48 protein-coding genes (2 of these 48 running past the window's edge) are annotated in these 57,671 nt (G+C 41.6%); 29 read left to right on the top strand and 19 right to left on the bottom strand.

Translation table 11 applies throughout. The features are described 5' to 3' along the window. Positions 1–629: the 5' portion of an HAD family hydrolase gene (locus tag IEY40_RS02880; RefSeq protein WP_229776988.1), read on the bottom strand. It extends 34 nt beyond the left edge of the window; the window shows 629 of its 663 coding nt (coding positions 1–629); it begins with the start codon at positions 627–629; the stop codon falls past the left edge of the window. A gap of 108 nt (positions 630–737) precedes the next feature. Further along, the gene (gene ubiG / locus IEY40_RS02875) at positions 738–1,460 is read right to left on the bottom strand and encodes a bifunctional 2-polyprenyl-6-hydroxyphenol methylase/3-demethylubiquinol 3-O-methyltransferase UbiG (protein WP_188953125.1); all 723 of its coding nucleotides are present in this window, start codon (positions 1,458–1,460) and stop codon (positions 738–740) included. A gap of 387 nt (positions 1,461–1,847) precedes the next feature. Between ubiG and gyrA the strand changes: the two genes are divergently transcribed. From gyrA to IEY40_RS02850, 5 genes are all read left to right on the top strand, one after another. Beyond that, positions 1,848–4,571 carry a DNA gyrase subunit A gene (gene gyrA / locus IEY40_RS02870; RefSeq protein ID WP_188953123.1) on the top strand — a complete coding sequence of 908 codons (2,724 nt, stop codon included), beginning with the start codon at positions 1,848–1,850 and terminating at the stop codon, positions 4,569–4,571. 223 nt (positions 4,572–4,794) lie between these two features. Then, positions 4,795–5,886: a 3-phosphoserine/phosphohydroxythreonine transaminase gene (serC, locus tag IEY40_RS02865; protein ID WP_188953121.1), complete on the top strand. Its 1,092-nt coding sequence runs from the start codon at positions 4,795–4,797 to the stop codon at positions 5,884–5,886. A gap of 202 nt (positions 5,887–6,088) precedes the next feature. Then, the gene (locus IEY40_RS02860; protein WP_188953119.1) at positions 6,089–7,489 is read left to right on the top strand and encodes a ferredoxin reductase family protein; all 1,401 of its coding nucleotides are present in this window, start codon (positions 6,089–6,091) and stop codon (positions 7,487–7,489) included. A gap of 9 nt (positions 7,490–7,498) precedes the next feature. Then, positions 7,499–7,714, top strand: coding sequence for a 4Fe-4S dicluster domain-containing protein (locus IEY40_RS02855; RefSeq protein ID WP_188953117.1), 216 nt, complete (start codon positions 7,499–7,501; stop codon positions 7,712–7,714). Continuing rightward, complete coding sequence (locus IEY40_RS02850) at positions 7,714–9,498, top strand: FAD-dependent oxidoreductase (protein ID WP_188953116.1); 1,785 nt, start codon at positions 7,714–7,716, stop codon at positions 9,496–9,498. The genes IEY40_RS02855 and IEY40_RS02850 overlap by 1 nt, the downstream gene beginning before the upstream one ends. Positions 9,499–9,582: 84 nt before the next feature. Here the strand turns inward: IEY40_RS02850 and IEY40_RS02845 are convergent, their stop codons facing one another. Further along, on the bottom strand, positions 9,583–10,776 hold the full coding sequence (locus tag IEY40_RS02845) for an amino acid aminotransferase (RefSeq protein ID WP_188953114.1): 1,194 nt from the start codon (positions 10,774–10,776) through the stop codon (positions 9,583–9,585). Between the two features lie 424 nt (positions 10,777–11,200). Between IEY40_RS02845 and aroA the strand changes: the two genes are divergently transcribed. The 9 genes from aroA (at position 11,201) to IEY40_RS02800 (ending at position 19,554) form a co-directional block, all read left to right on the top strand. Beyond that, entirely contained in the window at positions 11,201–12,481 is a 1,281-nt protein-coding gene (aroA, locus tag IEY40_RS02840; protein ID WP_188953112.1) for a 3-phosphoshikimate 1-carboxyvinyltransferase, read from the top strand. Between the two features lie 444 nt (positions 12,482–12,925). Continuing rightward, entirely contained in the window at positions 12,926–13,615 is a 690-nt protein-coding gene (cmk, locus tag IEY40_RS02835; protein WP_188953110.1) for a (d)CMP kinase, read from the top strand. Positions 13,616–13,731: 116 nt separating this feature from the next. Next, entirely contained in the window at positions 13,732–15,399 is a 1,668-nt protein-coding gene (rpsA, locus tag IEY40_RS02830; protein WP_188953108.1) for a 30S ribosomal protein S1, read from the top strand. Between the two features lie 77 nt (positions 15,400–15,476). Then, entirely contained in the window at positions 15,477–15,764 is a 288-nt protein-coding gene (gene ihfB / locus IEY40_RS02825; protein ID WP_188953106.1) for an integration host factor subunit beta, read from the top strand. 121 nt (positions 15,765–15,885) lie between these two features. Further along, positions 15,886–16,182 carry a LapA family protein gene (locus IEY40_RS02820; protein WP_188953104.1) on the top strand — a complete coding sequence of 99 codons (297 nt, stop codon included), beginning with the start codon at positions 15,886–15,888 and terminating at the stop codon, positions 16,180–16,182. 1 nt (position 16,183) lies between these two features. Next, positions 16,184–17,344, top strand: a complete 1,161-nt coding sequence (lapB, locus tag IEY40_RS02815; protein WP_188953102.1) for a lipopolysaccharide assembly protein LapB — start codon at positions 16,184–16,186, stop codon at positions 17,342–17,344. A gap of 48 nt (positions 17,345–17,392) precedes the next feature. Continuing rightward, positions 17,393–18,091, top strand: a complete 699-nt coding sequence (gene pyrF / locus IEY40_RS02810; protein ID WP_188953100.1) for an orotidine-5'-phosphate decarboxylase — start codon at positions 17,393–17,395, stop codon at positions 18,089–18,091. Positions 18,092–18,132: 41 nt separating this feature from the next. Then, positions 18,133–18,975 (top strand): SDR family oxidoreductase, encoded by an 843-nt coding sequence (locus IEY40_RS02805; protein ID WP_188953098.1) that lies wholly within the window; start codon positions 18,133–18,135, stop codon positions 18,973–18,975. Between the two features lie 27 nt (positions 18,976–19,002). Beyond that, positions 19,003–19,554 carry a DUF2058 domain-containing protein gene (locus tag IEY40_RS02800; RefSeq protein ID WP_188953096.1) on the top strand — a complete coding sequence of 184 codons (552 nt, stop codon included), beginning with the start codon at positions 19,003–19,005 and terminating at the stop codon, positions 19,552–19,554. Between the two features lie 83 nt (positions 19,555–19,637). Here the strand turns inward: IEY40_RS02800 and IEY40_RS02795 are convergent, their stop codons facing one another. Next, a complete protein-coding gene (locus IEY40_RS02795) occupies positions 19,638–20,570 on the bottom strand; it encodes a hypothetical protein (RefSeq protein ID WP_188953094.1) in 933 nt (310 codons plus the stop codon). 223 nt (positions 20,571–20,793) lie between these two features. Here IEY40_RS02795 and IEY40_RS02790 point away from each other — a divergent pair, with 223 nt between their 5' ends. Beyond that, positions 20,794–22,551, top strand: a complete 1,758-nt coding sequence (locus tag IEY40_RS02790; protein ID WP_188953092.1) for an acyl-CoA dehydrogenase C-terminal domain-containing protein — start codon at positions 20,794–20,796, stop codon at positions 22,549–22,551. Positions 22,552–22,643: 92 nt separating this feature from the next. Here IEY40_RS02790 and IEY40_RS02785 read toward each other — a convergent pair whose 3' ends face one another. The 12 genes from IEY40_RS02785 to hyaA all read right to left on the bottom strand — a co-directional run bounded on the left by IEY40_RS02785 (position 22,644) and on the right by hyaA (position 35,077). Beyond that, positions 22,644–22,808, bottom strand: a complete 165-nt coding sequence (locus IEY40_RS02785) for a hypothetical protein (protein WP_188953090.1) — start codon at positions 22,806–22,808, stop codon at positions 22,644–22,646. A gap of 91 nt (positions 22,809–22,899) precedes the next feature. After that, positions 22,900–23,244, bottom strand: a complete 345-nt coding sequence (locus IEY40_RS02780; protein WP_188953088.1) for a hydrogenase maturation nickel metallochaperone HypA/HybF — start codon at positions 23,242–23,244, stop codon at positions 22,900–22,902. After that, positions 23,244–24,251 carry a hydrogenase expression/formation protein HypE gene (gene hypE / locus IEY40_RS02775; RefSeq protein ID WP_229776987.1) on the bottom strand — a complete coding sequence of 336 codons (1,008 nt, stop codon included), beginning with the start codon at positions 24,249–24,251 and terminating at the stop codon, positions 23,244–23,246. Before hypE ends, IEY40_RS02780 begins: the two co-directional genes overlap by 1 nt. Next, positions 24,241–25,368, bottom strand: a complete 1,128-nt coding sequence (gene hypD / locus IEY40_RS02770; protein ID WP_188953490.1) for a hydrogenase formation protein HypD — start codon at positions 25,366–25,368, stop codon at positions 24,241–24,243. Before hypD ends, hypE begins: the two co-directional genes overlap by 11 nt. Beyond that, positions 25,368–25,607 carry a HypC/HybG/HupF family hydrogenase formation chaperone gene (locus tag IEY40_RS02765; protein WP_188953086.1) on the bottom strand — a complete coding sequence of 80 codons (240 nt, stop codon included), beginning with the start codon at positions 25,605–25,607 and terminating at the stop codon, positions 25,368–25,370. Before IEY40_RS02765 ends, hypD begins: the two co-directional genes overlap by 1 nt. A 2-nt stretch (positions 25,608–25,609) precedes the next feature. After that, positions 25,610–26,362, bottom strand: a complete 753-nt coding sequence (gene hypB / locus IEY40_RS02760; protein WP_188953084.1) for a hydrogenase nickel incorporation protein HypB — start codon at positions 26,360–26,362, stop codon at positions 25,610–25,612. Between the two features lie 158 nt (positions 26,363–26,520). Continuing rightward, positions 26,521–29,010, bottom strand: coding sequence for a carbamoyltransferase HypF (hypF, locus tag IEY40_RS02755; protein ID WP_188953082.1), 2,490 nt, complete (start codon positions 29,008–29,010; stop codon positions 26,521–26,523). Positions 29,011–29,050: 40 nt separating this feature from the next. Then, positions 29,051–30,979 (bottom strand): NiFe hydrogenase, encoded by a 1,929-nt coding sequence (locus IEY40_RS02750; RefSeq protein ID WP_188953080.1) that lies wholly within the window; start codon positions 30,977–30,979, stop codon positions 29,051–29,053. Next, positions 30,966–31,520, bottom strand: coding sequence for a HyaD/HybD family hydrogenase maturation endopeptidase (locus tag IEY40_RS02745; protein WP_188953078.1), 555 nt, complete (start codon positions 31,518–31,520; stop codon positions 30,966–30,968). Before IEY40_RS02745 ends, IEY40_RS02750 begins: the two co-directional genes overlap by 14 nt. Before the next feature lie 15 nt (positions 31,521–31,535). After that, the gene (gene cybH, locus IEY40_RS02740) at positions 31,536–32,204 is read right to left on the bottom strand and encodes a Ni/Fe-hydrogenase, b-type cytochrome subunit (RefSeq protein ID WP_188953076.1); all 669 of its coding nucleotides are present in this window, start codon (positions 32,202–32,204) and stop codon (positions 31,536–31,538) included. A gap of 30 nt (positions 32,205–32,234) precedes the next feature. Further along, on the bottom strand, positions 32,235–33,938 hold the full coding sequence (hyaB, locus tag IEY40_RS02735; RefSeq protein WP_188953074.1) for a nickel-dependent hydrogenase large subunit: 1,704 nt from the start codon (positions 33,936–33,938) through the stop codon (positions 32,235–32,237). Between the two features lie 2 nt (positions 33,939–33,940). Next, a complete protein-coding gene (gene hyaA / locus IEY40_RS02730; RefSeq protein ID WP_188953072.1) occupies positions 33,941–35,077 on the bottom strand; it encodes a nickel-dependent hydrogenase small subunit in 1,137 nt (378 codons plus the stop codon). Between the two features lie 405 nt (positions 35,078–35,482). Between hyaA and IEY40_RS02725 the strand changes: the two genes are divergently transcribed. After that, positions 35,483–36,331: a mechanosensitive ion channel family protein gene (locus IEY40_RS02725; protein ID WP_188953488.1), complete on the top strand. Its 849-nt coding sequence runs from the start codon at positions 35,483–35,485 to the stop codon at positions 36,329–36,331. 241 nt (positions 36,332–36,572) lie between these two features. On the opposite strand, the gene IEY40_RS02720 is transcribed toward IEY40_RS02725, so the two are convergent. Next, positions 36,573–37,382 (bottom strand): RecX family transcriptional regulator, encoded by an 810-nt coding sequence (locus IEY40_RS02720; RefSeq protein WP_188953486.1) that lies wholly within the window; start codon positions 37,380–37,382, stop codon positions 36,573–36,575. Positions 37,383–37,659: 277 nt separating this feature from the next. Between IEY40_RS02720 and IEY40_RS02715 the strand changes: the two genes are divergently transcribed. After that, on the top strand, positions 37,660–38,850 hold the full coding sequence (locus IEY40_RS02715; RefSeq protein WP_188953071.1) for an efflux RND transporter periplasmic adaptor subunit: 1,191 nt from the start codon (positions 37,660–37,662) through the stop codon (positions 38,848–38,850). A 3-nt stretch (positions 38,851–38,853) separates the two neighbouring features. After that, positions 38,854–40,797 carry a MacB family efflux pump subunit gene (locus tag IEY40_RS02710; RefSeq protein ID WP_188953069.1) on the top strand — a complete coding sequence of 648 codons (1,944 nt, stop codon included), beginning with the start codon at positions 38,854–38,856 and terminating at the stop codon, positions 40,795–40,797. Between the two features lie 93 nt (positions 40,798–40,890). On the opposite strand, the gene IEY40_RS02705 is transcribed toward IEY40_RS02710, so the two are convergent. After that, positions 40,891–41,607: an Hpt domain-containing protein gene (locus tag IEY40_RS02705; RefSeq protein ID WP_188953067.1), complete on the bottom strand. Its 717-nt coding sequence runs from the start codon at positions 41,605–41,607 to the stop codon at positions 40,891–40,893. A gap of 344 nt (positions 41,608–41,951) precedes the next feature. Between IEY40_RS02705 and IEY40_RS02700 the strand changes: the two genes are divergently transcribed. Both IEY40_RS02700 and IEY40_RS02695 read left to right on the top strand, forming a co-directional pair. After that, entirely contained in the window at positions 41,952–42,359 is a 408-nt protein-coding gene (locus IEY40_RS02700; protein ID WP_188953065.1) for a response regulator, read from the top strand. A gap of 3 nt (positions 42,360–42,362) precedes the next feature. Continuing rightward, entirely contained in the window at positions 42,363–44,741 is a 2,379-nt protein-coding gene (locus tag IEY40_RS02695) for a PAS domain-containing protein (RefSeq protein ID WP_188953063.1), read from the top strand. 234 nt (positions 44,742–44,975) lie between these two features. Here IEY40_RS02695 and IEY40_RS02690 read toward each other — a convergent pair whose 3' ends face one another. After that, the gene (locus tag IEY40_RS02690) at positions 44,976–45,455 is read right to left on the bottom strand and encodes a DUF302 domain-containing protein (RefSeq protein WP_188953061.1); all 480 of its coding nucleotides are present in this window, start codon (positions 45,453–45,455) and stop codon (positions 44,976–44,978) included. A 711-nt stretch (positions 45,456–46,166) separates the two neighbouring features. Here IEY40_RS02690 and IEY40_RS02685 point away from each other — a divergent pair. From IEY40_RS02685 to IEY40_RS02645, 9 genes are all read left to right on the top strand, one after another. Next, positions 46,167–47,015 (top strand): CLCA_X family protein, encoded by an 849-nt coding sequence (locus IEY40_RS02685; protein WP_188953485.1) that lies wholly within the window; start codon positions 46,167–46,169, stop codon positions 47,013–47,015. A 327-nt stretch (positions 47,016–47,342) separates the two neighbouring features. Next, entirely contained in the window at positions 47,343–48,332 is a 990-nt protein-coding gene (locus IEY40_RS02680; RefSeq protein WP_188953059.1) for a response regulator, read from the top strand. A gap of 40 nt (positions 48,333–48,372) precedes the next feature. After that, positions 48,373–48,963 carry a cysteine hydrolase family protein gene (locus tag IEY40_RS02675; protein WP_188953057.1) on the top strand — a complete coding sequence of 197 codons (591 nt, stop codon included), beginning with the start codon at positions 48,373–48,375 and terminating at the stop codon, positions 48,961–48,963. Between the two features lie 16 nt (positions 48,964–48,979). After that, the gene (locus IEY40_RS02670; protein WP_188953055.1) at positions 48,980–51,427 is read left to right on the top strand and encodes an ATP-binding protein; all 2,448 of its coding nucleotides are present in this window, start codon (positions 48,980–48,982) and stop codon (positions 51,425–51,427) included. Positions 51,428–51,462: 35 nt separating this feature from the next. Continuing rightward, complete coding sequence (locus IEY40_RS02665; protein ID WP_188953053.1) at positions 51,463–53,793, top strand: GAF domain-containing hybrid sensor histidine kinase/response regulator; 2,331 nt, start codon at positions 51,463–51,465, stop codon at positions 53,791–53,793. A 208-nt stretch (positions 53,794–54,001) separates the two neighbouring features. Then, positions 54,002–54,811 (top strand): putative bifunctional diguanylate cyclase/phosphodiesterase, encoded by an 810-nt coding sequence (locus IEY40_RS02660; RefSeq protein WP_229776986.1) that lies wholly within the window; start codon positions 54,002–54,004, stop codon positions 54,809–54,811. Positions 54,812–55,060: 249 nt separating this feature from the next. Beyond that, the gene (locus IEY40_RS02655) at positions 55,061–55,429 is read left to right on the top strand and encodes an Hpt domain-containing protein (protein WP_188953051.1); all 369 of its coding nucleotides are present in this window, start codon (positions 55,061–55,063) and stop codon (positions 55,427–55,429) included. A gap of 10 nt (positions 55,430–55,439) precedes the next feature. Beyond that, positions 55,440–56,888 (top strand): sigma-54-dependent transcriptional regulator, encoded by a 1,449-nt coding sequence (locus IEY40_RS02650; RefSeq protein WP_188953049.1) that lies wholly within the window; start codon positions 55,440–55,442, stop codon positions 56,886–56,888. A 322-nt stretch (positions 56,889–57,210) separates the two neighbouring features. Continuing rightward, positions 57,211–57,671 carry the 5' end (the start) of a secretin GspD/PilQ domain-containing protein gene (locus tag IEY40_RS02645; protein WP_188953048.1) on the top strand. It continues 1,471 nt past the right edge of the window, so the window shows 461 of its 1,932 coding nt (coding positions 1–461); its start codon is at positions 57,211–57,213; its stop codon lies beyond the right edge, outside the window.

Raw genomic sequence — 57,671 nt, 5'->3', positions numbered from 1 at the left:
TGTAAAAATTGGTGTTTTGATGGCCATAAATCTGGTGTATCTGTCGCTGATAAGTAACCCCAAAGTGCAATACCGCCAAGCATATTGGCATTGTGGGCAGCAACTAAGTCGCGCTCAGCATCACCTAAATACAAAATACGCTCAGGTGGCGTGGCAATTTGTTGGGCTGCTAATAACATCGGTGCAGTATGGGGTTTTGCATAGCGGGTGCTGTCGCCACTTATCATTGCTTTTAGTTGATTTGTGAGACCGAGTTTTTCAACAAGTGGACGAGCAAAGCGAGCAGGTTTATTTGTGACTACACCATACGGAATACCTTGTTGATCTAATAACGTGAGTAGTTCAGGCAAGTTATCAAATAAACGACTGTGATCACCATTGATACGGCCGTAGTGCTGTAATAAACCTTGTTGAATAAGCACTTGCTGTTCTTCATCGGCATCGGGTATTGCTGTTTTAACTAAGAACAAACTGCCGTGCGAAGCAGCATGACGCATTTTATCAAGTGGTTGAGCGCTAAACCCTGCATCATCTAAACTAAGATTGAGTGCATGGACTAAATCTGGTGCGGTATCTGCTAATGTGCCATCAAGGTCGAATAAGACCCCGCTAATATCCTGTTTATGCACGTTAATAATTCCTTGTGAAAGCGCCGAACTGTCGCGAAGATGAGTTGGGAGGAAAGGCCGATAACACATGGGGTTATCGGCCTTTTGTTCGTAATTATCTGAGCTAATTTAATCGACTTTCTGGGTGGCTACCATGTAGTTTACATCAACACTATCAGTGTACTTAAAAACACCAGACAGCGGATTGTAAGTAATACCTAATGCATCTTTGCATAGTAAGTCGGTGTTATCGACAAGTGCCATTAACTCTGAAGGGCGTATAAACTTACTATGGTCATGAGTACCAATCGGTAACATTTTAAGTAAGTATTCGGCACCAATAATGGTTTGCAGATAAGACATCATATTGCGGTTAATGGTTGAGAAAAATACAAAACCATTAGGTTTGACCATGTCGCAGCACGCTTGAACCACAGATTGTGGGTCTGGTACATGCTCAAGCATTTCCATGCAGGTGACTACATCATAATATTCTCGATGAGTATCACGGTGATCTTCTGCTGTGGTTTTAAGGTAATTTACATTCATACCCGCTTCTAAAGCATGTAACTTGGCAATCTCTAATGGTTCTGTGCCCATGTCGATACCGTCAACGTTAGCGCCAATACGCGCCATGCTTTCAGATAAAATGCCACCACCGCATCCCACATCTAATACGTTTTTACCAAACACACCACCTGCGGTCTGATCGATATAATTTAATCGCAGTGGATTAAGTAAATGTAATGGCTTGAACTCGCCATTAAGATCCCACCAGGTTTGTGCCATGGCTTCAAATTTTGCGATCTCATGCGGATCAACATTGGCTGTTGATTGTTCAGCGTCTGACATAAGTTAACCTAACTGTCTAATAATGTATGGAGGTTATTATAACGATAACCTTAACGAATAGTAGTCAACATTGTGCTTTTGCGACCTCGCTTTGCTTATAAAATCACCGTTTAGAACTTGTGTGAACATTTTTTATAATACAAAGCGCTTAAACCATCAGCAGTTTGGCTTTTATGTCAGCATAAATTGCCGATATATTAGTAGATCATTAAACTAAGCTGGCTGAAAATATTAGCTTTTTTATAATTTTTATACAGTAGAGGGCATTTGGCTGGTGTTTGCTCTGGCGACATTAAATATCTGTGTTAGAATGCCAAATCACGTTTTTAAGCTAGATAATAATATGGAAGATTTATTGTCAGCTAACTTTAGGGGAACGCGCAGTTTATGACTGATCTGGCATCATCTATTTCGCCAATTAATATCGAAGACGAACTTAAGAATTCTTACCTTGATTACGCCATGAGTGTAATTGTAGGTCGTGCATTACCTGACGTCCGTGACGGTTTAAAACCTGTTCACCGTCGCGTATTGTTCGCAATGAGCGAATTAAAAAACGATTGGAACAAACCATATAAAAAATCCGCTCGTGTCGTTGGTGACGTAATTGGTAAGTATCACCCGCATGGTGATACCGCTGTATACGATACAATTGTACGTATGGCACAGCCTTTCTCGCTTCGCTACACACTAGTTGACGGACAAGGAAACTTTGGTTCGGTCGACGGTGACTCTGCAGCGGCAATGCGTTATACCGAAATCCGCATGAAGAAGTTGGCGCACTCGTTGCTTGCCGACCTTGAAAAAGAAACCGTTGATTTCGTACCTAACTACGATGGTACTGAATTTATTCCAGCTGTATTACCTACACGTGTACCTAACCTGTTAATTAATGGGTCGTCAGGTATTGCGGTTGGTATGGCCACTAATATTCCACCACATAACTTAACTGAAGTGGTTAAAGGCTGTTTAGCATTAATCGAAGAGCCAAGCTTGTCGATTGAACAGTTAATGGAATACATTCCAGGCCCAGATTTCCCAACAGCAGCATCTATCAATGGCCGTAAAGGTATTATTGATGCATACAACACGGGTCGTGGACGTGCTGTTATGCGTTCAAAAGCCGAAGTTGAAACTGAAGAGAATGGCCGTGAGCGCATTATTGTTCATGAAATTCCTTATCAAGTTAACAAAGCCAGGTTGATTGAAAAAATTGCCGAGCTAGTTAAAGACAAAAAAATTGAAGGCATCAGTGGCCTACGCGACGAGTCCGATAAAGACGGTATGCGTATTGTTATTGAAATCAAACGCGGTGAAGTGGGCGAGGTTGTGTTAAACAACTTATATGCTCAAACACAAATGCAGTGTTCTTTTGGTATTAACATGGTGGCATTGACGAATGGTCAGCCTAAATTGTTTAACCTTAAAGAAATGCTAGAGTGCTTTATTCTTCACCGTCGTGAAGTGGTAACGCGCCGTACCGTGTTTGAATTGCGCAAAGCGCGTGAACGTGCCCATATCCTTGAAGCTCTTGCTATAGCTCTTGCTAACATAGACCCAATTATTGCGTTAATTAAAGCATCACCAACACCTGCTGAAGCTAAACTTAAGTTAGTCGCTGAAGGTTGGGAGTTAGGCCATGTAAAAGGCATGCTTGAAAAAGCAGGCGATGATGCTGCACGTCCAGAGTGGTTGGAGCCAGAATATGGTATCCGTGACGGCAAGTACTACCTTACAGAACAACAAGCGCAAGCGATTCTTGAGTTACGTTTACACCGTTTAACCGGTTTAGAGCATGACAAGATTTTAGCTGAATACGAAGAGTTATTAGTTGTTATCGCTGCATTATTATTAATTCTTCGCAGTCCAGAACGTTTAATGGAAGTCATTAAAGAAGAATTAGAAGAAATTCTTGAACAATACGGTGACGAACGTCGCACTATTATCAACGCTAATGAAATTGATATGAGTCTTGAGGACTTAATCAATGAAGAAGACGTTGTGGTGACATTGTCGCACTTAGGTTATGCCAAGTACCAAGTATTGTCTGATTACCAAGCACAGCGCCGTGGTGGTAAAGGCAAAGCTGCGACAAAAGTAAAAGATGAAGATTTCGTTGAAAAACTACTAGTTGCTAACACTCATGATACCATTTTGTGCTTCTCTGACTTTGGTAAAATGTATTGGTTAAAAGTGTATCAATTACCGCTTGCAAGCCGTACCGCTCGTGGTCGCCCAATTGTTAACTTATTACCACTGTCTGACGGTGAACGCATTACTGCAATCTTGCCAGTGCGTGAATACGCTGATGATAAATTTATCATCATGGCGACTGCACACGGTACCGTGAAGAAAACAGCATTAACAGCTTATAGCAACCCACGTGCTAACGGCATTATTGCCGTTAATTTGAAAGAGGGCGATCAGCTGATAGGTGTTGATATCACTGAAGGCAGTGACGACATCATGTTGTTCTCTAACGAAGGTAAAGTGGTTCGCTTTAACGAGAAAGCACGTGACTCTGAAACCGGTGAAGTGAAGATTGATGCTGAAACTGGCGAAGAAGTTATTGCATTGCGTCCAATGGGCCGTACAGCAACAGGTGTTCGTGGTATTAAGCTTGAAGACGGCCAGAAAGTGGTTTCGTTGATTGTTCCTAAAGGTGATGGCGCAATCTTAACGGTAACTGAAAACGGTTATGGCAAGCGTACTGAACTAAGTGAATATCCTGCTAAGAGCCGTGGCACTAAAGGTGTTGTATCGATTAAAGTGAGCGAACGTAATGGTTCGGTTGTTGGTGCCGTTCAAGTCGGTGATTTCGACGAAATCATGCTTATTAGTGATAAAGGTACACTTGTTCGTACGCCTGCTGAAGGCGTATCAATTATTGGTCGTAATACTCAAGGTGTGACCATCATCCGTACTGCAGATGACGAGAAAGTCGTTGGCTTGCAACGTATTGAAGAAATTCAAACTGAAGAGTTGCTAGATGAAGAAGGCAATGTAATCGTGCCTGCTGATATCATCGACGGCGAAGTTGCCGAAGGTGAAACGGTTGAGTCTGCAAGTTCTGAAGTAGAAGATGATGCAGAGTCTGACGAGCAGGAATAACCTGTCAGTTAGCTAAATCACATTAATAACGGGCGCCTAATGGCGCTCGTTTTATTTTGCGGAAAATTATTCATCAAAATAGGCAAATAAAGGCCTATTCAACAGCAAATAAAGTCCTTAGTATTAACGGCTAAACATGATGATATCAATCATATGAATTATCTGAGCAGTTCAGAGAGTTAATCTGATTGATATGAATATAAACTGAGTCAAGGAGTTGTCTGTGAGCGCGATTTATAATTTCTGTGCGGGTCCTGCGATGTTACCTCAAGCTGTGATGCAAAAAGCACAACAGGAATTAATTGATTGGAATGGCCTTGGCGTTTCCGTAATGGAAATCAGTCACCGTAGTAAAGAATTTATAGCGCTAACTGAGCAAGCGGAAGTGACCTTGCGCCAGTTAATGAACATTCCTAAAAACTACCATGTGCTTTTTATGCACGGTGGCGGCCGCGCTCAGTTTTCAAATGTGGTGAACAACTTTTTAGGTGATAACGGTCGAGCACTGTATTTAGTTAGTGGCCAGTGGTCATCAGCTGCAGTTACCGAAGCACACAAATTAGTGGGTGAAAGCCAAATTGATAGTATCAATATTGTTGAAAAAGTTGACGGATTAAACCAAGTTAACTTACCGGATCTCAATGCTATCGACAAAGATTACCGCTACGTGCATTACTGCTCGAATGAAACGGTTGATGGGATTGAAATTTTTGAAGAACTAGATAGCCCATGGCCAGTTGTTGCCGATCTGTCATCAACGATTATGTCGCACGACATCGATGTCAGTAAATATGGCCTTATTTATGCTGGTGCACAAAAAAATATTGGTCCATCAGGCTTATCAATTGTGATTGTACGTGACGACATGCTTAAGTTACCTGCATTACCACAATCGTCAATCATGGATTATCGCGTTGCTGTTGAACATGGCTCAATGTTTAATACACCACCAACGTTTGCATGGTATTTAGCTTCAGAAGTCTTTGCATGGTTAGCAGCTAATGGTGGTGTGAGTGCGATGGCTGAGGTCAATCAGCAAAAAGCGGCTTTATTGTATGATTGTATAGATTCAAATCCGTTTTATAAAAATGGTGTCGCCCCACATAATCGCTCACGCATGAACGTGACGTTCCAATTGGTCAATGACGCTCTTGATGGTGAGTTTTTAAAACAAGCAGAGCAGGCAGGTTTAGTGGCCTTAAAGGGACATCGTATTGTCGGCGGCATGCGTGCTAGCATTTACAATGCAATGCCATTAGCTGGCGTACAAAAACTGGTTAACTTTATGAACCAGTTTGCCACTCAACACGCTTAATTGTTGTAAGCATTATTAACGCCTCTATTGAGGCGTTAAATCAAAAAAGATCCCTTGTGGATCTTTTTTTGTTGCGAAATATGGATTTTTTATCACTTAACTTTGCATAGTTTTACGCTTAAATACGTGTTCGTTAACCCCTTTTTAACCGCATAAGTTTTATAGTCTCTATATGGTGTTTTGATACTCATGGAGACAAATAATGACCACCCCAACAGCAACAAAAACGCCTACCTTTAAGGCCGGTATTAACCCATTATCATTACCTAAAAGAACCAAGTTGGCAGTGGCTTATCTCGCTGTCGTGCTCGTGCCGGTTGTTATCGCACAACTGTTAGGTATGGAAATTGAAGGTCTTTATACCAGTATATTGAGCGCACTTAACTTACTTGCAATGAGTGTGTTTTTTATGCAGTTCCCGCTAGCGGGCCGGATCAAGCAATTACCTTTGTTTGCCAATATTGACTGGGGTATCACCAAGCACAAACAGCTTGGACAATATTTAGGCATATTCTTTTTCTTACACCCAATACTCATCTTGCTGCCCAAAGCACTGATGTCGTTTGACGACTTCAGTGTCAGCCTAGTGAATTCAATCACGTCACCCCATTTACTAACAGGACTTCTGGCTTGGTTAACAATGGTTGTATGGGTATTGATGTCGGTTTTTAAAGATAAGCTCAATATCCAATATGAAACCTGGCGAGCTTTGCATGTGATTGGGTTTAGTATTATCGCCACACTTGCGACATTGCATATCACCACAGTGGGAAGTCATGGCCAGTATTATCAACAATTTAATGTAATTTGGTGGCTATTATATACCGTCTCTATGTTGTTAATTGTTTACAACTATCTGATTAAACCATATTTAATTAAGCAGCGCCCTTATGCCATCTCTTATGTTGAAAAAATCAATGAGTGTGATTGGCAAGTTAATATAGCGCCGATCACCTCAAATCGTTTGGCATATCAACCTGGGCAATTTGTGTGGATCAATACGACGGGTAACCCATATAGCTTTGAGCAACACCCATTTTCAATTGTGGCTGGTAAAGAGCAAGGTCAATTAGGCTTTATTATCAGAGAGCTTGGAGATTATACCTCATCACTTGATCAATTAACTGCAGGTCAAACCGTGTACGTTGATGGTCCATACGGGAGTATGACGTTAGATCAAAGTCAACTTGCCAGCGGCATTACCTTAATAGCTGGCGGAGCTGGGATTGCGCCGATACTAAGCCTGTTGCGCCAACTCGCAATGCAACATGACCCACGAGTTATTCGGCTTCTTTATGCTAACCATAACCCTGCACGCATGGTGTATGTCGATGAGTTAATTGAGCTTGAAAAAACAATGACCGATTTTAAAGTGCAGCTCATATGTGAACAGCTAAATGTACATGATGAAACCTTACCGGGTTATCTTGTCCCTGGATTGATAAATCAAACGCTCATCAATGCCACGATGACACCAGGAAAAGAATCACAATGGACGTTTTATCTATGTGGGCCAAAAGGGATGATTTCTGCAACGACAGTACATTTACACAAGTTAGGCATTACTCAGCCGCAAATCAATTTTGAACAACTTGCTTTTTAGGAGCGCAGCATGCCAATTAAACAAATTTCAGGATGCATTGGTTGTGAGGCTTGCGTTAAAAGTTGCCCAACTGATGTTATCCATATGAATAAATTGACAAATAAAGCAGAAATACGTTATCCGGAAGATTGTCAAATCTGTCATTTATGTAGGCTGTATTGCCCTGTAGGGGCTATCACAATAACGCCTGATAAAAGTATTCCTGTTATGGTTTCTTGGAGGTAATGATGGATCCTAAAGCTAACTTATCGCGTCGTCAGTTTATTGGTATTGCAGGTGGAATTGCTGGTGCCGCAGCATTAGCCAATATTTCGTTTGATGCACCCGCTCAAGAAAACAAACCTAAAATTGACAGTAATGATTTTAATATTGAAAACCGTCATCTTGATGTATTGGTCATTGGTGGCGGTATGGCCGGTGTGTTTGCGGCAGTTAAAGCTCACGATGCTGGGTCTAATGTGCTTATGGTTTCTAAAGGTCGTGTGGGCAGCTCAGGGTTAACTCCTTTTGCAAAAGGTATTTTTAGTTACGACAAAACCAATGCCAAGATCAGTATTGACGAGTTCGTTGCCAAAGTAACTGAGTCAGCCATACAAACGAACAATCCTGTATTTACTCGTCAATTAGCAGAGCATTCTCATGCTCGAGTACAGGAATTAAAGGCTTGGGGCTTCTTTGATTCACCACTTTATCACCACAGTTTTATGAAACCACTAACTGAACGTAACATCGCTATTGAAGAGCGCATAATGATCACTCATCTACTCAAACAAGATGGCCGTGTTGTTGGCGCATCAGGGTTTAGTTTAGATGCGCAAAAAATTGTGCATTATCATGCAAAAACCGTGGTGTTATGCACCGGCGCAGGAGGGTTTAAACCCAATGGATTTCCGGTATGCGACTTAACCCATGACGGCACCATCATGGCTTATAAAATTGGTGCAAAAGTCACCGGTAAAGAATGGAATGATGGTCATCCTGGTTCGGCTAAAAACTCTGGGTCAAGTTACGATAATTGGCATGGTCAAATTGAAGAGAAGCCGTCAATTACGTCTGCGCAAATAAATCATCACTTGGGTGTAGATATGAATTATCAAGCGTACACTCAGGGCGCGCCCGTTATGATGATGCCACCAAGGCCTCAACGCCCAGGAGAGATACCTAAGCAACAAGTTGTAAGTAAGCTAGAAGCGTTTCCTACTGGGCCATTTGTGCCAGAAGCATTTAAACAATCAGGTCCACCACCTAAACCACCAGAAGAAGGTTTTCTACGTAGTTTAGTGTCAAGTAAAGGCCATTCTGGTCCACCGGGTATGGGCGGTGAACAAGTAGGCGGCTCGAGTGCCGGGATGGCAATCCATAAATCTGAAGGTCTTGTGCCAATCAATGCCCAAGGTTTATCGACTATTCCAGGTTTATATGCTGCAGGTGATGCCCTAGGTTCTTATATGTCCGGTGGCATTTATACCCAAATAGGATCGTCATTGGCTGGCTCTGCAGTACAAGGTGCGATAGCAGGGGCTGCTGCGGCAAATGAGAGTTTAGGTATGGCGAGTAAGATGGACGTATCTGAACAATATCTGGCTTTAGTTAACCAGCAAATTTTGGCACCATTAAAGCGTAAACGTGGATATAGTCCTGCATGGGTGACTCAGGTGTTACAAGGTGTGATGATCCCTAATTTTGTACTTTACATTAAAAAAGACCGCATGATGCAAGCAGCGTTAGCGTATGTAGAGGAGCTCAACGAACATCATGTACCTATGTTAATGGCGGATGATTTACATGCGCTGCGCTTAGCTCACGAAACTGAAAATATGATCATCACCGCAGAGATGAAACTCAAAGCATCCATTATGCGTACAGAAAGTCGTTGTAGTCATTATCGTTTAGATTGTCCAGACATTGATTATGAAAACTGGCAAGCGTGGATAAACATCTCTAAAGATGAAAAAGGCAACATGGTGTTAGAAAAACAGCCTTTTGATAGTTGGCCAAATTTTAGTTAACCAAATGAGACAATATACAATGTAATAACAGAAGGCCGACTCAAGTGAGTCGGCCTTCGTGTAGGAACAAAAAGCTATGCGTAGTTATTTAATAACCGCTGCAATTGATTTAGCAAGATAATCCACGTTTGCTTCGCTAATGCCGGCGATGCTAATGCGGCTTGAACCGACCATATAAACACTGTATTGCTGTTTAAGTGTCGCAACTTGTTCAGGGTTAACCCCTAAAAATGAGAACATACCTTTTTGACGGGCAATGAAACTAAAATCGCGATCTACACCGTTAGCAATAAGCTGATTAACGAGCATTTCACGGTTACCGTTAATCCGGTCGCGCATTTCTTTGAGCTCGATTAACCATTGCTGTTTAAGGGCAGGGGTGCCTAAAATGGTTTCAACAATGGCTGCGCCATGTGCAGGTGGCATAGAGTAAATACAACGAATCACATAGAGTAAAACCGATTGAGCGATATCCGCAGTAGCACTGTCTTTAGCGACAATTGAACAAGCGCCAATACGTTCACGGTATAAGCCAAAGTTTTTAGAACATGAGCTGCATAAAATCATGCTGTCTACCGCAGCAGCCATTTGGCGAACGCCGTAAGCATCCTCATCAACACCATCACCAAAGCCTTGATATGCCATGTCTATCAGTGGTGTAAATCCTTGTTTAGCCGTAACCTTAACCACTTCATCCCACTGCTCTGTGGTTAAATCCATGCCGCTAGGGTTGTGACAACAAGCGTGTAATAACACCACATCATCTTTACCAATTGCATTTAAGGTTGCTAGCATTTGATCAAACTTGAGGCTCTTGGTGTCATAATCATAATATGGGTAGGTTTTTACCGTTATACCAGCAGCTTCAAATAAGCCTGTGTGGTTAGCCCAGGTAGGGTCGCTTACCCATAAAACGGCATTAGGATTACAGCGTTTAATAAAGTCAGCAGCAACGCGCAAAGCACCAGTTCCACCTGGGGTTGATACTGTACGTATTCGGTTGGCTATAAGCGCACTGTGGCTGGCACCAAAAGCTAATTCACCCATTAATTGGTTGAATGGCGCAGAACCGGTTGGGCCTATGTATACCTTAGTCGTTTCGGTGTCTAAACGAATTTTTTCAGCGGCTTTTACACAATCTAAAATAGGTGTATGACCCACAGGATCTTTATAAACCCCAACGCCTAAATCAACTTTATTTGCGTGATTGTCTTCGCGGTATTGTGTCAAAAGACCCAAAATTGGATCAGCAGGTAGGGCTTTTAGGGTATCGAACATTAACAGAACCTTGTATTTGCTATTTATACTAAGCATAACGTGCTTTAAACACAGAGTTAAAGTGATTATTGTCGGTTAAGATGATTAATTGCTCCTTGAGATTTTTTCATTTGGAAAGTTAAATGAACAGACAAATAATACTGTCATATCGGGAGATTATCTGCTGTAATGGTGGTCCATTACATTGTTTTGTATTTATATAACGTAAATAGTGAGTGTCGTCGACATAAATAATCGAATTTATACTTGATATTACTGGCATAAGCCGTACTTTGTAAGTTTAAAATCGCTATCGTATAACGTCGATGGCATCTACCTATTGAAATGAATTTGTGCCACTTGATTTACGCTGTCTGGCAATAACTGAGTGATGTTTACCACCAAGATTAACTTGAAGTTAATCCGTAGCAAAAGAAGAAAGCGAATGAAGCAACTGCGTCTTGATACAATTACCTGCATAAACGGCGAAATTAATATTCCTGGCTCTAAAAGCATTTCTAATCGTGCATTATTATTAGCCACACTTGCCAAAGGCAGCACGACTCTAACTAATTTGCTTGACTCAGATGACATCCGATATATGTTGGCATCGCTCAAGCAATTAGGTATTCAGTACAGTTTAAGTGCCGATAAAACCGTTTGTGTCGTAGAAGGTAACTGTGGACCATTATCATCTACCGCAGCACAGCGTTTATTTTTAGGTAACGCAGGCACCGCTATGCGCCCATTATGTGCAGCATTAACACTGGGTCAGGGCGAGTTTACCCTTACCGGTGAGCCTCGCATGGAAGAGCGTCCAATCGGCGATTTAGTTGATGCATTGCGTCAATTAGGTGCTGATGTAACTTATCTTAAAAATGACGGTTTTCCTCCATTAACGATTAATGCTACCGGTCTTAATGGCGGTGATGTTGAAATTGCTGGTGATCTATCAAGTCAGTTTTTAACGGCTTTATTAATGGTTGCACCGCTGACTAAAGACAGCGTTAACATAAAAATCAAAGGCGAATTAGTTTCAAAACCTTATATCGACATCACTATTGCGCTAATGAAACAGTTTGGTGTTGAAGTCATTAATCATCAATATCAACGTTTTGAAATTAAAGCCGGTCAACAGTATGTGTCACCAGGTAAAGTATTAGTAGAAGGCGATGCGTCGTCTGCATCTTACTTTTTAGCTGCGGGTGCCATTCAAGGCGGCGAAGTTAAAGTCACTGGCGTTGGACGTTTAAGCATTCAAGGTGATGTAAAGTTTGCTGACGCACTCGCTAAAATGGGTGCAGAGATTGAGTGGGGCGATGATTACATTATCGCCAGAAAATCGGTACTAAGTGCTATCGAAATGGACATGAACCATATTCCTGATGCCGCTATGACTATTGCTACTGCGGCATTATTTGCCAAAGGCACCACTAAACTGACTAATATTTATAATTGGCGAATTAAAGAAACTGACCGTTTAGCGGCAATGGCAACAGAGCTACGTAAAGTAGGCGCTATTGTGGAAGAAGGTCACGACTACATAACCATTACACCGCCGGCTAAACTCAACACCGCTGATATTGATACCTATAATGATCACCGTATGGCGATGTGTTTTTCAATGATGGCCTTTGCTGATTGTGGCATTACCATTAACGATCCAGACTGTACGTCAAAGACGTTCCCAGACTATTTTGCCCAATTTTCTCGATTAGCAAAATAGCCTAATACCTCAGATTAACTGTCGCCCTTTCGTGTTTTTTTACAATACAAAAGGGCGATCTTAGGGCGTGTTTATTTTTGTTGATAAATTATGCAGTCGGCTATTTTTCGGTCAGATAATCGCAAATGAACGCCGTTTAGCCTGCTAAATAAGTGAATTTGTGGGCAGTATGACCGGAAAATAGCCACTGCCCGTAGGGTTGAGGCTAAAATGGCTTTATGCCGCGTTGGATAATCTCGACGTAGGGCAACTATGCCCACAATTATCCGCCTTGCCTAAATCCATTTTAGCTCTCAACATAAAAAATAAACAAAGATAAACACGCCCTAGTTCTAATTATCGAAAATTCATCAGTAATTAACATTTATTTGTTATACAATGCGCGCGCTCAATTTGGCGAACCCCTTTATTATCAGGGAAGATAGATTATTTTCGGAGGAAATTATGTCTGAACGGTCTCCAGTGATCACAGTTGATGGCCCTAGCGGTGCTGGGAAAGGGACGATATGCCAATTATTGGCACAGCATTTAGGCTGGCATTTATTAGACAGTGGTGCAATTTATCGTGTCTTAGCGTTAGCGGCTTTACATCATGATGTTGAATTAGAAAATGAAGAGGCATTAACACTGTTGGCAGCCCACCTTGATGTACAGTTTCTTACTGGCACAGAACAAGATGCCATTAAAGTGATTTTAGAAGGTGAAGACGTCACGACGACTATCCGCACCCAAGAATGCTCCAATGCAGCATCAAAAGTGGCCGCATTACCACGCGTTCGTGAAGCATTATTACGCCGTCAACGTGCTTTTAGTGCCGCCCCTGGTTTAGTGGCCGATGGTCGTGATATGGGCACGGTAGTTTTTTCCAAAGCACCGGTAAAAATATTTTTAACTGCGTCCGCTGAAGAACGGGCGCAAAGACGCTATAATCAGTTGCAGGACAAGGGCTTCGATGTTAAAATCGACCGCCTTTTAGCTGAAATTATTGAACGAGATGACCGTGATATCAATCGCGCCGCCTCGCCGCTAGTTCCCGCTAAAGATGCACTTGTTATTGATACAAGCGGCATAGGCATTAACGATGTGTTGAAGCAAGTGCTTGAATATGTTGAACAAAAAATTACTGTAGCCTAGTCGAATTCCCGATTAACGCGCACAGTAGGTATTCGTGTTAAGGATGATACGAATAATATTACTAGACTCCACATCTAGGATGGATGGTGGTTTATTTAATGAAAGTAACCTAAAACATGACTGAATCTTTTGCTGATCTATTTGAACAATCCCTTCAAACTCTTGAGTTCCGTCCAGGTTCTATCGTTCGTGGTACAGTTGTTGCCATCGAAAACGGTATGGTACTTGTAGACGCTGGTCTTAAGTCAGAAAGCCCAATCAACGCTGACGAATTCAAAAACGCACAAGGCGTTTTAGAAATTCAAGTTGGTGATGAAGTTGACGTAGCCCTTGACTCTGTTGAAGATGGCTTCGGTGAGACTCAATTGTCTCGCGAAAAAGCTAAGCGTCATGAAGCTTGGATCGTTCTAGAAAAAGCGTACGAAGATGCTGAAACTGTAATCGGTATCATCAATGGTAAAGTTAAAGGTGGTTTCACTGTTGAATTAAACGGTATCCGTGCCTTCTTACCAGGTTCTCTAGTTGACGTGCGCCCAGTTCGCGACACTGCTCACTTAGAGTACAAAGAATTAGAATTCAAAGTTATCAAGCTTGACCAGAAGCGCAACAACGTTGTTGTTTCTCGTCGTGCAGTTATCGAATCTGAAAGCAGTGCTGAGCGTGATGCACTTCTTGAAAATCTACAAGAAGGCCAAGCAGTTAAGGGTATCGTTAAGAACCTTACTGATTACGGTGCATTCGTAGATTTAGGTGGCGTTGACGGTCTATTACATATCACTGATATGGCGTGGAAACGTGTTAAGCACCCATCTGAAATCGTTAATGTTGGTGACGAAATCAACGTTAAAGTTCTTAAGTATGACCGTGAGCGTACTCGCGTATCACTAGGTCTTAAGCAACTTGGCGAAGATCCATGGTTAGAAATCAGCAAGCGTTACCCAGAAAGCACTAAGCTTACTGGTCGCGTAACTAACCTTACTGACTACGGCTGCTTCGTAGAAATCGAAGAAGGCGTTGAAGGTTTAGTACACGTTTCTGAAATGGATTGGACTAACAAAAACATTCACCCATCTAAAGTTGTTAACTTAGGTGATGAAGTTGAAGTGTTAGTACTAGACATCGATGAAGAGCGTCGTCGTATTTCTCTAGGCCTTAAACAGTGTAAAGTTAACCCATGGGATGACTTCGCTACTAAGTTTAACAAAGGCGACAAAGTATCTGGTAAGATCAAGTCAATCACTGACTTCGGTATCTTTATCGGTCTTGACGGTGGAATCGATGGTCTTGTTCACTTATCTGACATTTCTTGGAACGGTACTGGCGAAGACGCAGTTTCTGAATACAAGAAAGGCGACGAAATCCACGCAGTGGTTCTATCTGTAGACCCAGAGCGTGAGCGCATCAGCTTAGGTGTTAAGCAAACTGAAGATGATCCATTCAACGCATACTTAGCTGACAAGAAGAAAGGCACCGTAGTTAACGGTACTGTTTCTGCTGTTGACGCTAAAGGTGTTACAGTTGAATTAGCAGAAACTGTTGAAGGTTACATCCGTGTAGCTGACATCTCTGCAGAGCGCATCGAAGATGCATCTACTGTATACTCAGTAGGTGACGCAATCGAAGCTAAGTTCATGGGTGTAGATCGTAAGAACCGTTCTATCAGCTTATCTATCAAAGCGAAAGATGAAGCTGAACAGAAAGAAGCGATTGCTACTCTGAACAAGCAAGATGACGTTGTAATGAGCAGCGCGATGGCTGAAGCTTTCAAAGCGGCTCGTAAGTAATCGAAAATCGTCTGTTGTATGGGGACTTCGTCCCCATTAGGCGACTGTGTTTGGCTTGATAATATGGGATAGCTAAGATGACAAAATCTGAACTGATCGAAAAACTCGCCACTAGGCAGTCGCAATTGTCTGCGAAAGAAGTGGAAAGTGCAATCAAAGAGATGTTGGAGCAAATGGCAACAACATTAGAAAGCGGTGATCGTATCGAAATCCGTGGCTTTGGTAGTTTTTCTCTTCACTATCGTGCACCTCGTACTGGTCGTAACCCAAAAACAGGCACATCTGTTGATTTGGAAGGCAAGTATGTACCGCACTTTAAGCCAGGCAAAGAACTGCGCGAACGTGTCGATGCTGTTAATGTTTGATTAACGCTTTAAAAAAAGCCTCCTTTTGGAGGCTTTTTTGTATCTAATCACAGTCAATGCTGGTCAGCTCTGTAAATTTCTTGGATAATCATTATATTGATGCGTATACATGGAGAATCGCGTGAGATCTTTTATTGTTATTGTACTAATTGGTTTACTATTTGTTTTAGCTTTATTATTTGGAGCTAAAAACGAACAAGTTGTAACGTTGAGTTACTTTATCGCAGAAGGTGAATATCGCTTACCGGTTGTGCTTGCTACCGTGTTTTTTAGCGGGTTTATTCTGAGCTGGATATTTGCAAGTTATCACATCATTAAGCTCAAATTGGCGTTACGTAAAAGTAATAAAGCATTGAAAAAGTTCACTGCAGTAGATGCAATAAACATCGACGTAACCCCAAAGGATCAAGCTGTCTAGTATGCTAGAAATCTTGTTCCTGTTGTTGCCCATAGCCGCCGGATACGGTTGGTATATGGGGCGACGCAGTATTCGCCATAGCGATAGCCAACAAAGTAAAAAATTAAGTCGGGATTATTTTACCGGGCTTAATTTCTTACTGTCTAATGAGTCTGATAAAGCCGTAGACTTATTTATTAGCATGCTAGATGTAGATGATGAAACCATCGATACCCATTTATCTTTAGGGTCTTTGTTTCGTAAACGTGGTGAAGTTGACCGTTCCATCCGCATCCATCAAAATTTAATTGCCCGTCCAAGCCTCACTAATGAGCAGCGCGATATTGCGATGATGGAATTGGGCAAAGATTACATGGCAGCGGGTTTTTACGACCGTGCAGAAGAAATATTTCTTAATCTGGTTAGCCAAGATGATCACAGTGAAGAAGCTGAAACCCAGCTTATATTGATTTATCAGGTTACCAAAGAATGGCAAAATGCCATTGATATCACCAAGCGTTTACCGCGCAAACGTCAGCAAGTCCTTAAATGTACTACCGCCCATTTTTATTGCCAACTTGCAGATGAAGCCAGCAACGATGGCGATAAAATAAAAAAACTGCAGCAAGCCATTAAACAAGACAATAAATGCGGTCGTGCCTGGTTAACGCTTGCCAAAATCTATCTCGATGCAGGCCAATTTGATTTATGTAAGCAGGCAATATCTGAATTAAAAGCTGCTGATATTGATCTGTTCGCCGATGTGGTGGCGATTGCAAAGCAAGTTTACCGAGATACCCAAGACCCTGATGGTTTTCACGAACTATTAGCTAAAGCGATTGCCGATGGTGCAGGTGCCAGTGTAGTCGTGGCGTTAGCTGAACATAAAATCAGTGTTAATCAACATCAAAGTGCTGAGACCATGATGCTCGATAACTTATATCGCCATCCGACGATGAAAGGCTTTCAGCATTTAATGAAGTTACACATTAAACAAGCTGAAGATGGCCAAGCGAAACAAAGCTTATCGATGCTAGAGCAACTTGTAGAACAACAAATTAAATTCCGTCCAAGTTACCGCTGTACTGCCTGTGGATTTCCATCACACAGTTTATATTGGCATTGCCCGTCTTGTAAGCAATGGGGCAGTATAAAGCGCATTAAAGGCCTCGACGGTGAGTAAAACCCTTCACTATAATAATTAACAAATGCTATTGCCGCTGGAGTCCAAATGACTGATAAACCCATTGTAGTTGCTCTCGACTATGACAATAAAGCCGATGCCCTGACTTTCATTGATAAACTCGACCCAACCATGTGTCGTTTAAAAATCGGCAAAGAGATGTTTACCTTATTTGGCCCACAATTAGTCAAAGACATTCACAGCCGTGATTTTGATTTATTCCTTGATTTAAAGTTTCACGATATTCCCAATACTGTAGCTAAAGCCGTAGCCGCAGCAGCAGATTTAGGTGTGTGGATGACAAACGTGCATGCGAGTGGTGGATTAGCCATGATGCAAGCGGCGAAAAATGCCTTAGTGCCGTTTGGTAAAGATGCACCATTGTTAATTGCTGTTACAGTATTAACGTCTATGTCGGATGAAGATTTAGCCTTGCTCGGCATTAATGTGCCCGCATTTGAGCATGTACTGCGTCTGGCTAAACTGACTCATCAAGCGGGTCTTGATGGTGTAGTGTGTTCAGCTCAAGAGGCTAAATTATTAAAATCATCGTTCGGTCAGGATTTTACTCTAGTCACACCTGGGATCCGTCCAGCTGGCAGTGATTCAGGCGATCAACATCGGGTCATGACGCCACCGCAAGCGATTGCAGCAGGTTCGGATTATTTGGTTATTGGCCGTCCTATTACACAAGCCCCCGATCCATTAGCCGCGCTAAAAGCGATACATCAATCGCTTCAAGTATAAATGTTGTAATTTTAATCAAGACAAACCAATAAGGGATGACGATGATAAATAACACAGGTTTTACTGACAAGGGTTTTGATTACGCAGGTAAGAATGTGGTTGTAGTGGGTGGTACATCAGGTATCAATCTGCAAGTCGCTATTGCTTTTGCCAAAGCCGGAGCAAATGTTGCTGTTGCGAGTCGTAACATCGATAAAGTTAATGCTGCGGTAGAACAACTTAAGCAAGCCAATCCTCAAGCACAACATGTTGGTGTTAGTTTTGATGTGCGTGACAACGAAGCGCTAACCATTGGGTTTAACACTATCGCTGACGCATTTGGACAAATCGATGTATTAATCAGTGGTGCAGCAGGTAATTTTCCGGCAAGCGCCGCTAAATTGTCTAACAATGGCTTTAAGTCTGTAATTGATATTGATTTGATTGGGAGTTTTCAGGTACTTAAACAAGCTTATCCATTATTGGCACGCCCAGGTGCGAGTATTATTCAAATTTCGGCGCCACAAGCGTATATTGCCATGCCATTACAGGTGCACGTGTGTGCAGCTAAAGCGGGCGTTGATATGTTAACTCGCACATTAGCACTTGAGTGGGGCGTAGAAGGCGTTCGTATTAATTCTATTGTGCCAGGTCCGATTTCCGACACAGAAGGCTTTAACCGATTGGCGCCGAGTGATAAATTACAACAACGTGTTGCCGACAGTGTGCCATTAAAGCGTAACGGCAAAGGCCAAGACATTGCTAACGCAGCATTATTTCTTGCATCCGACATGGCATCGTACATTACCGGTGTGGTATTACCAGTTGATGGCGGTTGGTCATTAGGCGGTGCCAGTATTGCGATGACTGAATTAGGCGATATTGCCGCGAAACATGGTCTGTAACACTTCATTATTTAAAGGTAGAAAATCATGGCAAATGCATTACAAGATCAATTATTAAAAGCCGGTCTTGCCAGCAAGCAAAAAGTACGAGATGTAAAGACCCAGCAACGTCGTAATAAGAAAGCCAAAGTCGATGATGGCAGTTCAGAGCTTAAACAACAAATTGCCGAGCAAAAATTAGAACAAGCGAAAAAAGACAAAGCATTAAATGAACAGCGCTTTGCACAAGCGTCTGAAAAAGGTCAAGTACGCGGATTAATTACTGAGTTTTCTAAATTTGCCATCAAGATCCCAAAAGATGCTGAGCTTAAGTTTAACTACACCTTAGAAAACAAAATTTACTCCTTATACATTACGGATAAAATTCAAGCTGAATTGCTTAATGGAACCCTAGGAATTGTACGCCACGAAGACAAAAGCTATCTAGTGCCACACAAATTAGCAGAACGGGTCAAATTACTCGTGCCTCAATGGTGTGGATATTTGTGGGACAAAGCAGCCAAAGATGCTGTTGCTCAAGTCAGTGATGCTAACGATCCGTATGCTGATTACGCAATTCCTGATGATTTAATGTGGTAATGGTTATCAGTATAAGCCTCTTCAATGAGGCTTTTTTTATGGCTCGTTATCTTATTTATATGCCCGTTCATCAGTAATTGTTATTATTTGTTTTCTGTTGTTGGTTTTGCTGTTAGCGCAAAGACTTGCTGACAATACGCTAAATGATGGCGGATATTATCTAAAAACTGTGATGCCTGATAATCCACTAAATACCAATAACTTGCTTGAGTTTGCGGGTATTCATTATAGAACAAGGCTTCAGCTGTAATTAAATCATCTTGTGTAGCATACGATAACCAATGCACGCTGGGTAAATTACTCAACGCAGCGAGTAGGGCGTATTGTAAATCCACTTGAACAGGGCGCTCAGTGGTGACTTGTAATGCTAAAGACTGCGCCGTTGCCAAGCTAAATGCAGGCTGATTATCTAGTTTACTTCGACGTACATAATCACTTAATAATACTTCAAATGGGTTGATATCTGGCTGTTCAACTCGTGTATCAAGTTCTGCAGGAATTGACGCTTGATCGATTAATAACTCCGGCCATACGATGGTGTTATGCGTTAACGTTAATCCTAACGCTAGCCGACGTTCCCCAAGCCAATTATGAACCATGCAAGGTAAATGTTCGTCTGCAGGCAAAGATGACGAACGGCTTAATTTTGGCATTAACGACATACGCTGTACAGATACTTGTGATGCCACCATTGTCATTAAAAAGCTGGTCACTAAACCAGATGATGGCCAACAATTAAGTTGCTGGTTTAGCGTGTCAGCGACTTGAGTGAGTAACGACACTAATTGATCATTATCAGGGCTGTTGTTAACCACAAAAGCATGGCTTGATTCAGCATAAGGTCCGTTGCAAATATTGATTACATTTGGTGCTTGATGTTGGGTAGCATTAAACACAAAGTTGTGACCCTCTGTAGTAGGTTGCCACTCTCCTTGACCATTACCAATAATAGTAACATTTTGGTAAGGTTGAATATTATTGGGTTTAGTTGCGACGGACTTATCTGAAGAAGGCATTATTTCAAGTTCACTTTTAACGTATCGACATCATTGCGTGTTCATCATCACTTAAAGCGAATGACACTGCTAAGTAAGCAATTGTAACCCATTGATCTGGCATTATGTCGATAAACTTAGTGAAATCTTAAAAGGTCACACTTTGGTTAAAAAACCTTTCCATTTTGTTACGCTTTAGTATAAATTAAAACAACTGTTTTAATTATTTGTTTGAGAGAACTTTATGTACCCATATCAAGCCCCATTAAAAGACATGCAATTCTTGTTAGAACAGGTTTTTGATGCGCCTGCAACATGGGAACAACTTCCTGCAATGGCAGAGACTGTTGACATGGATACAGCATTGGCGATTTTAGATGAATCAGCCAAAATTAGCCGTGATCTATTACAACCTTTAAACCGCAATGGCGATGAGCAGGGCGTTGTTCACAATGGCAATGACATCATTACGCCAGATGGTTTTAAAGAAGCCTATAACCAATTTGCCGAAGGCGGTTGGGTAGGTTTATGCGGGGAAGCAGACTTTGGCGGTATGGGTATGCCTAAAATGTTAGGTGTATTGGTTGACGAAATGGGCTACAGCACATGTAACTCTTTCACACTTTATAATTCTCTTACTGCAGGGGCTGCATTGTGTATTCATGCTCACGCAAGCGATGAATTAAAGCAAACTTACTTACCGAATTTATATTCTGGCCAATGGGCTGGCGCAATGGACATGACAGAACCACATGCGGGTTCTGATTTAAAAGGTATTCGTACTAAAGCAGAGCCTTTAGATGACGGCAGCTATGCTATTACCGGCAACAAGATTTTCATTACTGGCGGCGACCAGGATTTAACTGAAAACGTTATCCACTTAGTCTTGGCAAAATTACCAAACTCAAAAGGAATTTCGTTATTCCTAGTGCCAAAAATCAGTGTCAATGCTGATGGTAGCTTAGGCGAAGCTAACGGTGTTACGGTAGGTTCAATTGAACACAAAATGGGTCTTAAAGCCTCTGCAACGTGTGTCATGAATTATGATAATGCCAAAGGTTTCTTAGTTGGTGAGCCAGATCGTGGTTTGGTGTGCATGTTCACTATGATGAACTACGAACGTTTAGCCATTGGTTTACAAGGCTTAGGTAACGGTCAAGCTGCTTATCAAATGGCCAGCGATTATGCTAAAGAGCGTTTACAAGGTGTTGCAGCAGCAGGTTCTGCAACTGGCGCTGTGTCTGATCCTATTATTGTCCATGGTGATGTGCGTCGAATGCTACTCACTATACGCGCCATGACTGAAGCGGGCCGTGCATTGTCTGTGTATACCGGCAAACAACTGGATTTAGCTAAGTATGCCAGCGGTGAAGTACAAGCCAAAGCCGCACGTTATGTTGGTTTACTTACACCAGTTTCGAAAGCGTTCTTAACCGATCGTGGCTTAGATAGTACGATAATGGGCCAGCAAGTGTTTGGTGGTCATGGTTATATACGTGAAACCGGTATAGAGCAGTTTGTGCGTGATACCCGTATTGCACAGATTTATGAAGGCACCAATGGTATTCAAGCCATTGACTTTTTAGGTCGCAAAATTACTTACGACAATGTGGCTACATTGACTGAATTTGTTGCTGAAGTGAATGCAAGCCTTGTTGAGTTAACTCAGGCTAATGCTGAACATAAAGCTACCGTGAGTAAGGTATTTGCTGAGTTATTAGTGACAGCCAATTACATCAACGACAATAAGAAAACCCAACCAGCACTGGTTAACTCATGTGCCGTTGATTTCTTAGACGCGTTTGGTTATGCACTTTATGGTTACTTCTGGTTGTTAATGGCAGATAAATCCTCAAGCCACGAAGACACGACATTTGCAGCACAAAAACAGTATGTTGCTGATTTTTACATGGATAAGCTACTGACTAAGTCTCAATATCATTTATCACAAGTTAATCAAGGTGATAAGTCTATTATGGCCATGCCAGCAGAGATGTTCTAAACCACGTTTGTTGATAATAGACAACACAATAAGCCTTCCTAATGGAAGGCTTTTTTTATTTATGACGTTCTTAATGTTGCTAATAGCGGTATTTATTTGCTGCGTTTCCAATATATAAACGCCACAATTGCAACCAAAGCGATTGCGGGTGCAAGATCCATTAAATGGTGGAACAGTCCAACACCACCATGTCCCTCATGTGCCATAGCAATAGATGGAGTAGCGGCAAGGATAAAGGCAAGTGATAAGTATTTCATGGTGTGGTCCTTTTATTGTGTTCACTTTTGTCGTTATTGTGTTCTATCGTTTTTTGTTCTGAAGTAGCGTGAGTCGCTCACCAGTCAGAATTTATGTATCCAATATCAATTGCATCAGCATCATGTCTTCACCGTCCATTACTAAGGTATTGTTGCCACCACAAGCCGGGCAGATAATGGTACGTTCGTTAACCTGTGTTTGTTGCTCACAATCACGACATTGCAGTACTAATGGCTGAATATTCATGATTAGCTTAGCGTCATTGCATACAGTTTCTAGCTTGAACGTATCGAAAGCTTGGGCCAGCAAAGCTGGTTCAACACCACTCAATATGCCAATTTTAAGTTCTACTTGCTCAATGCCTTTGGCGTTGTGCTGTAAAGCCAGTGCTTCGCATTGATCCATTAACGACATCACTATTGAGTATTCGTGCATTAACAAATCCTTGGCAATAATTCACCTTGGGGTAAATCTAAATAACGGCTGCTGCCCCAAGGAGTATTTAGAATCACTTTGCCAGCATGATTGTCTGTAACATAACCAATAATGGCTGCTTGTTCACAATGGCCGTAACGCTGCATCACTTCAATTGCGCCGACGGCTATCTCTTTGGGAACAGACAATAAAAAGGTGCCTTCGTTTGCTAAATCGTAAGGTTCGAAACCAAACAACTCACATAAGCCTTTTACTTCATCGCATACGGGAATGGAGGCTTCATCGACAGTAATACCCACATTAGAAGCAATCGCCCATTCGTTTAATACTGCCGACATTCCTCCACGAGTGGCATCGCGCATGGCATGGATTTTTATGTTTGCAGCTAATAGCTGTTCAACAATAGGCCACAGGGTATCGCAGTCACTGCATAGGGAAGACTCAAGGGTAAGGCCGTCACGGGCCATTAATATTGCCGCGCCATGTCGGCCTATGTCTCTAGAGACAATAATGGCATCACCTATTTGCAAATTACGGGCTGAAATGTCGGGATTAAGGATTCGTCCGACTCCTGAGGTATTAATAAATAAACCATCAGCACAGCCTTTTGGCACCACTTTAGTGTCACCGCAGACAATTCTGGCACCGGATTTATGTAACTCTTCAGCCATACTATTAACGATGGTTTTGAGATCATCGATAGCAAAGCCTTCTTCAATAATAAAGCTGCAACTTAAGTATTCTGGTTGCGCTGCCATCATGGCTAAATCATTTACTGTGCCAGCAACGGCTAGTTTTCCAATATCACCACCAGCAAAAAATAACGGCGATACGGTGAACGAGTCTGTCGTAAAGGCAATATGTCCACACATGTTCAACTTGGCAGCGTCTTCTTGCGAGGCCAATATTGGATTATTAAAGGCTTTAAAGAATATATCGGTGATTAACTGATTCATTTCTTTACCGCCACCACCATGACTAAGTTGCACGGTCTTTTTAGTTGGCATGTTGCACCTCTCCATAGCGATAATATGCGTTACAAGCACCTTCTGAACTCACCATACAACTGCCTAAAGGCGTTTGCGGCGTACAGCCTCGGCCAAATACTTTACAGTCTTTAGGATTAGCTAATCCCCGTAAAATATCGCCGCACTGACATGCCTTATGATCATCAATTTCAGTGGTAGGTAATACATCTACATAGATGCGCTCAGCATCTCGATGTTGATATTCGGGCTTTAAGATCAGTGCTGATTTAGGTATTGGGCCTAAACCACGCCAGCGAAAGCTGTCACGAATAGTAAAATAGGTGTCTACCAGTTGTTGCGCGGCTAGGTTACCGTCGTAGGTCACTGAGCGGCTGTATTGATTGTCTAATTTGGCTTCGCCAGCGACCTTTTGATTTACGATGCGTAAAATAGACTCCATGACATCCACAGGCTCAAAACCCGATACGACAACTGGTGTGTGGTAGGTATCGACAGCCGCTTGATAGATTTTTGCACCACTGATGACGCTTACATGTGCTGGGCCAATGAAGGCATTCACCTGGGCACGACTGTCGGCCATAACTGCATTGATGGCAGGGGGCACAAGCACATGGTTAATGTGAAATAACAGATTTGGAATATTCTGAGCTTCAGCTTGGGCTATTAATGCCGCTGTCATTGGTGTTGAAGTTTCAAAGCCAATAGCAAAAAAAATCACGGTTTTATCCGGGTTATCTCGGGCAATGGCTAACGTATCGAGTGGGTCATAAATCGGCCTAATGTCGCAGCCGTCGGATCTAAATTGCGCCAAACTGCCCATTGAGCCGGGCACACGGATCATATCGCCGAGTGTGACTAAAATGACATTATCCTGGCTAGCGAGCACCGCTGCATGGTCTATACGCTCTTTGGGCATAACACACACAGGGCAGCCTGGACCATGAATAAAGCGAATATTGTCTGGTAGTAATTGCAACAAACCGTATTTCATAATGGTATGGGTATGGCCGCCACACACTTCCATTATGTTAATTTGTTCAGTGGTTTTCGCTGCATTTTGTTTGATAAGCGCCGCCAAATGACCAATAGTTTTCGGATCTCGAAATCCTTGATAAAAGTCATTAAGGGTTATCATCACATTGACTCCACTTGCATTTTTTCAACAATCTCTTGGTATAACTCAAGACTAAGCTGTGCATCTTTCTCATCAATTTTATTCATCACAAAGCCAATGTGAATTAATACGAAGTCACCTAATGCTAATGGTTCAGCCATTAAATGGCTGCTTACACGACGCCTAACACCTAGCGTATCGACAGTGATGCTTGCATCATCATGTATTTCAACAACTTTAGAAGGAACTGATAAGCACATGTTTAATGCTCCAGATTATGGTTAATCCAATGAGCAAAGATTTTCATTGATTCAGGATTTTTCACGGATAGAACAAAGAGTTCTACGTTAGGGTTGAGTTTGTGCAATTGTTGCTTTGCTTGCTCAATACTAAAATCAAAGTATGGCAGGAGATCAGATTTGGTAATGACCACCACATCAGCACGGCGAAACATCACTGGATACTTTTCGATTTTATCGTCGCCTTCAGGCACCGACAACAACACGATATTTTTATGTGTGCCGACATCATAACTGGCTGGGCAGACTAAATTGCCGACGTTCTCAACAAAACAAATATCGATGGGATCAAGATCAATGTGATGCAATGCTCCGTGAACCATAAAGGCATCTAAGTGACACGCTGACCCGGTTTGAATTTGGTAGGCATTAATCCCTTTAGCGATTAAGCGATCGGCATCGCGTGAGGTTTCTAAATCGCCTTCAATAACTGCGTATTTTTGTTCAAGGTATTCAGGTAAGCATTCGAGTAGTGTCGTTTTTCCACTGCCCGGGCTACTCATCAAATTAAATGCAGTGACATTGTGGGATTTAAAATGATCACGGTTGTGCTGTGCTTCAACGTCATTTTTATCCAATATTTTATGAATAACCGCCAAGGTCTTCTTATCGTTTAATTGTGGATTACTATGAAGCTGGCCGTGATGATGTCCGCCATGAGTATGCTGATGATCAGCATGATCGTGAGTGATAGAACAACCGCAATCTTTGCACATAACTTTTCCCTAACATGACTTATCTGTTAACTAGTGTCGGTCAACTTAGAAAACGATTCTTTGATACACGTCAGCTTTTAATAAGAATAAAGAGAACGAGCGCAGTATCTGAACAATAATGTGATCCGCGCCACAGCGTTGGCAATAAAATAATGCGCTCAAGTAAGCGTTGTATCTGTTGAGTTTATTGATGTTTTAGGCGCAAAAAAATGTAAGCCATACCATAATTGGCCCAGTGCAATACCGCCATCATTAATGGGTACATGTTGGCTAGTTAATACGGGGTGCTTAGCGTTGCAGCTGTAATTAAGAGATTGACTCAATAGGGCTTTATTTTGAAACACACCACCACAAAACACTTGAGGAATACCACGATAACCTTGTGCTAACTCGTCGATGCTTTTCGCGATTTGCGCGATAAATTGCCCGCAGGCTTGTTGAGTATTTTGCTCACTCAATTGCGATGATATTGACTCACTAGGTGGTTGCTGCACCGCCAATACTAATTCGGTAATAAACGCGCTACTGTTCCATTGAATAGGCATGTTTGCTCCATGAGTTTGAGGAGCGGCTGATGCTTGTTGTAAATGAATCTTTTGCAAGCAGATCTGTGCTATTACATTGTGGTTCAGCATGAGGTCATGGTTAAGATTAACGTGTTGTATCTCGCCATGATGATATTGATTAGCCGCCGTCTCAATCATCATTCCTGCTTGGCCTTCATATTGATTATATTCAAGTAAATTAAGCCCGACAGCCAATGCATCAAATAATCGCCCAACGGATCTACACGCAATACAATGACTGTTGTTACGCCATAATCTGTGCAAATTGATGACAGTTTGTTCACCTAAACGAATGATTGCCTTAATGGGTAATGCCAACACTTGCTCAAGCGATAATTGTTCAAATAACAGTGCCAACAAAATGCGCACAGGCTGTTTAATGGCTTGCTCACCGCCGATTAATTTGAACTCACTGAAATGGGCTAGGGTAGTAAAGCCGTTAATATCTGCTAGCATCACTTCGCTGCCCCATAACACGCCATCGTCTCCTAAGCCTGTGCCGTCAAAGCTAACACCAAAAACAGGTGCAGTATGTTGATGAACCGCCATGACAGCTAACACGTGAGCATAATGATGCTGAATGCCAATACATTGCTTGGCGGGCATATCATGTTGCAGTTGGTAATTAATTGCCCATTGGCTTGGCGCATATTGCGGGTGTTTATCATGGATTATATGACTTGGGTTAAACTCATATAAACGCTTAAACGTCGCTAAACTTTGATGAAAGTATTGTTGTGCTTCAAGGTTAAATAAGTCGCCAATGTGCGGTGATAACATCAGGCTATGATCAACCCCAAAAGCGACCGCGTTTTTTTGTTGTGCGCCAACGGCTAATAATGAATGTGCACCCGCTTGAATCGCTTCTGATTTAGACATATTGATGGTTAATGGCGTGTAGCCTCGAGCTAAACGGATTACTTGTAACTGCTGGTTAATAACCTGTACTACGCTGTCGTCACAAGCGTTAATTATTGCTCGGTTATGATCTAAAATAGCATCAACAACATGGGCTAAATGTTGTTCTATCTGGTCTTTATTGCCAATTATGGGTTCACCACTGCGATTTGCGCTAGTTGCAACTATTGGATTATCTAGTTTATCCATCAACAAATGGTGTAATGGCGTATAGGGCAAAAATACCCCGAGCCTATCAATTCCAGGCGCTAACAGCTCACTTAAGCCCAGTGAATTTTGTTTTTGTTTGTACATCAAGGTGATTGGCTTTTCTGCACTGCTTAGCACAGTCCATTCAGTCTCATTGCCATATACACACTCTTGCGCCTGGCTGAGGTCTTTGACCATAATCGCTAACGGCTTAGCGGGGCGCTTTTTACGTTTACGCAGCTCGCGTACCGCTTCATCATTACTTGCGTCACAGACTAAATGAAACCCGCCTAATCCCTTAATGGCCACAATTGCGCCACGTTTAATCAGCTCAGCGGTTTGGGTTAAAGCATCGTCATGATTTAATGGACTGAATGTTGGATTTAACACGCTTAACTGTAACTGTGGTCCGCATTGCGGACAACTGACGGGTTGAGCATGATAGCGACGATTTAGTGGGTTGGTATAAGCGCTACGGCATTGCTCGCACATGTCAAATCCCGACATTGCCGTATTGCAACGGTCGTAAGGTAATGCCTTGATAATGGTGTAGCGCGGACCACAATTGGTGCAGTTGGTGAATGGATATTGATAGTGCCTATTATTGGGGTCTTGTATCTCGTCTAAGCAATCCTGACAAATGCTTTTATCAGCTGATATAGCAACATTGGCATGCTCGCCTGTTAAAGCTTGGCTTTCAATAATGCTAAATTCATTAAACGATGACAATGTAGATATGGGTACTTGCTCAACGGAGTCTATGCGTGCAAGGGGCGGTGGGCTCTGTTGTAACGTTTCAATAAAGGCGTTTATTTTGGCTTCATTGCCTTGTAACTCAATGGTCACACCAAGATGATTATTAAGAACCGTGCCGAGTAAATTGAGTTCGTTGGCCATACGATATACAAAGGGGCGAAATCCGACTCCTTGTACAATTCCTTTAACCAAAATAACCACTTGTCGCACTGTTTTCATTCATATTCAGCCGTTAAATTAGACAGTGCTATTTTAGCGTTTATCCGCGGCGTTGTTTGAGATATAGGCCACCAATTGCAATATTAACCCCATCAAGATCAAGTAATGGATTGACCACCAGCGGAAAGTTTTTACCTATACGCAGTTGTACTCGTTCGGCTAATACCGGGTTTGCAAATTCATTACCTGCTACCACGAGCTGCTTAATGCCAATGTTTTGATCGACGTGCTCAATCCAGTGGCTTAAGTAATCGGCAAAGGAATCATGAAATGCAAAGGCAAGTTTGGCTAAATTAGCATCACCAGCCAATTTAAAGCTCATTAATGAACCTAAGGTTTTACACCAGTTGAGGCTACGGTGTGCCATGCCTTTAGTTAGCGGAAAATCAATTCTTGGGGCATTATTGCCTTGGTAAGACATCGCGAGCGCGATAAATTTATCGGCCATTGCGCTCACGCACATTTGTTTACTGTGCTTGTCCTGGTTTGGGCCCGCGCCAATAATTAATGCCGCTACGGCCATTAATTGACTTAATGCACCATCACTTGGCGAGAGCTGTAAATCCAGTAATTGGTTATATTCTCGCGGGTGTAATTGCTTAAATTTATCGAGTACATTCTTTTGTGGTGAGTCCGACAACTTGTGGCACACCTCGTAGCCTGTGCTCGGCAGCATAGGCAGTTCAAAAAATAACTCAGCCTCACTGTGTCCATCCACAGTGACAATTTGGCTTGGGTGGTGTTTATTGAAATACAATATCGCCGCATTTTTAACAAAGAGTGCTTTGGCATGATGTTCGTTAATATTATGCCGTAAAAGACCAGCAGATAACGCACATAAGCTGTTACTGATATCTTTACCTGGTTCGCCCTTATCAATGGCGTGTTCAAGAGGACTGTGACGTTCAGAGTCCAACATGGTTTTTGTAGGTTGAGTTTGAGATATTGTCACTTGAGATAGTTTGGGTAAAGTTACTACATGCCATTCAAGCAGATGTTTAGTGCTTTTAACCAAAAACTTATACTTACTTGTCTTGTAATTATTTTCGTCGTGTAAGCAGGTTAAGTTATTGGGTAGTGGTATATTTCCGTCAGTTAACGTGGTTATGGGTAACCAGTAATGGCTGATACTGGCCAAGCGTAAAGGCAAATTCATCTTGGTATTATCCACTTCGTCCTGGTTAACATATAGCCAGTGCACGCCTTTTTGACGGAGCATTTCTGTTAATATCACCAATAATCGGTTTTCAGCAAATTGGATCTCGTACAAAGGTGCATGCAGGCTAGGGTGATCGCTACAAGGCCTGACACGCAACAAAGGCTTTTCAATACTGGACAACGCCAACACTTGGCTGTCGGTGACGCAAAATTGACTGTTAAGCGAGTTAGGGTTACACACTAATATACGTGGTCTACGATACTGTGTTTGCTTATTGCCAGCCGACAGAGCCAAAGTGATACCGAGCATAGGTAACGCCAAGGTTTTTTCGCTCAGTAAATTATTTGCCATTGCGGCAATGTCTAAATGGGTTAACGATTTTAACTCGCGGCTTAATTTATAATGGCCTTTGCAGTGTTCACAAACGAGGTTAATGTCGCCAAAATGAGGGTGTTGATTATCGCCTAGTTGCGGCTGGCAGTGCTGACAAAAATACAGCGGTAAACCTTGATGTTGTTTAACCTCAAATGGTTTAGTTTGGCCAGTTTTGTGGTTAATACGTTTAATTTCAGTTTTTTGCAGCCACACCGACAGTAAAAAATCATTCGCGATATCATCAGCTAATGCTTCAAGTTCAGCCTGTTGCGCGCATGCCTCTATAAAATAACAAATCGTATCATTATTTTGTTGATGCTCTATACCAATGGAGATGGCCAGCTCAGTACGTTGTAGATATTCATTACATAAGTGCTTATATAACGGCACTGGGCGCTGACAGATAAAATCAAACCGAATGTTATGCATCGACATAGCAACCTCGCTTATAGGCGTCGGGGATTACTTGGCCGATAGCAATATCAGCCACACAGTCATAGATAAAACCTAGAGATGTCATGTGCGCGAGTAACGCTTTTTCCATTGTAGGGATTGCATTAAGTAGGTGTGAGGTAAGCCCTAAGACCATAGGTTCAATAACTGTTGGTGTGACCCCTAGTACAAAAGTGTGTGGCCTGTCGCCAACAATGTCCATCATATTGAGGGTTTGTAGCATCTCAACCTCGTGTGCACTGCCTTGCCAGTCTATTTCAGCTGGTGCATGGTCAAAATCAAAAAAGTAAACTTCGCCAGGGCCCACGCCCACGCTATTAACAGTATCAACCACAATCAAATGATCATATTGACAGATTATCGGGATCAGTCCTTGAGCTAGTGTGCCACCATCGATAATGTCCAGTTGATATAGTGAGTGATTAAATTGATATTTATCTTTGATATAATTGACAAAATGTACGCCGACACCCTCGTCGGCGTACAATACATTGCCTATACCTAACAGCAATATTTTCTTCACAATAATAGATTCACCTTATTTATGATCTTTGTGATAGTCATAACCAGACACAATTGAATCGACTGAATTATGCTTAAAGCGAATACCAGACCACACCGCCATATACACATGGATCACCACAAAGATGATAAACGCCCATGTTAAGTAGTGATGAAAAGTCCGTAAATTAGCTAAGCCACCGCACAAGGCTGTTAGCCAGTCTGATACGCCGCCGAGTAATCCACCAACACCTAAGTGATATACATTGGCATAAAGCACTAAGCCCGTAATACAAACAATTAACGCCACAAACGAAATCGCCACATAGGTCATAAACTGCAAGGGGCCATATACTCCTGCTTTATGCAGATTACCCATCCATATGTAGGATTTAAGTTGCACTATCCAGCTATTAAAACTCAATACATCTTTAAATGATTTACGCTCAATATTGTTACGACTAAAGAAATACAAATAAAAGCGCACTAAGGTGATGCTAGTGAGCAAAAAGCCAAATACGATATGTGCAAAACGTATCCAGCCTTGCACCAACACATCAGAGCTTTCTGGGGCCACTAAAAATGGCCACGAGATATAAAACCCAGTGATCACTAACACCAAAATAGCCAAGGCCCTAAGCCAATGAAATATGCGAATGGCCGGAGTAAATATCAGCTTCCTGTTGTGGGTTGCGATATGTTCCATATTATTGTCCCTCCTAATCCATCACCTTAATTAAAACCCATTTGGATCAATTTTAAATTGACCTAAGGTGTGTTTTTTGTAATCCATCACGTGGACAGAACACGCCATACAAGGGTCAAACGAATGGATAATACGGATCACCTCAAGTGGCTTGGTTGGGTCTTCGAGTTTTAAGCCAATAAGTGATGCTTCATACGGTCCCATTTTGCCATTAGCATCCACTGGGCCTGCATTCCAGGTGGTCGGCACTACAGCTTGATAGTTTTCGACCTTGCCATCTTTAATGCGGATCCAATGACTTAACATGCCGCGCGGAGCTTCAATCATTGAATAACCTTCATAAACTTTGTCAGAGTCAATTTCGGGTTTTACATAGGTAGATTCATCAGATTGAATATTGGTCAACAGTGCATCAAAAGTCGTTAAACTTGCTTGGCCGACTAACACTGTTTGCAACATGCGCGCTGCGGTGCGACCAAGCGTGGTAAATAGTGCATCTAAGGGCAAACCTGTGCGAGCCAGTAAGCCATCAACAGCATTAACAACGGTTTGATTACCACGTGCGTAGTTCACTAATAAACAGGCGAGTGGACCCACTTCAACAGGCTCTTCTTGATAACGAGGCGACTTAACCCATGAATATTTGCCATCGCCATCAATCGTCGGTAATTTGCCATAAACGGTGTCGCGCTCCACAAAACCTGTGTAATCAGGAATAGTGGTGCCTTCATAAGGATGTTGCGGACCGTCAGCTTTATACCAAGCGTGCGTTACATCTTCGCGGATAATGTCTGGGTTTATGTCCATTACATTGGCTAAATCGCCTTTGATGATCACCCCTTGATTAAACAAGAACTCACCGTCAGCCATAATAAAGTCATCGCCACACAAGAAGCTGCTGACATTCACGCCGCCAAGTACACTCGCTTCGGTGCCAAAGGCTTCAGCTGCCATAACAATGTCAGCTTGATAAGCTCGTTCAATAAAGTCTTGTACAATTGCGTGTTTTTGTTTCCACTCTTGTAAGCGTGCAGGGCTCAACATGTCTCGTACTGAGGTGACACCGCCGACCACAATCGATTGTGGATGTGGCGATTTGCCACCAAAAATCGCTAACATTTCAGCAGCCACACGTTGTACTTCTAGTGCTTTTAAGTAATGCGATAATGCAATGAGGTTTTGTTCAGGGCTAAAGCGATAAGTGCCATTACCCCAGTATGCATTGGCAAAGGGGCCAAGCTTACCGGTGTCGACTAAACCTTTTACTCTGGCTTGTACTGCCTTTAATTCGCCTTCACCGGCAGCAATCGGTGCATCAGAATAATTCATTGCCACTTTAGCCGCTAAGGCTGGGTCGGCGCTTAATGCCGATACAACATCAACCCAATCTAATCCGTGTAAATGATAAAAATGCACAATATGATCATGCATATACAAAGATGACTGCATTAAACTACGCAAGTATTTAGCATTGAGTGGAATTTTTACCCCAAGGGCATTTTCAACCGCTTCAGTACCACAGCGATAATGCGAGTAGGTACATACGCCACAAATACGTTGCACAATTAAACCGACGTCCATCGGTGTGCGACCTTTTAATATCACTTCAATACCGCGCCACAAAGTGGATGATGACCAGGCTTTAGTGATGACATTATTGTCATCCACTTCAACTTCTACGCGTAAATGGCCTTCGATACGGGTGATAGGGTCGATTACGACACGTTTACTCATGATTATTCCTCCAAAGGCTTAGCAAATACGCTAGCTACTGCATGGGCGCCAATACCAACAACGGTCGCACCTAAAATAACCGCTCCAATAGTGTCAGCGGTGGCATCAATGCCATGTAAAAGTTGACGTCCTAACGGTTTTTCAAAATCCGCCATGTCATCCCAAAAATTCGGTTCAGAACAACCCATACAGCCATGACCCGCTAATACCGGCCAACTCGTGTGATGATTAAAACGTTCTGTCGGGCAGTTGTTATAGGTATAAGGGCCTTTACAACCCACTTTGTATAAGCAATAACCTTCTTTAGCGCCTTCATCACCAAACTCTTCAACAAACTCACCGGCATCAAAGCGACCACGGCGCTCACAATTGTCATGTACACGTGCGCCATAGGCCCATTTAGGGCGGTTAAACATGTCTAATGCGGGTAATTTTCCAAACATAATGAAGTACATTAATGTGCCAACGATGTTCTTTTCGCTTGGTGGACAACCCCCTAAGTTAATCACGGTTTTATTGACCACCTCATGCACACCTTTTGCGCCAGTTGGGTTTGGTGCAGCAGCTTGTACGCCACCAAACGCGGCGCAGGTGCCGACTGAAATAATGGCGGCAGCATTTTCAGCGGCTTCTTTGACAATGTGCAGCCCGGTGTGACCTTTGCAGCCTACGGTTAAATACGCGCCGTTATTGGCGGTAGGCACTGCACCTTCAACGGCAAGTAAGTAACGACCTTTGTAGGTTTCTAGGGCGTGTTCGAGGTTTTCTTCAGCTTGCCAGCCCGCGGCAGCCATTAGGGTTTCGTGATACTCAAGTGAGATATGATCGAAAATGAGGCTGTCGAGGTTAGGCGAGTCCGTACGAATGAGCGACTCTGAGCAACCGGTACATTCAGCCAAGTGCAGCCATATTAACGGCACTCTGTCGGCTAATTCAGCAGCTTCAGCGACCAAATTACTAAAGGGTAAGGGCAAGGCAAACATTGCTGTGACCGATGCGGTCCACTTAATGAAGTCTCGGCGAGATATCCCAATGTCAGCCATTTTTTGTTGTAATGACTTGGGCTGACGTTGGGCAAATTGGCGTAAATAATCAAGGCGTTCTTGGCCTTGCTTATAAAGGGCTGCATGTGTGTCCATGTTGATACCTTCTGCTTAATTTAGCGCGTGGCTAATAAATAGTTGCATTCCATCAGTATCAATATTAAAACTCGGTTAAAAATCATCTTTGATGTAAATCAAATTGTCACAAATTCCCTTAACATAATTATGGCAATTACGTCTAATTCATGATGTTGATCAAGTTAACAAAAATGAAAATGGACAAATTGTCTCAATGAGAAAAAATGAATAATGTGATCGTACTCTTGTGAGCTCAGTTCAATGGTGAATATTTGCATGGAAGCAACTTCGAAAGGTTGCACGATGTTAAGTTCTGCGGCTTTAACCTTGTCTTCTCGGGGTATTAACCCTAAAGTGTCGGCTTGTATCGATAACGGTCCAATCACATCCGTTTAAAATAAGCACAAATAGGTAGTCGGTTTGATAGATAAAATAACGTTAGCCATTGATTTTCTTCTAGAGCACAAATTATTGTTCACGGCATTAATCATTGTGCTTATTTCATTGATTAAGCAGTTCATCATTTCAACAATACGCGGCGATGTTGCTTTTTTGTCGGATGTGCAACGCAAATGGATGTCACGGACCAAAAACGGCATTTTCATTTTAACCATCATGGTATTGTTCATGCTTTGGCAAGCAGAGGTGAGTAAGTTTGCTTTATCGGTAACCGCCATTGCCATTGCTTTTGTTATTGCATCGAAAGAAATTATTTTGTGTTTTACCGGCTCAATACAACGCGCGAGTTCACGTTCGTTTGTAATAGGTGATTGGATTGAAGTCGGCAATATATACGGTCAGGTCATTGAACATAATTTAATGGCAACCGTTATCCAAGAGATTGATTTAGAAAATGGTCAATACCATTTCACGGGTAAAACAGCCACATTACCCAACAGTATGTTTTTTACTTATGCAGTTAAAAATCATAACTTTATGAAGCGTTATGTGTATCACCATATGACTATTACTGTGGCACAGTTTGTTAATTTGTATCCTTTGTTCCCTGAATTAACCAACAAAATTGACGCTTATTGTGAAGACTTTATTGAAGTCGCTCGCCGTTACAATGGCGTGATTGAAAAACATGCCGGTGTAGATTTACCCGGTAGCGAACCGCATATTCACGTCACCAGTGGCGCGACGGGTGAACAAAACGTCAATATTATGATTTTTTGTCCAACAGAGCGGGCGATAGAATTAGATTACAAAATAAGACAAGACTTTATGGAAGCGTTTCAACAACGTTTTCACGCTCAGCCTAAAGGCTAGCCGTCATGTCAATCAGGCCGAGTTAATCACTCAGGTTAATCGCTCAAATAAATAACCCAGGCGGATTCAGCGGGTATGTATGATTAATTCATACATACCCGTTGTCATTTTTAGGCGTTTGTCTACACGCAGAGGGACGAACTGGAAATGATGAAAAGTGATTAATAAAATATTTTTGTTATCGTTTGCAATCGAATTATCTTAAGGGGGAGGTAAAGCCGTTGCGGTTTAATAATAATGATTATTCATCCTCAATCACCATGGCTTCTTTTATCTCATCACTGCTAAATCCCTTACGTGACAAATAAGCATAAGCTTTCGATTTTTCTTTGTAATCAGCCAGGTTATAGCGTTTTTTATCCAGCTCATTTTTACAGCTTTGATAAAAATCGACGTCATCAGATAAACTAAGTTGATACACAGTGTCTTCAAACTCAGTCACATCAATCAGCCGTTGTTTGAGTTCTTGTAAAATGAGGGTCTTACCTTTGCCTTTATTGAACAGCTTAATGATTTCTCTACTCAAGTCGGCTTTGTCTGCTTTAATGGCCAATTTTGATCGCAACGTATCACGCTGTGGATGTTGGGATAAGGCGTGATCAATTTCAGATCGCGAAAATCCTTTGGTGGTCATTTGGGCATAGACTTTTTCTTTGCTGGTGGCATCAAAATGTTCAAATTTACTTTGTAATCTCGCGCTTGCCATTTCCAATGGGTCGACATTTTGTGTATGCATTACGTGTTCGATTGCGCTCTCTATGTCTGCTATGGCAATGCCACGCTGTTGTAACTTACGTTTTATCGAGCCTGCACCAATGTCATTACTAAACGCCAGTTCACAATAGCGCACCGCGAAATCAACATCTTGTTTGAGATAACCGCCTTCAATCAATCTGGCTAATACTGTATCAATCCACTGCTGATTATCGGTTTTACGCTCAAGTTTGCTGCGGATTTCATTAATGGTGAAATCTTGTTGCCCGAGATGCCAATACGCACTGTTAAATACGTTATCGATGGTTTTAGCTTGGCGAAGTGGTGGACGCGACATAATACATTGATCTTTATTGGCCAATAACGCAGCCATTGTAGCAGCAGCCGTCGATATGGCAAACGCCTCTATTTACATTCAATTACGTTGTGCTGACATAGGTTTACAACGCGACATGTAGAATCATCTTATTAGAATACGCACTTAATTATCTATTTAACTCAGTGTATTGCATTGTTTATCGAACAATACATTAACCATCGAACTATATTGATTTAATCAAGCACTTAACTAAAGCGTATGTCAGTCATTTTGATTCTTGCGGGTGCAATAAAACATGAATAAAACCAGTAAAAAAACACGGTTTATAGTGATCATTAGTATTGTGTTAATCAGTGCTGGTGGCATTTTATATGCAACCCATTTCGATACACCAAAGCCGACTTACGCAACCGAACGAGTTCAACGTGGTGATATTGAAAACAGTGTCCTGGCAAATGGTATGTTGCAAGCATACAAATTAGTGAGCGTGGGTGCTCAGGCTTCTGGTCAAATTATTAACTTACCCGTTACGCTTGGCCAACAAGTTAAGCAAGGTGAGCTTATTGCGCAAATCGACAGTTTAACCCAACAAAACAGCCTAAAAGAAGCGCTGGCTTCACTGACTAGTAACGAAGCACAATACCGCGCTAAGCTAGCTCAAATCAACCAAGCTCAGCAGGAGTATACCCGTCAAAAAGCCTTGTTAGCCGATAAAGCCAGCTCTAAAGCTGACTTCGATACTGCTCAGGCTACACTGCTGGTTTATCAGGCTGAACTTGACCAGCTCAATGCTGAGCAAGAGCAGGTTAAATTGAGTGTCGAAAGCGCACAACTCAACCTTGGTTATACCACTATTAAAGCCCCCATGGATGGCATGGTGGTCTACACCGCTGTAACAGTAGGGCAAACGGTAAACTCATCGCAATCAACCCCAACCATTGTTGAGTTAGCTGACTTAAGTCAAATGACGGTTAAAGCGCAAATTTCAGAAGCCGATGTTATCAAGGTCAAACCTGGTCAAGCGGTGTATTTTACGATTTTAGGTCAACCACAAAAACGATTTAATGCCACCTTACGCGCCATAGAACCTGGGCCGACGATTATGGATGGTGACGACAGTAATATGACCTCAAGTGATACCGACGCCATATATTATAATGGCCTGTTTGACGTCGAAAATCCTGACGGTATTTTACGTATTGGCATGACGGCACAAGTATCGATTATTCTTAATCAAGCTAAAAATGTCATAGTGGTTCCTTCGCAAATATTACAAAGAAACCCCGGGCCAAGACCGAGTTTTAGTGTGCCAGTATTAGTAAATGATAAAATTGAATACCGTAATGTTAGTGTTGGCATCAACAATAAAGTGAATGCCGAAATTAGCGAAGGGCTGGAAGAAGGCGATCAAATTATACTCGGGGCGCCGTCATCAGACACCTTTAGTAGCCAACGAGGCAATCGCCGTCCACCAATGGGGTTCTAGGCGATGAATGAACCTTCTCTATTGAGTATCTCAGGGGTTTATCGATCCTTTAGCGCAGGCGAGCAACAACTCACTGTATTAACCGACATTGATCTCGACATTAAACGCGGTGAAATGGTGGCGATTGTTGGTGCTTCTGGCTCAGGAAAATCAACGTTAATGAATATTTTAGGCTGTTTAGACAAACCGTCTAAAGGCCAATATTTCATTAATGGTCAAGATACGTCAACCATGGATGTAGACCAACTGGCGACGTTACGCCGTGAATATTTTGGTTTTATTTTTCAGCGTTACCACTTATTGGGCGATCTCGATGCTGTCGGTAACGTGGAAATGCCCGCAATTTATGCTGGTAAAGATAAAAAACAGCGTAGCGAACGTGCAAAAAATTTATTGTCCCGTTTAGGGTTATCAGATCGGCTAGATCACAAACCCAACCAACTTAGCGGTGGACAACAACAACGTGTCAGTGTCGCACGTGCATTAATGAATGGCGGCGACGTTATCTTAGCCGATGAACCAACCGGCGCACTTGACAGCCATAGTGGTAAAGAAATGATGAAGTTATTGCAAGAACTTCATCAAGATGGCCATACGATAATATTAGTTACCCATGACATGGATGTCGCCCATTTTGCAGATCGAATCATTGAACTCAAAGACGGAGTCATTATCCGTGATGTGGTAAATGCTCAGCCAACAGCACAAAAGACGTTAGCCCAAGAGAGGACTCCTATCACCACATGGTTAAATTACGACCGATACATCGAAGCATTTAAAATGGCCTTAATTGCGATGTTATCTCATCGGTTGCGCACCTTTTTAACCATGCTCGGTATTATTATTGGTATTGCATCAGTGGTGTCAGTGGTGGCGCTTGGAGAAGGCTCTCAACAGTCTGTATTAGAAAATATCAGTGCCATGGGAACCAATACTATTGATGTCCGATCAGGTAGCGGTTTTGGCGACAGACGTTCAGCCAAAGTGCGGACATTAACAGCTCAAGACAGCGAAGCACTCAAAGTGTTGCCCTATGTTGACAGCGTCACACCTTCAATAAAAAGTTCAGGTACCATTCGTTATGGTAATCAAGCCGTTTCAGCCAGTTTTAACGGCGTTGGTATTGATTATTTTAGAGTCCGAGGATACCAACTCGCTCAAGGACAGTACTGGGATGAAACCAGTGAAACCGAAATGGCACAAGAAGTGGTCATTGATAATAATACTCGTAAATCATTATTTCCAGATCGTTCAGCCATTGGAGAAGTGATATTTTTAGACGATTTACCTGTGCGAATTATTGGCATAACTCAAGCTAAAGAAAGCGCATTTGGTAATAGCGACTCACTAGAAGTGTGGATACCTTATACGACATTATCTGCTCGTATGGTGGGGCAAAAATACCTCGATGACATCACGGTGAGGATCAATCAATCTGCGCCAAGTAGTGCAGCAGAACAGGGTATTATTTCATTATTAAAAATGCGCCATGGCACAGAAGACTTTTTCACCATTAATACCGACACTATTCGTCAAAGTATCGAAAAAACCACTCAAACCATGACGCTATTAATTTCAGCTATTGCAGTTATTTCTCTCATCGTTGGTGGAATAGGGGTGATGAATATTATGTTGGTGTCAGTGACCGAGCGTACTCGAGAAATTGGGGTGCGAATGGCTGTTGGTGCGAGACAAGGCGATATATTACGTCAGTTTTTAATCGAAGCTGTATTGGTGTGTTTGTGTGGTGGCGCCTTTGGTATTGGTCTTGCGTATTTAATTGGCCAAATATTTGCCTTTAGCGGCGGGAGTTTCCAAATGATTTACTCAACTTCATCGATTGTTGCAGCGTTTGCATGTTCAACCTTAATAGGTATCGTGTTTGGTTATTTACCTGCGCGTAATGCCGCACAACTCGATCCCGTAGATGCATTATCTAGAGAGTAAAAAGATTCAAGTATTTAAACGCGCATAAAAAGGGGATTGCATACCGCGATGGCGTTTAATTCCCCGAATCGCTAACTCTTTTGGTTGGCACTATTATGCTAACTTTGCCGCTAATTTAGATAAATGGGCAAGGGCACTGTCAAAATCTAACTCTTCAACGCAGTCACATAGCATAATTAAATCTTGAGTAAAGCGTTTGTCAGCCGCTAACTTTATTTGCAGGGCTTGGCATTGTGCAATGGCATCGAGGTTGCCTTGGCGTAAATGCTCGTTAAGCTCATCAAACTCACTTGTTAACTGTGCTAATGAAAATGTTTCGTTCAATGGGGCAGTTTTGAGTCCTGTTTTTATTTGTGGCTCATTGTCCATTGATGTCGCTAACAAGGAATGAATATGCGCTAATTCACTATGAGCAATAGTGCTAATGTGTTGCCCTAAATCAGCATAGTGGTGATTAGCAAGATCAACATCGCTTACATCAAATTGAGTTAATTTGAGTTCCCAGTCATATAAAGCACGGTAAAGGGGTGACAATCTAACAGTACCCGATGTGCCTTTTAACGTATGTACCAGGACAATTAATTCCTTGATGTTGCGCTCAGAAATCATTCGGTCAATGTCGACAAGTTGTTGGGCTAAGTTTTTTTCAAAAATGCCAATCAAACGGCGATAAAACGACTCATTTCCCGCAAAAGGCTTGAGCAAATCTTCAAGCGTTTGTGGTAACGATGCTGCATCAGGATCATTTGTCATCTTACTCGGGGAATCGTCAACCTGCTGTGGATTAACGCCCAATTTTTCCTCGTTCATAACAGAGTTCTCAGTAGATAATAAATCAACAGGTGCTAGCATTAGACAGATATGCGGTACGTTATTTACGCTCTATTTCGGAATAAATCGACAATCAATGAATTTATTCAATAGCTTAGTTTGCTACATCACCAATAATAATACAATATTAAGGGATATTGTATTAGGTTCGGCCACTTGTCGCCGTGAAGCCTCCCGCGACGTGGTTTTGGCGAAGCACTATTTACAAAGAGCTATTTACCAAGAGCCACCCGCGAAGTGATGTTGTTATCGTTAAGCTCGTAAGAGTCTAGCCTAACATCAAGCCAAATATAGACCGCTAAACCAACCTGATCGGAGTCGGAATGCAGTTAGATAAAATTTTACATGTAGAAGATGATGAATCTATCCGGGTCATTGTTGAAATGGCACTCGTTGATATCGCTGGTTTTAATTTAGTGTCGTGCGATGGTGGCAATGACGCCATTAGCCAAATAACACATTTCACCCCCGAATTAATTCTATTAGATGCCATGATGCCTGGTATGGATGGATTGCAAACGCTGCATGAACTTAGAAAAAAGCCACAATGCCAACACACTCCAGTCGTGTTTATGACTGCTCGCATTCAAGAGTCAGAAAAACAAGAATATCTAGATGCTGGTGCCATAGCGGTAATTGAAAAACCTTTTAATGCAATGACGCTAGGCGATGAACTGCAAGCCCTTTATCAGGCTCATTTTCGTGCAGCAGACATTATTGATTCGGAGTAACAAATGCAACCGCCACTCGTACCTCAAACAGAGCCATCAAGACTCAAAGCATTGCAACAAACAGGATTATTAGATACCGAATCTGAGCAACGCTTTGATCGTTTAACCCATTTAGCTCAACTTTGTTTAGGCACTGAAATCGTATTAGTGTCTTTGGTGGACTCTCATCGACAGTGGTTCAAGTCTAAACAAGGTTTAGATGCATGTGAAACCAGCAGAGATATCTCATTTTGTGGTCATACCATTTTAGGTGAAGGGATATTTGAGGTGTCAGACGCAAAGGCTGATAGCCGCTTTGCCGATAACCCGTTGGTTGTGAGCGCGCCTAATATCCGTTTTTATGCAGGTGTGCCACTCGTCAGTAACGCTGAAAACATCGGCACACTGTGTTTTATCGACAGTAAGCCTCGGAAATTTACAGACAAAGAACGTCAAATAGCCATTGAGTTTGGCAAAAGTATTGAACAAGAAATTCAAGACAGATTACAAGAACACGCCCACGAAAAACTCGCTGCTAGCGAGCAAATGTATCGTTCTGTACTCGAGGGTACTCGAATAGGCACATGGCAGTGGAATGTACAAACAGGTGAAACGGTGCTTAACAAGCGTTGGGCTCAGATTATGGGTTATACACTCGAAGAACTTGAACCCATTTCGGTAGAAACCTGGCTTAACCTATTGCATCCCGATGATTTAACCGACTCAGATGCTCAATTAGAAAACCACCTAAATGGCAAAACGGATTTTTTTGACATTAAATGCCGAATGAAACATAAAGATGGCCATTATGTGTGGGTTCATGATCGCGGCAAAGTGGTTTCTTATACCGCAGATGGCAAACCACTCGTGATGTATGGTACGCATGCCGACATCACCGAACAGACATTAAATGATTTAGCGTTACAACAAAGTCGAGATGAGTTATATAAACTCACTCAACAGCTTCCTGGTGTTGTGTATCAGTATCAATCGTGGCCAGACGGCCGTAGTGCATTTCCTTATGCCAGTGCGGGTATAGAAGATATATACGGTGTCACCCCAGAAAGCATACTCACCGATGCCTCCGATGCATTTGCTAAAATTTATCACGAAGACTTACCCGCGTTGGTTGAAAGCATCGAACAATCAATTGAGCACCTTTCTGTATGGGAGCTTGAATATCGTGTTACGAGCAAAGATAACTCGTTTAAATGGTTATCAGGCAGTGCAACGCCTGAACGAATGCCTGATGGCAGTACCTTGTGGCATGGATACATTCAAGATATCACTCAAACCAAAGATTATTATCTTAAACTTGAAGAGCTTAACCAGGATCTCAATGTTGCACAGCAAAGTCTTGATTTAGCCAGCGAGCAAGCTCAAATTGGCTACTGGCATGCTTCTTTAAAACTCGGCACCTTGTGGTGGTCGCCAATGGTCTATCAAATTTTTGGCCTAGATGAGCAAGATTTTGTACCCAGCGATAGCATGTTTAAAAGTGTTATTCATCCTGACGATATCGATAGAGTTGAACAAAGCCAACAACAAGCACTCGTCACGGGTATTCATAACGTAATTCACAGAATTATTCGTCCCAGCGGCGAGGTGCGCTGGGTACATGGGCTTGGGCTGATAGTGGCAGAAGACAAAAATCCAGATTTAATTATGGTCGGGTCACTGCAAGACATCACCGATAGAATGAAATTACAGAAAGTAAAAGATGATTTTATCTCAACAGTGAGTCATGAACTGCGTACGCCGCTCACTTCCATTAATGGGGCATTAACCTTATTACAGTCAGGTAAAATTGCCACCTTACCCGCAAAAGCTCAAAAGCTGATGGATATTGCCAGCAGTAATTGTAAGCAACTCAGCCGATTAATTAATGATTTACTCGATATAGAAAAGCTCGCTGCCGGTAAGATGTTGTTTGACATAAAACCACTGCAAGTGGCGCCACTGTTACAACGTGCGCTGAGCGATCATCAACCTTATGCAGACTTACACAACATTAGCTTAGTATTACAACAAGACCCGCAGATAAATGATGTTTGTGTTTACGTAGATGAACACCGTTTATTGCAAGTTTTGACCAATTTTCTCTCTAATGCTGTTAAATTCTCACCGCAAGCTGGCAGCGTTACTTTGTCTGCAACACTTATGGATAGCGAGATTGAAATAGCCGTGCAAGATCAAGGCTCTGGGATCCCAGAAGATTTTAAGAGCAAAATTTTTGAAAAATTCTCACAAGCAGACGCCAGTAGCTCTAAAGCTAAAGGGGGCACAGGTTTAGGGTTAGCACTGTGTAAAGAACTCACCGAAGCCATGCACGGCAGCATTGGTTATGACTCAAGCACGGAACAGGGCGCTCGTTTTTATGTACGCTTACCCCTAACGAATTAAAATTTAATCTATTAAAGAAGTGAATTAAGCATTAGCGGTGTAGATGCGAGTGGTTCAGAAATAAGTGGCTTAACAATTAATATCCTGAGATTAATAAAGCTAAATGGGTAAGCAAAAATAAGCGTTTAGGTCTATAAAAAATCCCAGTGTGCAGTAACGCCCACTGGGATTTGTGCTGATTTACTGATATTGGTTTACGAATATTGGTTTACAGAAATCGAATATAAAGAATAGCTATGATTTACTTTGTGTTGTTGCTGCCTTGCTTAACGATTCAAGCACAGTACTGATTTTATCAAGCACCGCATCACAACCTTTAATGTCATGACGTTGCTTAAGGTATTGCGGATTGTTATACGACAACCAAACCTTGTTGTGCGCATCTTCAGTAATGAGCACTTTTTGCGGCAAATCGATAGCCACCTGCTGATTACACTGCATTAATTGAGTCCCAATCTTAGGGTTACCAAAAATTATCACCTCAGTTGCAGGTAAACTTAACTCAACACCTTCAGCATTTTTTTGATGATCAATGCGCGCAAATACCGTAAAGCCCTTATCCTTAATAATCGACTCAAATCTGTCTGCTGTGATTTTAGGCGAAAATTGACTTTGATGAGTAATCAAACTGTCGACAGCAAACACTGACGCAGTGGTAAATACTGAAGTAGATGTAAAAAACAGCGTAATCGCCAGCGTGAGATTTTTGATCATACAATGCTCCATTTGTTATGCGTAAGCTAAATGCTAAAACTGGCCACTAGAGTTAAAGCTAGAGACTAGAAACTCATATTAGATGTTAGGTTTAAATTATTTGGTTTAAATTAATAGGTTTAAAATGTTATATACGACGACTAAATACAACATATAGCCAAGGTCTGTATAAACACAAGCATAAATACACGTAATACCAATCAGGATAAATAAGTGATCAGAGATTGCGTAGGAAAAGTCGCTAAGAATAAGGCAAAAATTGCAACTAGCTAGTTGTTCTCACTTTAAAATTTCTAACGGCGTTATAAGCGATTGTAACCAGTAAGAATGATCACATTCTTGTGCTGATTGGTATAATATCGATCCTATTTTGCTGGTGGTCGTAAAAGCTAGAGGTTATGAGATTAAATTGACCGGATACTCAATGACGACACAACCTTTTTGATTTGGTATGCACTTATTTGCATAAGAGTTAAAAAATTACCGGGGCTGATACTTTTTAATTTGCATAAATATGAATAAGTATTCTTCTCGTGGTTTTGGGGTATAGGTGAATAAATCAATACTCCTTAACTCAGATAATAACCACCTCATGTTGTAGATATGCATTGCGCTCTAGTTGTAAACTACCCAGGCAAAGTGCGTCAGTTCGTTTTTTAATAAGAGGTTCAGTTTGTTTATAAGAGGTACGGCTTGGCGTCACATCATTCATTGTTAAACCACCAGCGTTATTTTGAACGCATAGGTCCAGATTATCGTGATGGCGCCTCGGTGAGTTTTTTAGAGATTAAAGATACTTTCGGCTTACGCCACATTCGTGTCGGTAAATGGGTCAATAAACAAGAGTCCGCACTAGCAGCCAATTTGATTTTCGATTCAATGGCAGACCTGGCCAACATACTCCGTGTGCCACCTGAGTTAATCGGCCTGCGCGGTAGCCTCAGGTTTGCCTTTGGTTCAGGCGGTCAAAAAGGCGTACAGGCACATTACTCACCCGCCTATAAAGAGTTAGCGTTAGCCAAAAATGCCGGAGCAGGGGCATTAGCTCATGAATTTTGGCATGCGTTCGATCACTACATTGCCGATAAAATGTTTATCGACGACAGTTTATTAAGCCCAGACGGTTACATGAATGCTGCAAACCAGTTTACTTGCGCAACAGACCATTGGCTGGCGGATAAAACCTTAATTGATCATCCGTTAAATCAGCAGTTATCTAATTTGTTTAAAGTCACGTTTCTAAGTGCTAACGGGCAGGAGCCTCACGACTATGTGCGCCGCGCTATTGCACTTGATAAAATGCAACGTTGCCACTATTTTGCCAAACCTACCGAAATGATGGCCCGCGCCTTTGAAGCTTGTATTGAAATGTATTCACAAGATTATGCTGACATATCTAATCCGTATCTTGTAAACAGCACTATCGACTCGCCTTTAACGAAACATGGCGCATATCCTGATGCGGTGCACAGTTTACAAATATACCAGGCGTTAATGAGTTATTTTGAACCATTAGGTATAGCCTTTGATAAACAACACTCTGTGCAAAACCAACTTTGAAAGCTTAACAGTTCCAAGTCACATCTTAACGTTGCCACATAAAAGATGCTCTTCTCTATAGTATTGCTCATCGGCTAACCATCTTCGCAATATGATTCGCATTTTGCGAATCATATTGCGTTTCAGTCTGCAAAAACATTCATCCTATTATGCTTGTTAAAATGCGATAAATAATAACATTCTTAAAATCAGTGGCTTAAGGTTTTTCTTGGTGAGTGGCGTGGTAATTGCTTTGTTTTATACAGTAAATGATGAAGGTTAATTGTTAATGCAAATAGCCTCAAGCTGGTTATGTTAATCGCAGGAGAAATTGCCGCGGAGGTAAGGATGGGTGTCAGAATCGAAATGCTTGAGTTTATTCAATGCGTGCTTGCCAAAGTTCTCATTCAGCATGATAAAGCAATCCAACCCTGTTTAATCAATAAAACGGGTTTTTACAGTGCCGTATATCAGTCTGATCCCGCGTTGATGCACCAGCAATTAAGTGAACTCATTCAACAAGCCCTTGTTAGCGCAAATTATCAGTTGGTATTAATCGTCTCGGAAAAAAATAAACATTTGGAATTAGAAATTTATTCCGATGACAGCGAGCAAATCGCTTCCAAATGCACGACACCTGAAAAAGCGTTTTATTCACAAGCGGTTTGCGTACCTGAACCGATGATAATGGTGCAATCGTTAGCGAAAATTGAATCAATTTTACCTTCTTTAATTAGCCATTCATCGCTTAATTTAACCCATAGCAATCAAGATGCTGCAATACACATCCTGATACTTGACGGTGCTGAAGAAAGTCTCAACTCTCCCATGGATAGCGACAAGGTTACACAACTTACCTTGTGTAATATTACAGATAATTCAGTCAACGACAAAGGCCAGAAAAATGCATTGTATTGGCCATTTTACGACACGGACATCATTAATATGATTAACAAAGAAACGGATAAGGCTGCGTTAAATATTCTAGTTGCTGATGACAGCATGCCAAGCTTAATTGCCACTAAAGCCATGTTAGAGAAGCTAGGCTGTAATGTTATGCCTGCAAGTGATGGAAATGCTGCGCTGGCACTCGCTCAGCAATATGCATTTGACCTACTATTTCTTGATGAAAGAATGCCTGGTTTGAATGGCAGCGACGTAGCACAAACGCTGATAGAACAAGACGGAAAAAATCAATTAACGCCAAAAGTGTCATTAACAGGTTTAACAGACCCTGATGAAATCGCACATTTATTTAGTAAAGGCATTACCCATTATCTTGAAAAGCCAGTGACAAAACTTGCTCTTGAGAAATTTCTAGTTCAATGGCAAGGCTGACCATAAACCTAAGGACGAGTGTAACAAAGGAGATTGCATTATGACGCAACTAGCAAAAAAAGCTTTGGTGTTAATCGGTTTTCAAAATGATTACTTTTTTGCTGATGGCATTTTACACAGCGTAATTGAAGAGTCGTCTAAAATTACTGGTGTGCTTCAGAACACGTTAACGCTACTAAGAAAACACGGAAATGATTTTGCTATCGTTGTAAACACGCCTATTTTTTTTACACAAGATTACAGTGAGTTAAGCAATCCTGTCGGGATTTTAAAAGTGATTAGTGACGTAGGTGCTTTCAAAGAAGGTTCTTACGGTGCCGAAGTTATCCAAGAGCTCGATGAATTTGACGATTTTATTAAAATTATTCCAGGTAAGCGTGGTCTTAATGCATTTACCAATACCACCTTAGCAGAAGTGTTACGTCAAGCTGGGGTAGAAGATGTGGTATTAGCGGGGACAGTGACCTCAATTTGTATTGACTCAACAGGACGTTCTGCCATTGATCTTGGTTTTAATGTCACAGTATTAGATGACTGCACATCAAGCCGAACACCATTTGAGCAATCATTCTATTGCCAAGAGGTGTTTCCTCTGTATGCAACGGTGTGTCATTCAACAGACTTAAGTTAAGTACGAGGCAACTTTCATGGCTGACGAATCCAATGATGAACTGCAAGTGCAAATTCAGTACGCCCTTGTTGAAAAACTCTCAAACGCTCAAAAACGACAAGCTAAATTACTTGAGCTGTTGGATGAGTGTATCTTTGAATGTAATAATCGCTTAGCGCTGACGTTCACTAATCCAGCCTGGCAAACGCGTTTAGGATACAGCTGTGACGAATTAGAAAACATGGACTTGTACACCATAATCCATTCATCTACCCAACGGTCGTTACTCGACAACTGCCTTAGTAAACTTGCTCAGGAAAACAACACTAAACCAGCGATTATTGAAGTACAACTCAAGTTACAAAATGGTCAACATCATTGGTTTGAGTTAAGACTGGTGCAGGATGGCGATGGCGGTTATATCGGTTCATTATTTGAAATCCAACAACATAAAGACATTCAAGCGCAATTACTGCATCAGCAAAACTACGTCAGACGTTTATCACTTGTGGCCAGTCATACTCAAAACCTAGTGGTGATAACTGACCGTGAAGGAAGAATTGAATGGGTCAATAAAAGCTTTGAAGAAAGGACCGGCTATTCACTTAAAAATATCATGGGGCAAAAGCCTGGATGTTTGTTACAAGGTAAAGAAAGCGATGCGCAAGCAATAAAGCAAATGTCTGATGCATTACGCGAAGGAAGAAGTTTTCAAACAGACATCATTAACTATAACAGTAACGGCGAACCGTATTGGGTAAATATTAATACCAGCCCTGTTATAGATAGTACCGGCAATATTAGCCATTTTATTGCCGTTCAAACCGATATTACACAGAGCAGAGCAGCACTGAGCGCATTAAAAGAAGCCAAATATCAAGCGGAGCAATTATCAGAAGCCAAGAGTCGTTTTATGGCGAATATCAGTCATGAAATCCGTACGCCCTTAAATGCGGTTATTGGATCGGCAGAAATTTTATTAGACAGCGGCCTGACTCGCGAGCAAAGTCGTTTTACCCAAATGATCAGAACCAGTAGTGGTGCGTTATTAAGTATTCTTGATGATGTGCTCACGTATTCACGTTTTGAAGCCGGAAAAATCAATATCTCCCATGATCCCTTTAAATTAGACCGTTGTCTTGAGGAAGCAATAGACATCGTGTCGGGCACGGCCTTAGAAAAGGGTTTATCGATCATATTAGATATCATGCCGAAAGTGCCATTGGCTATCATTGGTGATAAGCCGCGGATAAGACAAATATTAATTAACCTTTTGGCCAATGCTGTCAAATTTACTCACCAAGGCGAAGTGGTTGTGAAGGTTGATTATTTTGAACGCGAAGATCAGCTGATTTTACAGTTATCCGTGCAAGACACCGGCATTGGGATTGCAGAAGATAAAATCGATAATATGTTTGAAGCATTTATGCAGTCTGACACCTCATCAACCCGCGAGTATGGTGGCAGCGGCTTAGGTTTAGCGATTTGCCGACAAATTTGTGAGGCCATGGGCGGGGAAATACGTGTGCAATCTATTTTAGACGTTGGTAGTCAATTTACGGTTGAGTTTCCTTTACTTGTCGATCCTAAAATTTGCGACTCAACAGCTAAGATAATCAAGCATCGTCAATATTCACATTGTTGGATAGTGGGCCAGCATCACAGTTTAAATCCAGCCGTTGGCAACATGCTACAACACTATGGACTGACGTATTCGTCGTTTGCAAAACACACAGACTTACCTCATCGGGTTGCCAATAATGTCGACATCATTTTACTAACAGATCCAAAGCAGTTAGCTCATTGTCAGGAGTATCTGGCCATGGCTAATCAACAAATGCCAAGAAAAGTGTGCTTGTTTTCAATAGATCTACAGGGCAAAGAGTGTGGCTTTATTTACGACAATCAACATGAGATTTTACTTAACGGCCCTTTTAAGTTGTCGCACTTGAGTTGGGCGCTGGAGCTAATAGATGATCCTGATGAGAATTTAAATATTACTTCTGCGTGTAATAGTGCACTCCCATCTAGTTTAATAACTAAATACAACGACAAACATGTATTGATAGTCGAAGATAATATCAATAATCAAGTCGTTTTAAGTCAATTATTGGTTCAAGTGGGCTGTAAAACATCTTGTGTTGAACACGGTCAAGCAGCTATCGATTTCTTATCTACACACAATACAGATCTGATTTTAATGGATATTCAGATGCCGGTAATGGATGGCTTAACCGCCACTGAAAAAATTCGCTCAAGCAGAGAACCTTATAGTCAAACTCCTATAGTGGCTGTTACAGCAAACGCGATTCATGGAGACAAAAAGCGATTTATTCAAGCTGGAATGAACCAATATTTAGCAAAACCGATTAATCGAGACATGTTATACGAAGTACTCGACCGATATTTAAACCCTAGTCACAGCACTAAGCGCAGTAAACTCGACAAGTTGCAATATACATTACAGCAACTATCTGATTTATAGATCATATTAGCTAAGGCTACCTTTAGGGATAAAATATGGAACCTGCAAAAAATACGATTGATGAGGCCAACAGATTGCAAGCGTTACAGCACTTACACTTGCTAGATAGCGCACCAGAAGAACAATTTGATCACATGACTCGTTTTGTTCAAGCCTATTTCAATGTACCTATTTGTTTAATCAGTTTGATAGATAAAGAGCGTCAATGGTTTAAATCAAAGCAAGGCCTCGATGTCTGCGAAACAGGCCGAGACGAATCATTTTGCGGCCATGCCATTCATTCAAGCGACGTGTTTGTGGTTGAAAACACGTTAAGTGATCCTCGCTTTGCCGATAATCCGCTGGTTACTGGTGAACCTAACATACGATTTTATGCCGGCTACCCATTACAAACCGCTGGTGGCCATCGAATAGGTACGTTATGCATTATTGATTCAAAACCCAGGGCATTCAGCTACAGTGACAAGCAACATTTACAAGACTTTGGCAAAATTGTCGAAGGGCTTATTACCCAGCAACGTGCTGAGATCGAAATAGACAAACAAAACTCATTGATGCAGAGCATTATCAGTTTAATTACTAATAAAGTACCAATGTGGGGCCGTAAAGCTGTGGCATTCAGCATCAGCAGCGTAGCGTTTATCTCAAGCTTGTTGTTAGCGTATGTTACCGATAATCAACATATTACTGCCAAAGCAGGTGTTATTGCTGATCTTAGCCTGCGTGAAGCTACCCTCGACTCTAGCTTGCATTATGCAATATTTGTTTTTGCTGGTGGAGTGTTAGCTTTATTGATTTATTTCTTACTTCGATTACCCGCCAATCTCAGTAAAATGTTGCACATTTTATCGGTAAATCAAATTCGTAATGAAAGACGATTTAGAGACGCTATTGAAGCACTTGGTGATGGATTTATTATTTTTGATAAACAACAAAAAGTCGCCGTATACAACGAAAACTTTATTTCTTTATATCCACAGCTGGCAAATATTGTTCGTGAGGGAACTAGCTACAACGAATTAAGACTCAATGAAACCGTTAGGGGCTTAGTTAAAGACACTGAGTTTTTAGACGTTGATGACATTCGCCTTAATCAACCTGAGCGCATCATAGAACTAAACGACGGCCGTTGGATCAAAATGGTAGAAAGACCCATGCGCGATGGCGGTATTGTTGGGTTCCATATTGATATCACCGATATAAAACGTAACGAGATAGCATTAATCGAGGCCCGTCAAAAAGCCGAAACAGCCAATTTAGTTAAATCTAAGTTTCTGGCAAATGTCAGTCACGAAGTTCGCACCCCGCTTAATGGAATAATGGGCTTGCTCGATGTCATGTTAGATGATGAAACGCTTACTTCAGAGCAACAATTTTATCTTTCTACTATGCTCGAGTCGTCTAACAGTTTGCTAAAGATATTAAATGACATACTTGATGTGAGTAAAATCGAAGCAGGTAAATTGATACTTATCTCAGAGCCTTTCGATTTTAATGCGACTTTAGAGTCAGCTTGTCGTCTTATGTCGACTAATGCAAAATCAAGTGGTTTATCACTCGATATTGATTTACCAAATTCAGAGTTAAGTTTGCTGGGTGATAAGGGACGACTTCGTCAATTGGTTCTGAACTTACTTTCGAATGCAATTAAATTCACCAATAAAGGTAAAGTAAGTTTAACAGCGACCTTTGAAATGCTCTCAGATCTGGAAGTCAATGTGGTTATAGCGATTACAGACACCGGTATTGGCATCCCTAAATCGATGTTAACACATATTTTAGAGCCGTTTACGCAGGTCGATACATCAGCGAAAAAGCAATATGCTGGCACAGGTTTAGGATTGGCCATCAGTAATAACTTAGTTAAATTAATGCACGGCACGCTCACTATCCACAGTGAAGAACAGCTGGGCACCCAAATAATTATTAACTTACCGTTTCAAATGGCAAAGCCGATTGAATACAGCTCGCAAGCATTAATTGAAAATTTGAATATCAAGGGTAAAAATTTAAAAATATTGTTAGCAGACGACGACATGACAAATCAGTTAGTCATGAAAGCCATGTTTGCCAACTTTAATTGCAATATCGATATTGTTAGTGATGGCATTGAAGCGCTAAACGCTGCTCAAAAACAGCAATATGACATCATTTTAATGGACATATACATGCCTAATATGGACGGCATAGCAGCTTCAAAATGTATTCGTGCTAATTCATTGTCGTGCGCAACGCCCATCATTGCCTTTACTGCTAATGCGATGGAAGGCGACAGAACACGGTTTTTAGACGCTGGAATGGACGACTATATTTCTAAGCCTGTAAATAAAATAACCCTACTTAAAATCTTGTCTAAATACCTATAGTTGCCATCTGTTTGCATTGTATTTTGATTCGCAAAATGCAAGTAGATTGGCAACTTGCCTGACAGGATTTTTTTTATTAAATGCCCACTAAACCCTAATCTATTTAAATCATTAAAATCAACACTTTAAATGGTCTTAGTTAATAAGCTTATTGGCTCAAGTCTTGCTATTACTCTATTACACTTAGAATTATTGTTTGGAGCAAGATATGCACGCCAAAAAGCACACAGTTGTAAACGAAGACGCGAGTAATTCAAATTGGAATGAGCTCACAGATGTGATTGATGAGGCACTCAAACAGCATTGTTTTAGTATGGTGTACCAACCGCTCATTTCCGTGCAAAGTGGTAAAGTAGTGGGTTTCGAATCGCTAGTTCGTTGTGAGTCACCCACATTTGGGGTCATTTCGCCCTGTGATTTTATTCCTTGTGCAGAACAAAGCGGTCAAATTTTAGAGCTAGGCAGTTGGATATTCCAACAAGCTTTATTAGATTTAAAACGCATGCGTAATCAGGGTATGCAAAACATTTGTTTATCGTTAAATGTATCGCCTGTGCAGTTATTACATACTAATGTTTACGAGCAGCTTATGTCACTGATTATCGAACTGAACATCCCACCTTCAGCCATTAAATTGGAGCTCACAGAAACGGCGTTAATTCACGATCCTCAAACGATTTGTAAAGTCTTTAACGCCTTTAAACAAGAAGATGTGCAAATATGGCTTGATGATTTTGGGACTGGTTTTGCTTCACTCAGTTTACTGCGAAAATTTAATATTGATGGTCTTAAAATCGACCGTAGCTTTGTCAATGGCATCGCAGATAACAATGATGACTTCACTTTATGTAGCGCTGTCATTGCCATGGCTCAACGTTTAGGGTTGCACATAGTTGCCGAAGGGGTAGAAACAGAAAGCCAACTGCAAATTCTGAGTCAACTAGGCTGTGATGTGGTGCAAGGATACTTACTGGGAAAACCGCAAACCTTAGAAAAGAACTTAAGTCTTTGGAGTTAATCGATATCAACAATACCCGACGAGTAAAACAAGCTACCGAAGTCGCATATTGATTTGCAAATTGCAAATCAATATGCGACTTTACTTAATATGAATGTTTTATCAATAAAAATGTAAGTGATAAGTGTTTGATATTTAAATTGAAAAACCATGCTCCATTATGGCTTAACTCTTGCGTTATCTATGTTAGCAACATAATTGATATAACGAAGAAAAATGCATAATCAATGGCCAAACATGAGGTGACGAATGTCCGACGCAACAGAAATTACCGCATGTCCAATCATGCAGCAAGGCACACTCAATACGTTGAAATCCGACTTAGGAACAGATACTTACCAGCACTTATTGAGCCTTTTTGAACAAGAGTTAACCCAGTTGCATGCTAAGTTATTCATTGCAGTCGAACAACAACAGTTTCAAGACATTAACAATGCCACTCATATTCTCAAAAATACTGCCGCGTTATATGGTGCCGAACGTTTATCCGCCAGCGCCTCTTTGGTTTATCAACTGAAATCAAACCAATCATACATTGCGCAAACTCAACAGTTAATAGACATCATCAACGACACATTAACTGAATATAAAGCACACATAAACTCGATAGCAGAGTAGGGAGTAGGCCATGAATACAACTCAAAAACCACTGGTATATGTTGTAGAAGACAGCTTATCAAGTGGCGCTTTGTATTGCAGCCAGTTAAAAAATGCCGGTTTTGAAACTGAACATTTCGTCGATGGATATTCTGCGTTAGTTGCCATTAAAGCCAAGATGCCTGCAGTATTAGTACAAGATGTATGCTTACCGGACATTAGCGGTTTAGAAGTGCTTAAATATGTTAATAAACAAGAGGTGGCGGCTAAAGTTATTATTATTACCTCTAATAGTTCTATTGATGTTGCCGTTGATGCAATGCGTCTTGGTGGTTACGATTTTATTGAAAAACCTTTTACTTCAGAGCGCCTTATTACCTCTGTATCCAATGCAATTAAACAGCAAAATCAAGATTTAAAAACCGTAGAAGTTGAGCCAGAAGCTACAGCGCTAGATAGGATAAACTTTATTGGTGAATCATTATCAATGCATACCGTGTTTCGTTTACTTGAAAGCGCTGCGCGCAGCAAAGCCAGTGTGTTTGTCACCGGTGAAAGTGGAACAGGTAAAGAGGTGTGTGCCCTTGGGCTTCATCAGGCGAGTGCCCGTGAGCAAGGTCCATTTATTGCCATTAACTGTGCTGCTATTCCTGCAGAATTATTCGAGTCTGAGTTTTTTGGTCATGTGAAAGGTGCATTTAGTGGGGCATTAACCGATCGTAAAGGTGCGGTTGAAGTGGCTAATGGTGGCACGTTGTTTTTAGATGAAATTTGCGAAATGCAATTAAACCTGCAAGCTAAGTTATTACGTTTTTTACAAACGGGTACATTTTGTAAGGTCGGTAGTAGCGAAGTATTGCAAAGCGATGTGAGGATTGTGTGCGCAACTAACCGTAATCCAGCAGAAGAAGTTGGTGAGGGACGCTTTCGTGAAGATCTATATTACCGACTTAATGTTATCCCAGTAGTTCTGCCACCGCTTCGCGATCGCGGTGAAGACATCTTATTATTAGCGAATCATATTTTAACTTCTAAAACGACTGAAAATAATAAAAAATTTGAAAACTTTAGTAACGAAGTAAAGCAAATATTCATGCAATATGATTGGCCTGGTAACATTCGTGAATTGCAAAATGTGATAGAAAACATTGTGGTGATCTATGACGGTCAAAGCGTTCAATCAGACATGTTACCGAACAATTTTGGACACAGTGTCGTCAACCACTATCAGTATTCACCTCAGAGTCCAATGACTCAACCTAAAGCATCGGCAGTTAGCAATACGCTAGTCACACCACAAGGGTCAATGCCGACACAAAGCACTGCACCTAATAACATTATTCAACTGTGGATAGTTGAAAAAAATGCGATTGAAGATGCGATAAGCCAGTGCGACGGCAATATCCCATTAGCTGCCGCGTATCTTGGCATAAGTGCATCGACCATTTATCGCAAAATGAAAAGCTGGGCTGAATCTTAACAAGCCTCAATTGTCTGCACTTAACATTGTATCGACGCAGTATTAAATAAATCACCTTTAGGTGATTTTTTTAAATGTAAGCCTAAACACCAACACTTAGTTGTGAAATTATTTCACTCATAAATTCGATCTCAATATTCCTAGATTGCTTTGCAAAATGCGAATCAACTTGTGTTTCATGATGTTGACAATCTTGCAATCGAAACTGATTGCGTTTAAGTTATTGTTTTAAATTGTTAATAAGTAATTTATATTGTTGGCTAGCTTCCTGCATTCATCATTGTACAGTCTGAGATGACGCGATAAATGACAGGAGTAAGCGATGAAACAATTTCTTTGTGCAACCTCAATATGGTTATTTCTATTGAGTAGCCCGGTATTATCAGCGACCAATGGCCTGGATTTTATCGAAACGGCAGACGGACGTCAGTCAGATAAAATTCGTGAAATGGTGCAATGGACACATTCCCGTCTAGTGTTTAAAAAAAGCATTTCAAGAGTCGCCATTGGTCAAGATGCCATTATGCAGGTTGAAGTGTTAGACAAAAACGAAGTGCTGGCATTAGCTAAAAAAGTGGGCCGAACCAGTCTTATTGTGTGGTATACCGATGACAGCTCGGAAACATTTCTATTTAGCGTGACAGAAGACTTAAGCGTGTTACGTCAAGCGCTGCATGATATTCATCCCAAGGTTCGCTTAACGTTAGCGCCCGACAGAGCCGCGTTAGTATTACGTGGTCGTGTGCCTACTGTTAAATACAAAATGGCAGCAGAATCTGCTGC

Origin of the sequence: Shewanella ulleungensis, from assembly GCF_014648315.1 — a bacterium.
GTDB lineage: Bacteria > Pseudomonadota > Gammaproteobacteria > Enterobacterales > Shewanellaceae > Shewanella > Shewanella ulleungensis.
Note: the sequence above shows the minus strand (reverse complement) of the source record. Positions and strands in the feature narration are given on the sequence as shown.

Excerpts from the sequence above, each read along its gene's own strand:
- ubiG (WP_188953125.1), bottom strand. The coding sequence starts at position 1,460 with ATGTCAGACGCTGAACAATCAACAGCCAATGTTGATCCGCATGAGATC.
- gyrA (WP_188953123.1), top strand. The coding sequence starts at position 1,848 with ATGACTGATCTGGCATCATCTATTTCGCCAATTAATATCGAAGACGAA.
- IEY40_RS02860 (WP_188953119.1), top strand. The coding sequence starts at position 6,089 with ATGACCACCCCAACAGCAACAAAAACGCCTACCTTTAAGGCCGGTATT.
- IEY40_RS02855 (WP_188953117.1), top strand. The coding sequence starts at position 7,499 with ATGCCAATTAAACAAATTTCAGGATGCATTGGTTGTGAGGCTTGCGTT.
- IEY40_RS02850 (WP_188953116.1), top strand. The coding sequence starts at position 7,714 with ATGATGGATCCTAAAGCTAACTTATCGCGTCGTCAGTTTATTGGTATT.
- IEY40_RS02845 (WP_188953114.1), bottom strand. The coding sequence starts at position 10,776 with ATGTTCGATACCCTAAAAGCCCTACCTGCTGATCCAATTTTGGGTCTT.
- aroA (WP_188953112.1), top strand. The coding sequence starts at position 11,201 with ATGAAGCAACTGCGTCTTGATACAATTACCTGCATAAACGGCGAAATT.
- cmk (WP_188953110.1), top strand. The coding sequence starts at position 12,926 with ATGTCTGAACGGTCTCCAGTGATCACAGTTGATGGCCCTAGCGGTGCT.
- rpsA (WP_188953108.1), top strand. The coding sequence starts at position 13,732 with ATGACTGAATCTTTTGCTGATCTATTTGAACAATCCCTTCAAACTCTT.
- ihfB (WP_188953106.1), top strand. The coding sequence starts at position 15,477 with ATGACAAAATCTGAACTGATCGAAAAACTCGCCACTAGGCAGTCGCAA.
- lapB (WP_188953102.1), top strand. The coding sequence starts at position 16,184 with ATGCTAGAAATCTTGTTCCTGTTGTTGCCCATAGCCGCCGGATACGGT.
- pyrF (WP_188953100.1), top strand. The coding sequence starts at position 17,393 with ATGACTGATAAACCCATTGTAGTTGCTCTCGACTATGACAATAAAGCC.
- IEY40_RS02805 (WP_188953098.1), top strand. The coding sequence starts at position 18,133 with ATGATAAATAACACAGGTTTTACTGACAAGGGTTTTGATTACGCAGGT.
- IEY40_RS02800 (WP_188953096.1), top strand. The coding sequence starts at position 19,003 with ATGGCAAATGCATTACAAGATCAATTATTAAAAGCCGGTCTTGCCAGC.
- IEY40_RS02795 (WP_188953094.1), bottom strand. The coding sequence starts at position 20,570 with ATGCCTTCTTCAGATAAGTCCGTCGCAACTAAACCCAATAATATTCAA.
- IEY40_RS02790 (WP_188953092.1), top strand. The coding sequence starts at position 20,794 with ATGTACCCATATCAAGCCCCATTAAAAGACATGCAATTCTTGTTAGAA.
- IEY40_RS02785 (WP_188953090.1), bottom strand. The coding sequence starts at position 22,808 with ATGAAATACTTATCACTTGCCTTTATCCTTGCCGCTACTCCATCTATT.
- IEY40_RS02780 (WP_188953088.1), bottom strand. The coding sequence starts at position 23,244 with ATGCACGAATACTCAATAGTGATGTCGTTAATGGATCAATGCGAAGCA.
- hypE (WP_229776987.1), bottom strand. The coding sequence starts at position 24,251 with ATGCCAACTAAAAAGACCGTGCAACTTAGTCATGGTGGTGGCGGTAAA.
- hypD (WP_188953490.1), bottom strand. The coding sequence starts at position 25,368 with ATGATAACCCTTAATGACTTTTATCAAGGATTTCGAGATCCGAAAACT.
- IEY40_RS02765 (WP_188953086.1), bottom strand. The coding sequence starts at position 25,607 with ATGTGCTTATCAGTTCCTTCTAAAGTTGTTGAAATACATGATGATGCA.
- hypB (WP_188953084.1), bottom strand. The coding sequence starts at position 26,362 with ATGTGCAAAGATTGCGGTTGTTCTATCACTCACGATCATGCTGATCAT.
- hypF (WP_188953082.1), bottom strand. The coding sequence starts at position 29,010 with ATGAAAACAGTGCGACAAGTGGTTATTTTGGTTAAAGGAATTGTACAA.
- IEY40_RS02750 (WP_188953080.1), bottom strand. The coding sequence starts at position 30,979 with ATGTCGATGCATAACATTCGGTTTGATTTTATCTGTCAGCGCCCAGTG.
- cybH (WP_188953076.1), bottom strand. The coding sequence starts at position 32,204 with ATGGAACATATCGCAACCCACAACAGGAAGCTGATATTTACTCCGGCC.
- hyaB (WP_188953074.1), bottom strand. The coding sequence starts at position 33,938 with ATGAGTAAACGTGTCGTAATCGACCCTATCACCCGTATCGAAGGCCAT.
- hyaA (WP_188953072.1), bottom strand. The coding sequence starts at position 35,077 with ATGGACACACATGCAGCCCTTTATAAGCAAGGCCAAGAACGCCTTGAT.
- IEY40_RS02720 (WP_188953486.1), bottom strand. The coding sequence starts at position 37,382 with ATGTCGCGTCCACCACTTCGCCAAGCTAAAACCATCGATAACGTATTT.
- IEY40_RS02715 (WP_188953071.1), top strand. The coding sequence starts at position 37,660 with ATGAATAAAACCAGTAAAAAAACACGGTTTATAGTGATCATTAGTATT.
- IEY40_RS02710 (WP_188953069.1), top strand. The coding sequence starts at position 38,854 with ATGAATGAACCTTCTCTATTGAGTATCTCAGGGGTTTATCGATCCTTT.
- IEY40_RS02705 (WP_188953067.1), bottom strand. The coding sequence starts at position 41,607 with ATGAACGAGGAAAAATTGGGCGTTAATCCACAGCAGGTTGACGATTCC.
- IEY40_RS02700 (WP_188953065.1), top strand. The coding sequence starts at position 41,952 with ATGCAGTTAGATAAAATTTTACATGTAGAAGATGATGAATCTATCCGG.
- IEY40_RS02695 (WP_188953063.1), top strand. The coding sequence starts at position 42,363 with ATGCAACCGCCACTCGTACCTCAAACAGAGCCATCAAGACTCAAAGCA.
- IEY40_RS02690 (WP_188953061.1), bottom strand. The coding sequence starts at position 45,455 with ATGATCAAAAATCTCACGCTGGCGATTACGCTGTTTTTTACATCTACT.
- IEY40_RS02680 (WP_188953059.1), top strand. The coding sequence starts at position 47,343 with ATGGGTGTCAGAATCGAAATGCTTGAGTTTATTCAATGCGTGCTTGCC.
- IEY40_RS02675 (WP_188953057.1), top strand. The coding sequence starts at position 48,373 with ATGACGCAACTAGCAAAAAAAGCTTTGGTGTTAATCGGTTTTCAAAAT.
- IEY40_RS02670 (WP_188953055.1), top strand. The coding sequence starts at position 48,980 with ATGGCTGACGAATCCAATGATGAACTGCAAGTGCAAATTCAGTACGCC.
- IEY40_RS02665 (WP_188953053.1), top strand. The coding sequence starts at position 51,463 with ATGGAACCTGCAAAAAATACGATTGATGAGGCCAACAGATTGCAAGCG.
- IEY40_RS02660 (WP_229776986.1), top strand. The coding sequence starts at position 54,002 with ATGCACGCCAAAAAGCACACAGTTGTAAACGAAGACGCGAGTAATTCA.
- IEY40_RS02655 (WP_188953051.1), top strand. The coding sequence starts at position 55,061 with ATGTCCGACGCAACAGAAATTACCGCATGTCCAATCATGCAGCAAGGC.
- IEY40_RS02650 (WP_188953049.1), top strand. The coding sequence starts at position 55,440 with ATGAATACAACTCAAAAACCACTGGTATATGTTGTAGAAGACAGCTTA.